Genomic DNA, 44537 nt, shown 5'->3' with positions numbered 1-44537 from the left:
AGAAATTTCATGAAAAAATGGTTTGTTGTTTTTACACTTTTATTTGTTTTTATTCTTTCGGCTTGTATTAACGATAACAATAGGTTGTCTGGTAAAACATTTGATTTAGTTTATGCACCCGTTCCATTAGAAGAAGATGTTAATAATCCAAGCAAATATCAACCCTTTATGAAGTTGAAATTTACAGGTAATAACAAAGTAAGTCACACTGTTTATAACGAAATAGAAGGTACATATGAATTAAATGAAGACACACTTATAATTACTTTTAAAAATGAAAATGAAAAATTGAAAATTAGTCTTTTAGATTTTAGACAAAGTGAAAGGGATTTCAGTACATACACTGCTTTAATCGGCGATACAGAATCAGATATAAAAGATCCTAATAAAATAGAGTATCTCCAATTAATTATTAATAAATTAAACAGAGATATACCAATTGAGTTTATTGAAATAGAAGAATAATGAAAGCAGAGGGTCTCTTTTTTAGATTGAAAATGACCGTTCCTCACCCCTTTTTCGGCGGCTTTTCACCTTTTTTTGGAGTGGGAATAAATTTTTGCTGATAAAATGAAGAAAAGGAAAGGCGGGAAGATTGTAAATATTGAATATGTATTGATTTTATATCGAAATAATATTGGAAAAGACATGAAAATTCTCGGGATCCAGATAAGGAAAACCCGAGATATTATTGGATTTAGTAATGAAAAAGCAAATGTTTATTATGACAAAATCGGTGTTGGTATTAGCGAGAGTTTATTTTAGTTAGACAAAATCCCTTTCCAACCGCACGACAGATTCGATATGATATATTTAGGCTATTCTACACATCGTTGTTTAATAAGAATAACGCTTGTATATACGCAACTTGTCATCATTTCTGTCAAGTCAGTATATCAGCTACTGATTAGGCTATTTTCTATTTATGGGAATAGAAATTATCCTACTTTATCTTCCGCTGGATCAACTGAATAACAATGCTCATTATTCCTTTTACACTCTAGTACTGGAATTCTTTTTGTGACCTCACGTTTGGATTTTCCATCACTATAATGCTTATCTATCCACTCAACTGGCTTATTATAATACTTCATCTTACCACCACATTGCGGACATTTCTCAATATGTATTTTTTCTAAAGTAAGCCTTCTTCCATAACCACTAATTGCATAATTAAATAATAATGGATGTCTAGTTTGATTCTTTGTAATCCTCCTAAGGCTTAATAATAAAATGAATAAAAACATTAGTATTGCCAATAACATCAAATAGATTGGAGTTTTAATATCTGATGTCACCTGCGCTGATCCGTTAAAGATATTTACTGCAACCTTTACGATATTACTAATAGGAAACACACCTAGTATTCCAATTACCAAACTAACCCAAGTTAATACAGCCAAAGTAAATGGACTTCTCCATAGTGGTTTAGGCTTGTATTGTGCCTCTTGATAAGCATTACCTGAGTTGTGGTTAATAATATCTCTACCAGCAACTTGTGTTGGACCATTAAAATTTGTTGGTCCATTAAAATTGTTTTGGCTACTATTTTCTTTATTATCTCCCATAATTTCCTCCTAAATAAGATTAATCTATCTGCTTTTTGAACTATACTTATTACTCTTTCTCCGGTTACCTTCTTCAGTTTTCACAACATTACTTCTCTTTTTCTTTTCCTCTTGCACCGCTTCAAATTGATTTTTTGAAATTATTGCTGGGTGATTATACTCAGAAACATAATGTTCTTCATGTTCACTGGAATTAAGCAACCTTACGACACCGATATACTTCTCATTGCTTAACATGACGTCAATTGTTCTTTTACTCCACTTCTCTTTTTCGGTTGGTGTTTTTATTCCTCGTTTTTCTAATTCCCGCTTTATACCTATAATACTATGACCTTGTAAATACAATTCAAAAATTAATTGAACATTTTTAGCTTCGTTTTTCTTAATGATTAGTTCTCCATCTGCATCATTTTCATAACCATAACATTTTCGTTTTTATATAATTTTGATGTTCCTTGTGCTGCATGGCGTCTATAACCCCATTTAATATTCTCACTGCGAGATTCATTTTCCGCTTGTGCAATCGATTCGATAATCGAAATCATCAGTTCACTATCTGTATCGTCTGTATCAAGTCCTTCTTGTTCAAATATTACACGAACTCCATGTTCTCTTAGCTTATTAAGTGACTCTAGCACTTCAACCGTATCACGGCCAAATCGACTAATATTTTTAGTTATAACAATTTCTATGTTGTTTGCCTGACAATCTTCTAACATACGTCTAAATTCTTTTCGTTTCGATTTAGTTTTCCCAGAAGCGATATCTAAATATGTATCGACAAGTAACCAGTTTGGGGTGGCGGCTGTTAATCGCGTAAGAACAGATACTTGGTTTGTTAAACTATTTAATTGTTCCATGCTGTTTGAGCTTACCCGGCAATATATTCCCACTCGTTTTTCACGTTGTACAGGTCTTAGTGGAATGAAATGGACGCTTCGATTCTCAGACATTTTCTTATCCTCCAGAAATCATATTGACTATATTACATTTAGACTAATCAGATATAACGCACTTTTGGGTAATATGAATTAGCCTAAATATAACACGTTTTTCTCCATTTATCTATCCTGTCAACTCAACCCCGATTTCCAGTCTTTCTAACACCAATAACAAAAAGGGTTTCACCTGTTTATTCACATAAAATAAACTTAGGCGAACCCTATAAACCTTATTCTATCAACACTTCAACTATCCTTATTCATCCACCCTAGACATCAATGCCACGCACTCAACATGGGACGAGTTGATAGAATTGATGTATTTACGATTTTTAGCAAAATGGTCGTATGCGGGAACATGTCAAAGAAATTATAGTTTGTTTTTCATTTTAAGTTCAATACTTCTATCTCATTGTGGAAGAAGCTTTTACTATCGCCGATACTTAATGGGTGTTAGATATTCCCAATCTTTATACAGCTGTTCTTCTTTAAGGATTTTCCAAGGATTAAAAATCGTTTGCCCATCCTTGTTGAAGTATAGACCATCACCTATATGGTAAGCCGCATGCTGAATAATGCCATTTTTGTCTTGCCAAACCACCACGTCATCATCTTGTATCCCTTCACCCGAAAACACGTCATAGTTATATCGATTCAATGTCTCAATAAATGTCTTTTGGTATATCCATTCATAAATAAGCCACTTTGGCTTTCCATTTGACACTGCAAATAAAACAGCTGCCAAACAGTTTGCACCCTGTCGGTTACTAAATGTATTTGCAAATGGTTTTAAAAAACTAGATAACTTATTCGGGGGGACTTCACAATCTCCATTATCCCACCACTCATAGACCATTCTATTAAGTAATTGCTCTTTAACAACATCATCAAGTAACTCCCACATTGCACGCTGTATAATAATATTTTGGTTTACTATATAATTGGAGGGTATTTTTTCTAACTCATCTACAAATGTAACAGGAATTACAAGCCCTCTCCCGCATTGTATTTGCGAATTGAAAATTAATTTTTGTTCTTCTGCAGAAATGCTTTCAATCCAATTCTTTTCAGCGATAATCACATAATGAACATTCTTGATGTTCCAGTACAAATAACTATTTACGTAATTTATTTGTTTAAATGTACTGTGTTTAAAGAATTCATCAGCAGGCATTAGTAACACGTCTGAAACATTAACTTCATTCAATTTATCTTTCGATAAAAAGAACAGATCTTTTTCAGGAACGTAAATTTCCATCCATTTCTGTAAGTTTTCTTTGGTAGGTCTAATTTTCATCGTCTTCCCCCAAGTTTCTTGCACTTATGTACTTTTCCCAAATATTTTAATTTAACTGCTAGTGTTTTATTTCATAATCTAGCCCGTTTGCTGAACATTTATTTTTTTTATACTTTACCACAATTATTTGGGCTACTCAAGTTTTCCCCCATTATAGGAGTCTGTCAAATATTTACGGGAGCTATTCTCACCTTTGAAAATGCGATTGTTTTTCCTTTCAAAATCAATAATTCTTTCAAATAGCTCTCTACATCCGTTCCGGAAATATACTTCGCTTTCCGCGGGCACGGCCTCAGCCTCCTAAGGAAGCCCGTCTACTTCTAAAAACAAAACATCTTTTTCCTTTTTAGGAACTGATGAATCCGATAAAACATCCTTTGGCTTAACCTTTAAAACTTCCTGGCGAATCGTTTCATGACTAGTCACTTGGTAGCCTAATAAATCACAAAATCGATTTCTAGAATCCCGGTAAGAAGGACCTTTAATTGCCCATTTAACAGCCATTTCTGTTAGAAAAGGACTTAAAGAATCACGACCATCAAACTCCAAATAATGATCCAATAAGGCGATGCGTTTATCGGCTATTTCATCTCTATATCGTCGACGATTAATCGTAATGGGACCAAACATCGTAGCAATGAGGATTCCACCTTTCTGGTTTTGTCGTTAAAACTATTATAGCAAAGGTGTGAATCCTTTTTTAATGTCTTTCTTTACTAAATATTATAAAAGTTGCCCCGTAAACATTTTACTCATACCACAATCAATCCTCTATCATCATAAACGGAATCACTTGTTCCGCTTTTTCTTATTGCTCGGTCAAATGCCATAATTGTTGCCACCGCACCATCGATTTTTTCTGTTGATTTTTCTTTATCGGGTTTAATGTTTCCAGCTGGATCCGTTCGAACATGAATGTTATCCATCATCCAACGTAAAACTAGATGTCCGCCATGAGCAAGTTTTTCTTCTAATGTTAATTTCATTAATTCTTTTGATAATTCCTAGTGATGGATTTGCCTTCTTCCAAACTTCAGGGTCTGTCCAATCATCATATCCCTCTGCATCATAGATAACGGGCCACTTTCTGAGCTTTAATAAAATCTATTTAATTGTTCCACAATCGCACCCGTTAATGGAATAATTAGAAGTAAATTAGCACAGTTTTCATTGTTTTCTTTTCATAACTATAAAAGAAAGCAAAGTTCCTAACATAAGAAAAAATTGCTGAGCCGATTAGCACCTTTATTGAGGAGATAAAATGTCTTGGTGAAATTGGTGTAATATCTTTGTTCTCTGAAGTGAATTTGTTAATAGTTTTTACAGTCCACCAATCATCAACAGTTGAATGATTAGCAGCAATATAAAGCCATAATAAAAAACCAAGAAAAGTAAATAACCACACACCTACTATCCGATTCACAAAATCACCCCAAATAAGTTAGATAATACTTATACAATCTGGCCCGTTTACGGAACATTCAACTTTGTTTATACCTTATCATAATTAGTCAAACTTTTCTAATTCTTTCACTTTAGATTTGCTTTCTAAAATGACGCCATCTTTTTCATATGAATTTTTAACAGCCTTACGTAAATATTCAACATCAAATCCTGCACTATTATAACCCTCTAAAATAGTTGAATAGTAATAACAACTCGGTTGTTCAAGTGGCCTGCCTTCATTCATAATATAAACCATCGCATTAACATTCTTTTTATCGGCTTTAATTTTCATCATTTCTTTTTGATTCGTTTTTACTAAAACGTCATCCAGCTGTTCGCAATAAGGCATTCTCTAAAATTCCTACTTGTTTTCACATTTATTTAAACTAATTACATTTGATGTATTTTCCGAATATATAATTAGTCTGAGTATAGCCATTTTATTTCTTTCATCTATCCTATCAACTCCCCTATCGAAAATCTATTCCGTCAACTCAACTTCAATTTTCATCACCTTTAACCCCAATTAAAATAAGGGTTCCACCGTTCGAGTCATAATAAAGTTTTGCTACAGACCCCTCAATTTTATCCAATTTTGGATTAAAATCGGTCGTTTTTCGGGCCTTTTTCGGCCGTTTTTTCATGGTTTTTTCGGAGTTGGAATAAAGTTTTGACATAGCAGAAGGAAAAGATAGGAGACAAAAGAGAAGAAGAAACAAGAGTAATTGTACTGATTGTGTACTGAATTATTATTGGAATCATATTGAGTTGAATACTGGATAATTCCAGTATTATCATTGATTTAGGAACATAACTGTATTGAAAAGTTATTGGAAAAGGCATGAAAAAACTCGGGATCCAGATAAGGAAAACCCGAGAATTTATTGGATTTTGTATTGAAAAAGCAGATGTTTATTATGACAGAATGGCTGGTGTAGCAAGAGTTTATTATGGTTGCTAAGAGTTTATTCGAGTTCTACAAATCTCTTTCCAATCGCGTGACAGTTTCGATATGTGTCGTCACTAGTATGTGGATACAATTTATTGTCCTCGTTGCCTGTATGTGACACAATTCATTAGATACATTTGTGTCATCTTTTTTCGCATTTCTTCGCGCAGGTTTAAATTTTTCACCATCAAGACTGTTACCTAATCCTGTCTTATATACAAAAGTAATCATAGCAGGATCTTTATTTCCATCCTCATCTACTCCACCTACAATGACTTTTTCAACTACGCTTTCAAATACATAGCGATCAAAAGTATCAATAACCTCATTTTGTTCTAACACTTTTTTGAATGCTAATAAGCGTTTTTTAATATCTTTTTCTTCTTCCAAATTCGATAACGACTTTTCTCTTTTTTGTACTTTCTCATTTATCTCCTGCATGAGAGCATTATGCTTTTCTTCATATGTTTCTCTATCAATAATATCCTCTAATCTCATGTCTACTAACTTATCCTTTTTGTTTTCTAAACCTTGAACTTCCCTTTCTATTTTGGAAAGTTCTTTCTGAATCGTATTAGAACTTAAAGCTCCTTCCATTCGTTGTAAAAACTCTTCTAAAACATCTTTGTTATTATTGCACATAATACGATAACTTTCTAGAAAAGCTTTTTCAATGGCTTCTTCTGGGATGCCTTTACTATCTGGACAAAACTTTTTGCCTTTCTTCGTACTCGTAACACATTGCCAAATCGTCTTATTATATTTAGTCCCACTATGCCATCTTCGTCTTATTAATGTACCACCACAGTAAGCACAATCAATCATACAACTAAAAGCATATTTGCGGCTAAACTTTTCTCGTTTTCCGCCATTCTTTGCTACTGTATTTCGTCCTCGGTTTCTTCTCATTCTGATTTCCTGAGCTTTATCAAATATTTCAGCACTGACAATGGGCTCATGACGATTTTTTGAACTTTCTTATTTCCAAAAACTATCATTATCTTTATAGTTGTTTTGATGACAACATTCCTAATTTGGTTTACTAGGTTTCCCCGTCTATAAAAAAAATGATTATACCTTGCAAATAAAGTATATATATCACTTTACCCACTTAGTATAAACATTCTCTTAACCTACTAGTATTTAATTAACGATGTGTATAGGTATATACTGCGGCGGCTCCATATTTACTGCCACCCTGCACACCGTGTGTTCCATAAATTACATAAACATTTGAAGGTACAGATGACCATGAACCTGAGAAATAAGTACTACCTCTAGTACTCTTAATATCAAGTGTATTAACAACTGTTTTTCCATTTCTATCCTGCATGGATCCTTTTATTGTCAGCTGTGCAGAGTCAGGGTTTTGAGTTACCCTTGTATTATAATTCGAACCCGATAATGTTCCAGTCAGTGTTCCATACCCAGACACCGGTTTAGAAGAAGTATTTGCAAAAGCTGGGACGGTCAATGACAAACAAATCAAAATAGCAGCAATACTACTTGTTAGCGCTTTCTTACTTAAAACCATAGTAATCCCTCCTATTTTCTTCGTTAACATTTACTTGACCCAACAACGTCTCAAAAACTACTAAAAAACAATAGATTTACTGGATATAACACACCACCCTTTCCATTCATTACCACTACCATACATGACTTGAATCAATAAGTCCAGACTATTTTGATATTATCTATTTTTCTACCAATTTTGTTTCATATTATTTATTTGATATACTAAATCAATATTAAAACCACGACTTGATCATTCGGTGAGAACAAGTCGTGGTTTTTTAAATAAGATATTTTATATCCCTTCGCTTTCCTTACCGCATCATGAGCACTCCGATTCGGTCGGAATCCATAGCTGTGTTCGGAAAATGTTGGATCATATATCATAGATAGGTCTTGGGCAATTGCCTGTTGAATTAAACGGTCTGTCACAGTTGGGATACCTAGTAACCGAATGTCGCCGTCGGGTTTCGGGATTTCGACTCTGCGGACTGGCATTGGTTCATAGGTTCCTGTAAGAATTGCCTCTTTAATGGATGACCAATTTTCGACAATGTGCTGACGTAGGTTTTGTACGGCATCCTATCTACTCCATGGCTTCCTTTATTCCTTTCCACTCGTTTGAGTGCAAGAATCAAATTCTGCCGTGATAGAATTTGATTCAAAAGCATTGTTACTCTTCCTTCCGTGAATAGCTTATCTTCTTATGCCAGTAGCCACTCCACCCTCCAAGAAGTCCCCAACGGGATTCACCGTCTCCTCCTTCAAGTGAGGTACTATGTTTTCTGTGTTCATCATGACCTACTGAATGCAAAGGGCTATTCTCTCTTAAATTGTTCCGTCCTTCCGAATCGGTCTAGAACGGTTCGTACTATGACTTCTGCTGACTCCTGATGGCTCAGCTGTTTATCACTAAACAGGTTATGAAGGGTACTTCACGTATCCATCAGGCCTCCCCGGGTAAGGATGTAATCTTTCCTTCCACCTATCCGCTTCATTTACTATGTATCACCTTTGGCAGAATGGACTTTGTTTTGTTTAGCAAACTCATCCAATGATACCTAGCCTTATATGAAGTTCGTGTTCCTCGGACCGGAAGTTTGCCGCCCGCTTCCTTCAGATTCCGCGTCACCACGGACACCCTTGCGTTAAGCTAACCACTACTTCTGCCTTCGTGGCTCGGGACTCTCACCCTGGAGATTACACCCATGCCGGGCGCACTAAAAAAAGACGCTCATTTTAATTGAACGTCTTAAAATATTTTTATTCTATTGTGTTCCCACACCCCAGATCAATTACCACTGAAACGGTAATGTGGTTTTTCAGTACCTTATTTTTAGTTTTTTCACCTTCTCCTATAAACACGAAATGCTTGTGAAAGTGTTTAAAACTAAGGATTTCTATATAGTTTTTCTTTGTAGCAACGATACACACTCCACATGTATAGTGTGTACTCGTCGCCTTATCATATTTTACATGCATTGTAGCGGACACACAACGTCCGTTTCTATCCACTACTTTCCCATACAACTTACACCACTACTCCAAAACTCGTTATTTAACTGTTAAAAGCGCATAACATCAAGCCTTTTCACTTTTAGGGACACTGAAATATAAGATTTATAAAAAAGAAACGTTTACTTTTTTAAACGTTCTTTATATGATGGTGTCAACAAATATTGAAAGGGGACGTTTATCATGACAGTTGAAATGAAAAGTGAATTTGATATGTTGATCGAGGGAAGCGGTTTAAAATTAAAAGCCATTGCGGAAGAGCTCGACGTTTCACCAGCGACGCTATGGAAGCTGCGAAAAGACCCAAAAAAACTAAATGCGGTACAAATGGAACGGTTATCCAAGCTATTTAACGTAAATATTAGCGAGGTATTTGAAGCAATTAAAAATAGCTAGGATATTAAACTGATTGGAGCGGGTATTGAATATATGCCCCGCTCCTTTTTCGTTTGTTAAACATGATTAAAAATGTTTTCGTTATGGAATTAGTAAAGAGCGTCGTCAGGTACATCCCAATTCAGTAACTCTTCCCACGTTTTATTCTGTTTAATGCAAGCGTCCATTAATTTTACTAAATCATCGTCATATTCTTCCAAACTAGGCATACCAATAAATAAGCCAGGTGGGTTACCTTTAAACTTATTCCAATATTCTAGTTTCTTACGACCTTCCTCGGTCTCTTTCCACATTTCGAGAATGTAATCGTCAACCTGACACATCTATCCTTCCCCCCCTTTCTCGTTCATTCATTTTTACATTCTGACTACACAACGCCCCCCACGTTCGATTCTTAAACGCTTTATATAGTTTTATACCAAAACAAGTTAAAACGCTTCTAAAGGAAAAATAGAGCATTTTTCGTATGTCCTGAATATTCAATTGCGAATTAGTGAAATACTTTTCACCGCTTCCACATACAACCGAATGATATGTCTGGTACTATATCCGATCTCGTCCGCTATATCCTCATGAGAAAGACCATCTATGAAATACAACTCTAACACTTCCACGTGGCGGTCGTCGTCCAACAAGTCCAATACGCTATATATTTCACGTCTTATCGTTCTTGCTTTTTCGGTTAAATAGTTTACCCGCTCCTGCGTATCTTCCTTTCGCGCTACCAAATCATCAAACGTTACGGGAACACCACCACGTGGCATGTCTGAAATTGTACTAGTGCGTGCATTGTAAAGTCTGTCGTCCAATTCCAGAAGTTTTTGTTCCAATCGTTCAATACGCTTTTTCATTCGTGAGTATCCAAGTAAAAAGTGTTTATTTCGTTTGAACAAGTTCTCGTCCAGTTGATCCATTTCTTTTCACACTCCCGAAATATTCGTTCCTAACAAAGTTGCTCGTTTTTTTCGCAACTCCTTATATATTATTTGTTTTATATTATTTACTTATATATCTATATATATTAATTATTATATTAACTTAAAAGAAATATATATAAGTATATGATATTAGTATCGTAAACCTTATCCGTTGAGCCTTTTTCATTCTCACAAAATCTATCACATTTAAAAATAAAGATTACTAGATTATGATGAATTGTGTTTTTATGAAATTTACCAACGTATCACAAAATACACATCGATGATTAATAATAGTGATTTTCGGTCAATTTTTCACACTACTTTGTTATGCACCATCTCATTATTTTTATATTTTCATTGTCTGTTTTAAATATCCAACGCTATAATGTCCACTGTATTACGTTGATAAATACGAATGGTATAGGAGGATATTTATGAGAGTAGGTATTTACGTTAGAGTATCTACACAAGAACAAGCAATGGAAGGTTATTCTGTGGGTGAACAGACGGAGCGGTTAAAGGCATACTGTACAGCGAGAAATTGGAACATCTACCAAGTGTACACCGACGCAGGTATGAGTGGTGCTAACATTAACCGCCCAGCTCTAAAACAAATGCAGCAAGACATTATGAATAAAAAATTAGACTTAGTACTCGTTTATAAACTGGATCGGCTTTCGAGAAGTCAAAAAGATACGTTGTATTTGATTGAGGACGTATTCCTAAAAAATAACGTGGACTTTGTTTCTATGAACGAGAACTTCGACACGTCCACTCCCTTTGGACGAGCGATGATTGGAATACTTTCGGTATTCGCCCAGCTCGAACGAGAACAAATCAAAGAACGAAGTGCTATGGGACGTGAAGCACGAGCCAAAGCAGGTTACTTTCACGGGGGCGGTTTCGCACCAATTGGATATGACTATGTGGACGGAGAATTGATTGTAAATGAGTACGAAGCTATGCAAGTTAAAAAAGTCCATGAGTTATATCACAAAGGACTACCCATTAACCGTATAGCGAATTATATGCATAAGCGATATACCACGAAGCACGGTGGTTGGGAATTTCACAGTACGGTAAGAAGTGCACTTACACAACGCTTATATACAGGTGTGATTGAGTGGAAAGGTGAAGTTTACAAAGGACGACATGAAGCTATCATCGACGATAAGACATTCGAGAAAACGATGAAGCTTTACGAACAAAACACATGGAAGAAAGGAAGCGGGGAACGAAAAGCTCGACCATTCCAAGCGAAGCATTTATTAACAGGTATCGTTCACTGTAACAACTGTGGTGCGAGATATTTTGCGAAGGGGAATTATTCAGGTAGAGGGGAAAACCGACGTTACCGCCCATACTATACATGCTATTCGAGAGCAAAAAGTTCAAAGCGTCATATCATCGATCCAAACTGTAAAAATCCAACGTATGCTGTCGTGAAATTAGACGCTATCATCAAGGACGAAATCAAAAAGCTATCGTTTAACCCTGAACATATTCACGATATACAGCGTGAGCAATTGGGAGACGAAGTAGCGGAACAAGCGAAACACAACGAAGTGATTCAAAAACGAATACAAGACATCGACCATCAAGTCGCTCGATTACTCGACTTGTACCAGCTGGATAATATCCCGTTCGATACGATTACTGAACGAATCGGAGCGTTGAACGATGAAAAGAACGCATTAACTGAAGAACTCGTAGACGAAAAAAAGCACGTCCCAGCGCTCACCACCAGCGAAGCGAAAGAGTTACTGAAACGTGCTACTGAAATATTGGATAAAGGGGATTTACAAGAACAAAGACAACTCGTTCATGCCCTCATCGACAACATTATTATAACCGATGAAGGTATCGAAATATACTGGGCTTTCGCATAAGCCTATTTTTTACCGACATAAGTAAGGCGACAGGTGCACTCCACATGCATCGTTTGTGGAAACATGTCAACTGGCTGGACTTCCTTCGTTTGAAAGCCGCCGTCTTCTAAGATGCGTATGTCTCGTGCTAAGGTTGATGGATTGCAGGAAACATAGACAATGCGTTTCGGTTTCATGGCAATCATAGCTTGGAGAAGGTTTTCATCACAGCCTTTTCGTGGTGGATCAACGACAATGACATCCGGTTGTAATCCTTGTGCTTGCCACCATGGCATCACTTTTTCCGCTTCCCCTATGAAAAACTCAGCATTCGTGATTCCATTTAATTTTGCGTTCTTCTTTGCATCATCGATTGCTTCTGGCACAATCTCTACACCGTACACTTTTTTCGCTTTTTGTGCTAAGAAAAGTGAAATTGTCCCAATCCCACAATAAGCATCAATGACGATATCATTCCTTGTTAATTGGGCGTATTCAAGGGCTTTTTTGTAAAGTTTCTCTGTTTGTACGGGATTAATTTGATAAAATGATTTGGCAGATATGCCAAAGCGGATATCACCGATTGTGTCATAAATATACGGTTCGCCCCAAATAACATATGTCTTGTTCCCCATAATGACGTTTGTACGTCGGTCGTTAACATTATGGATGATCGATTTTATATTGGGATTTGCTTCGGTTAAGGCTTTAGTAATTTTTTCTTTATGCGGTAAATACTTCGTTCGTGTAATAAAAATAATCATGACTTCGTTGGTGTTTTTTCCAGTTCGGACCATAATATGACGTAAGACACCGCGATCTGTTTCTTCATTATAAGCTGATATACCGAATCGGTTGGCGATATCGCGTGCAGCTTGTACCATTTCGTCGTTCTGCTTGTCTTGGACAATGCATGTTTCCATGTCACTAATGATATCGTGGCTACGCATACGGTAAAAACCTGTCATGAGTTCGCCGTCCTTCTCCCCAACTGGAAGTGCTGCTTTATTACGATAACGCCACGGTTCATCCATTCCAATTGTTGGATGTACAGGGACATCTGGTAGATGGGCAATTTTATTCAAGACATTTTTCACTTGGTTTTGTTTCATTTGTAGTTGCATCTCATAGTTCATATGTTGAATTTGGCAGCCGCCACATTGATAGAACACATCACAAGGAGGTTGAACACGATTAGGGCTCGGCTTTTTCACTTCGAGTAATTTTCCATAGCCGAATTTTTTATTCACTTTAACGACCTTCACAAGTGCTTCTTCTCCAGGTAATCCGTATGGGACAAATAGTGGATAACCATCAACTTTCGCAACCCCTTGGCCATCATGGGTAAGGTCTTCAAATGTTAGAATATGTTCTTCATTCTTTTTAACGGGTGCTTTTACTTTTGCCATTTATGTCATCTTCCTTTTCGTTCGGGTTCATGATTCTAATCTTATCATATTTGCCTTTTGAATGAGAGTTAGGTTATCTCCTTAAATTTCGCTTTAATATAAGTGTACGTTCAAAAACCGATTCTACTCTTGATTATTCGAATGTCCATCCATATTAGGCCATCTAACAAAAAGAAGACTACTGAGATAATCAGTAATCTTCATGGCTTTCGATAAATGATGCGGGTACGACAAATTCGATATGTTCTTGGAGATTAATAAATTCACCTGGTAGAAGCCCGCCATATTCTCCATCAATATTCAATTGCATGTCATCAACTGGGGTTACTTTAATATGTTTTGCCTGTGTGTAAATAATGCGCTCGTCCTCGAGGTGATTACCACGAAGCGCAAGGGTTGCTAGTCTAATAAATTCAGCGAGATTTGTTTTACGTAAAATAATTAAATCAAAATAGCCGTCATTAATTTTTGCGTCTGGAGCGAGTTTTTCAAAACCGCCTACAGAATTCGTATTCGAAATGAGAAAAAGCATAATGTCTTCATCGATCACATGACCGTCATATTCAATTTTCACCTTTAATGGTTTTAATGATGGTAACATTTCAATGCCTTTTATATAGTAGGCAAGTTGACCAAGCATCGTCTTTAATTTGATCGGTACATCATATGTTAGCTCTGTCAGTTTCCCACCACCAGCAATGTTAATAAAATATTGACGATTTACTTTTCCAATATCTAGGCGCATGCTATTATTTTCTGCTATGATTTCTGTTGCTTTTAACAGGTCTTTTGGAATATTTAATGCCCTCGCAAAATCATTCGTTGTCCCTGCTGGTAAAATACCAAGCTTCGGCCGATTTGGTTGTTCAGCCATCCCTTGGACAACTTCGTTAATCGTTCCATCCCCACCAGCGGCAACGATTAGATCAAATTGATGTTCGACAGCATAGCGTGCAGCTTCGATCGCATCACCTTCACCTGTTGTAGCATGTGCCGATGTTTCGTATCCAGCCTTTTCGAGTCGCTCTAATATATCTGGAAGCTTCTTTTTTACTGCTTCGCGACCTGCTGTTGGATTATAAATAATTCGAGCTCGTTTCACATCGACCCCTCCCATACATACACTACGATTAAATCTTGAAAAAGGTTTCCCGTTTCTAAACTAATTTCTATCATATACCTTTCATGTAAAAAAGTAAAAGACTACTGTGCTTATATCGCTGCACAGTAGTCTTTTCAATATCTTAGCGTTTATTAATTTCTTGAACTAAAATCTTGTTAACCATTGGTGGGTTCGCTTGGCCTCTAGTTGCTTTCATCACTTGTCCGACTAGATGTCCAAGGGCACGCTTATTCCCTTCTTTATAGTCGTTTACAGATTGTTCATTCTCATCGAGAACTTTCGTAATGATTTCTGTTAATTGACCTTCGTCAGATATTTGAGCCCAGCCTTTTTCTTCGACGATTTGTTCTGGGGCGCCACCTTTTTCAACAAGTTCAGCAAAAACACGTTTAGCAATTTTAGATGATATGGTTCCATCTTGAATGAGTTGAATCATTTTTCCTAGTGATTCTGGTGTAATCGCTAATTCAGACAGTTCTTTCTGGTGTTTATTCATATAACCAGAAATATCACCCATCAACCAGTTCGAAGCTTGTTTAGCATCAATACCGTCTTTAATCGTTGCTTCAAAGAAATCAGACATTTCTTTCGTACTTGTTAACACACCTGCATCGTATTCTGGTAAGCCAAGTTCTTCTACATAGCGTTTACGACGCTCATCTGGTAGTTCAGGAATAGATGCGCGAACGCGTTCTTTCCAAGCATCATCAATATATAGTGGAACAAGATCTGGTTCCGGGAAATAACGATAATCTTCCGCATCCTCTTTCACACGCATTAAAATCGTTTCACCAGTCTTTTCATCAAAACGGCGAGTTTCGTGTTGAACTGCTTCACCTGATAAAAGGACTTCTGCTTGACGTTTCTCTTCAAACTCTAATCCTTTTTGAACGTGAGCAAATGAGTTTAAGTTCTTTAATTCCGCCTTTGTTCCGAACTTCTCCTGTCCTCTAGGGCGGAGCGAGATATTCGCATCACAACGAAGTGATCCTTCTTCCATCTTCACATCAGAGACACCAGTGAATTGGATAATGTTTTTTAATTTTTCAAGATATGCATAGGCTTCTTCTGGTGAGCGCATATCGGCTTCAGATACGATTTCAATCAGCGGTGCCCCTTGACGGTTAAAGTCAACGAGTGAGTATCCGTCACCACCGTGCGTTAATTTACCAGCATCTTCTTCTAAATGGACACGATTAATTCCGATACGTTTTTTCCTACCGCCTACTTCAATTTCAATCCAACCATTTTCACCAATTGGTTGATCAAATTGAGAAATTTGATATGCTTTCGGGTTGTCCGGATAGAAGTAGTTTTTACGGTCAAATTTCGTATGTGTCGCAATCTCACAATTTAATGCCATGGCTGCTTTCATACCATAATTAACCGCTTCTTCATTAAGTACAGGTAATGTTCCTGGATATCCTAAGTCAATTGGATTCACATTTGAGTTTGGTTCTGCACCAAATTCATTTGCACTAGGGCTAAAAATTTTAGATTTCGTTTTCAATTCAACGTGAACTTCAATTCCGATGACTGTTTCAAAATTCATTACTGTGCACCTCCCAATTGAGGTAATGTTTTATGAAAATCGGTTGCTTGTTCAAATGCATGTGCAACGCGATAAACAGTTTGTTCTGCAAAATGCTTTCCAATGATTTGTAAACCAAAAGGAAGACCATCTTTAGAGAATCCACAAGGAACAGAAATAGCTGGTACACCCGCTAAGTTAATTGGTACAGTTGTTACATCACGAGCATAGACAACCATTGGATCAAAGTTTTTCTCACCGATTTTAAACGCTGGTGTTGGCGTTGTTGGTCCTACAATAACATCATAGTTTGCAAAAACGTGATCGAAGTCTTGTTTGATAAGTGTACGGACTTGTTGTGCTTTTTTGTAATATGCCTCATAATTTCCTGAACTTAACGCATAAGCACCGAGGAACATCCGTTTTTTCACTTCATCTCCAAAACCTTCACTACGGGAAAGTCTGAACATATCAAGCATGTTCTTCGCTTTTTCAGAACGGACACCATAACGAACACCGTCAAAACGAGCGAGGTTTGCTGAAGCTTCTCCTGAAGAAATAATATAGTAAACAGCGGCTGCATACTTAGAATGTGGTAAGGAGACCTCTTCCCATGTCGCACCTAACGATTCGTATAATTTTAATGCATTCATGACCGCTTCTTTTACTTCCGGATCAACGGCTTCACTTAAATATTCTTTTGGAACAGCGATTTTTAGTCCTTTGATATCACCTGTTAGCCCCTCTGAAAATGCTGGTACATCTTCATGAGCTGATGTCATATCCATTTTATCACGGCCGGAAATGACTTCTAAAATACGTGCATTATCTTCGACTGTTCGTGTAATTGGACCGACTTGGTCTAATGAAGACGCAAATGCCACGGCACCAAAGCGTGAGACGCGTCCGTATGTTGGTTTCATTCCGACAACACCGCAGAAAGCTGCTGGTTGACGAATTGAACCACCTGTGTCTGTACCTAAAGTAAATAACACTTCACCTGCTGCTACAGCTGCAGCCGAACCGCCACTTGAACCTCCTGGTACATGATCGAGATTCCACGGATTATGTGTTGTTTGGTAGCTAGAATTCTCTGTTGTTGACCCCATAGCAAATTCATCCATATTTAATTTACCGACTGTTACCGCTTCTGCTTCGTGAAGCTTGTCAACAACTGTTGCATCATATAGTGGATCAGTGAAATTGCTTAAAAATTGACTCCCGCAAGTTGTACGAAGTCCTTTTGTAACGATATTATCTTTAATCGCTCCAGGTATACCAAATAATTTAGCATCCTTATTCGTTTGTTGATCTAATTGTTCTGCTTTTTTCAGTGCGTTTTCTTCATCAACAGTTATAAAAGCTTTAACCTGATCATCAACTTCTTTAATCCGATTCAGTGATGATTCGACTAAGTCTTTTACTGTTATTTCATTGTTATGTAGCATCTTTTCAATTTCTTTAATACTATGCTTTTTGAATGTCACTTTTGTCTTCCCTCCTTAATCTAAAATGGCTGGTACTCTAAATTGACCATCTTCATGATCTGGCGCATTTTTCAACGCTTGTTCTTGAGTAATCCATTGTTTTGGTTCGTCATCACGCATCACGTTCTTTAATTCAATCGCGTGAGTCATCGGTTCTACACCGTCTGTATCTACTTCATCTAAACATTTAACATAATCAACCATTTTATTTAAATGCTCCGTATATCGAGTTGCTTCTTCTTCGGTTACAGCGATTCTTAACATATCGGCAAGCTGTTTTACCTTATCTTCCGAAACATGTGACATCATTTGCACCTCCAACCTTATTTAACAGTTGTAACACTATTGATGATAGCAGAAGTAGGAGGTTTTTAGCAACTCTGGAATAACCTATGGAGTTATGTAGAAGCTGATTTTACTGCCATTGATGGAATGAAAGGGATTGGGGAGTGGAGTGGTAGATTATATAGGCTTGATGCAGTCTATCGTATACAACTCATCACTGGCCTTCGCTACTATAGGTATAGATAAAACAAATAAAAAACACCCGCTTCAGAACAAGGAAGCGGGCGTTTATAATTAAAACATTTCTGATGTTGTTTTAGCTTGCATATGTTGGATAAGGTAGTCTGGGCCACCTGCTTTTGAGTCTGTACCTGACATGTTGAAACCACCGAATGGTTGGTAACCAACGATAGCAGCTGTACAGCCACGGTTGAAGTATAAGTTTCCAACATGGAAGTCTTCGCGAGCTTGTTCAATATGTTCGCGGTTATTAGAAATAACAGCACCAGTTAGACCGTATTCAGTGTTATTAGCGATTTCGATTGCTTCGTCAAAATCTTTCGCTTTAGTTAAGCCGAGCACAGGTCCAAAGATTTCTTCTTGCATGATGCGTGCTTTAGGAGCAACATCTCCAAATACAGTTGGTTTAATGAACCAACCTGTAGAGTCGTCTCCTTCACCACCTGCAAGTAGTTCGCCTTCTTCTTTACCAATTTCAATGTAGCTCATAATTTTATCATAAGCTGATTGATCGATAACTGGTCCCATGTAGTTACGTGATGGGTCTGCTGGGTCACCAACAGTCAATTCTTTCGTTAATTCAACAACACGGTCTTTCACTTGCTCATAAACATCTTCATGGATAACGGCACGTGAACATGCTGAACATTTTTGACCTGAGAAACCGAATGCTGATTGAACGATTGATTGAGCTGCTAATTCTAAGTCAGCATCGTTATCAACAACGATTGTATCTTTTCCACCCATTTCTAAAATCGTACGTTTTAGCCAAATTTGACCTTCTTGGATTTTAGCTGCACGTTCGAAAATACGTGTACCAACTTCACGTGAACCTGTGAAGCTAACGAAACGTGTACGTGGGTGATCAACTAAGTAGTCACCAACTTCTCCACCTGGACCAGGAATGTAGTTTACGACACCTTTTGGCATACCTGCTTCTTCAAGCACTTCCATAAATTTATGAGCAACGACTGGTGTTGCACTTGCTGGTTTAAGTAATACTGTGTTACCTGTAACCATTGCTGCTGCAGTCGTTCCTGCCATAATAGCGAATAGGAAGTTCCAAGGTGAAATAACAACACCTACACCTAATGGAATGTAGTGGAACTGGTTACGTTCGATTGGACGGCTATTAACCGGAACACCGCCTTTTAATTTAACCATTTGACGGCCGTAGTATTCCAAGAAGTCGATTGCTTCTGCTACATCAGCATCCGCTTCATTCCAAGGTTTTCCACCTTCTTTAATCAGATGTGCAGTAAATTCCGCTTTACGGCGACGTACAATTGCTGCCGCACGGAAAAGAATATCTGCACGGAATTTAGGATCTGATTTACGCCATGTATTAAAAGTTTCATCAGCTACTTTCATCGCTTTTTCAGCAAGTTCTTTATTCGCTTTAGAAACATATCCAATTACTTCTTCTTTTTTCGCAGGGTTTACAACTTTAATCTTATCTTCTGTTGTAATTCTCTCACCATTAATAATAAGTGGATACTCTTTACCGAGGTCTGCTTCTACTTGTTTAATAGCTTCTAATAGAGTCTGTTTATTTTCTTCTACAGAAAAGTCTGTAAAAGGTTCATGTTTGTATGGTACTACCATGTATAAAACCCTCCTTGAAATAATCTATGGATATCCTTGATTTCGCTCTCATATTCTATATCATTTTGCCCAAAAACACAAAAATCAGCTCGAAGAATACCCACTACTCATTCTAACGGAAAAAAACAAATGGTTCAATTAATGAGTGTTTTTATTGGAAAATATGCACATTCAAATCGTCTTTTCCGGCTTCTCGATAAATAATACTTTCCATTTGGGTACTTGATTTAATATTAATCTCTACGTCATAGTTATTAGACAGTAATTCTTTTGCAAGACCATAAACGTATTGGGTGAAGCCAAGCACTTCCCCTTTTCCATAGAATTCGATTGGAATATCGAGAACAAGTTTGTTTAATTCTTCATTAATATAAAAACCTCTGCCGATTACCCCAACATAATTTGGAAAATAATCTGCTACTTCATTACTAAATCGTTTAATCACTTCTGATTCTTCGACATGGTATTTCTCTGCTTCATTAGAAGGAAAAAGAACATTCTTCTCTTTAATTGTCTCCCACTTGCCAATTTCGTTTTGCCCTTTATCAACAAGCGTCTTTGCAACAAAGCTTCCTGGAACGGGTGATGATTCATCCTCTTCTTGATAGATAGCAAACATAATTGGGACATTCTCCAAACCTTCCATGGTACGTAGTCGACTGAGAATTTCCTGTGCATTTTTTTTGCCTTGTTCAATCATTTTATCCTTTGGTATGTCTGTTTCATGAAACGTCCGTTTCTTTTCCTTGTCTTCTGTATAAAATCGGTAGACAGACTTCATGGAAAGTCCTATAGAGACACCAGCTACTTTCGCTTGTTTGTCTTTAGTGACTAAGAAATTCTGTTCGACGATATGTGATAAGTATTTCGGTTTTTTCTTTTGTTCCTTCACATTGTTTTTATTATTGATTGCCGGGTTAATGCCTTGCTGGAGGTCGTTGCGAATTCTTTCTTTATCGACGGTCATTTGTGCTTTTCTTAATTTTTGTACTTCCTTTTCAACTGCTTTATTAAGCTGTTCTTTCGTTAGTTTTCTCCCTAACCATCCGTAAACCGTTTCAGAAGATAGAAACTGTCCTTCCCGAAAGATATATGTTTCAGGATCAAAATAGTCTTTTGAATGACGACGTAATCCTTCTTCAACTTCGTCAATATCAACGCGGTTAGCTAATTGATTAACAATGACACCACGTGCAGCACCAGATTCATATGGAAGGAGCATACGATAGTTTTCTTTCGATAGTTTATAGCTAGGCACAATGGAAAGTTCTTTCTTCTCCTTTTCGTCCTGAACAACCTCTTCCTCTTTCTTCTCTCCAGGTGTACAACTCGTAAAGAGTAAAAGGATACAAACGCCTATAATACCAATCCTTTTCACATGTTTCCCACCCTTCATCTTCAAATATTAATCTTTTTCTAATGCTAGTTTTAATTGTTCCTCATTCCAAATGGTGATACCAAGTTTTTCTGCTTGTGTATATTTTGAACCAGCAGCTTCTCCGGCAATAACTAAGTCTGTATTTTTACTAACACTGCCTGTTACTTTCCCACCTAGAGCTTCAATTCTCTCTTTTGCTTCTTTCCGGGTAAAATGTTCTAACTTCCCTGTTAAGACGACGGTTTTTCCAGAAAAGGCAGTGTCTTCAATTGACTCACTAGGTGTACTTCCTTTATATATCATATTAACACCAAGCTCAGATAATTGTTGAATCATCGTACGTACCTTCTCGTCGGAAAAATATTGAACAAGGGAATCAGCCATTTTAGTGCCGATTTCATCAACTTGAACAAAATCTTCATATGTCGCATGTTGTAATTGGTCCATCGTTTGGAATGCCCTTGCTAAAATCTGTGACGCTCTTACACCGATAAAGCGGATGCCTAATCCGAATAACAATTTTTCAAGGGAGTTTTCCTTTGATTGTTCAATAGCATTCAATAAATTCGTGACTGATTTCTCACCCATGCGTTCTAGCTTTAGGAGCTCATCTTTTTCCAGTCGGTACACATCTGGAATCGATTGAACCAATTTTTCGCGAAATAGTTGAGCAATGATTTTCTCTCCTAAACCGTCAATATTCATCGCATCACGTGATGAGAAGTGAATGAGGCCTTCCTGTATCTGTGCTGGACAACTTGGATTTATACAACGAAGGGCTACTTCTTCTTCAATATGAATCAATTCACTATTACAAGCTGGACAATGTGATGGCATTGAAAATTCCTTTTCTTCACCGGTTCGTTTTTCATGAATCACTCGAACAATTTCTGGAATAATATCGCCGGCTTTTCGAAGGATGACTGTGTCCCCAATGCGGATATCCTTTTCCCGAATAAGATCTTCATTGTGTAATGAAGCACGTTGTACAGTTGAACCTGCGACACGAACCGGATCTAAAATAGCAGTTGGTGTAATCACACCTGTCCGTCCAACACTTAATTCAATATCACGTAAGGTTGTCACAACTTCTTCAGCAGGGAACTTATAGGCAATCGCCCAGCGTGGATTTTTTGATGTGAATCCGAGCGCTTCTTGATCAGCTAATGAATCAACTTTAATGACAATCCCATCAATTTCATATGGCAAGTTCGGTCGTTCTGTTGTCCAATGCTCTACATATTCAATAACCTCTTCAATTGACTTACATACTTGCCATTCCTTATTCACTTTAAAGCCGAGCGACGCTAAATAGGTTAGATGTTCACTGTGCGAATTAATTTCCTTACCCTCCCATACACCAACACCATACCAAAAAACATCGAGATTACGAGAGGCTGCAATCTTTGGATCTAATTGACGTAATGAACCTGCAGCTGCATTACGTGGATTAGCAAATAGGTCCTGCCCTTGTTCTTCACGTTGTTTATTAAGCGCCAAAAAAGAACGATGTGGCATAAATGCTTCCCCACGCACTTCGATAGTGTTTTCTTCTTGAATCGATAGCGGGATACTGCGTATGGTACGTAGATTACTTGTAATATCTTCACCAATTGTTCCATCTCCACGGGTTGCCCCTTGAACGAGTTGACCACCCTCATAACGTAATGACACAGCTAAACCATCGAACTTAAGTTCACATATATAAGTGACCTCTTTACCAATAGCTTGTTTCACCCGACGGTCAAAGTCACGTAATTCATCGGCATTAAAGGCATTACCAAGACTAAGCATCGGAATAGCATGACGTACTTTTTGAAACGATTCCAGTGGTTGATCTCCGACGCGTTGTGTCGGGGAGTCAGCTGTGATCAATTCCGGAAATTTCTCTTCCAACTTGTCTAATTCACGAAGTTTTTTATCATATTCTGAGTCTGGTACACTTGGCTTATCTAATACGTAATACTCATAACTATATTGATTGAGTTCTCTTCTTAAGGCATTAATCTTTTGTTGTGCTTGTTGTTTATTCATTCGCATCACCCTCCTATTGTTTCGTAATTGGAGCGAACTTCGCTAATAATCGCTTAATACCAATAGGTGCTGGAAATGCAACATCAAGTTCGAGCGAATCGCCTTCACCGTCTACTTTTACAACAGTACCGACACCCCACTTTTTATGAAGTGCTTTATCTCCAGGACGCCAGCTTTCGGTTTCGGCCCCTGATGTTTGTTGTTGGATTCGTTTGGCTCTTCTTCTTGGCATTTGCCGTTTTTCTTGTGAGTTGAAACGCGTTGTGCCCGTAAATAATGAACCGAACATATCTTTCTTTGCTTCTTCCATACCGTCGATTAAACCATCTGGAATTTCATTGATAAAGCGACTAATTGGATTCATATTTGTTCGCCCATAAAGCGTCCTCATTTGGGCATGTGTGATGTAAAGCAACTGTTCCGCTCGCGTGATGCCAACATAGGCAAGTCGCCGCTCTTCTTCCATTTCCTCATCATCCATCATGGAACGACTATGCGGGAATACGTTTTCTTCCATACCAATCAAAAAGACAACCGGAAATTCAAGTCCTTTTGCTGCATGTAATGTCATTAATGTTACTTTTGTCGAGTGATCTGGGTCCTCTTCATCTACTTGGTCAATATCAGCGATTAAGGCTAAATCTGTTAAAAAGGCGATTAATGTTTTATCATCATTTTTCGCTTCAAAGTCACGCGTTACCGTTTTAAACTCTTCTAAGTTTTCTAAGCGACTTTGTGCTTCAATACTCCGTTCATTCAACAACATCTCTTCATAACCAGAACGTGTTAATACTTCTTCAACCATATCTGTCGCTGTTAAAAACTCTTGTTGCTGATGAAGTGTTTGAATCAAGTTAGCAAAGTCTGCTAACGCATTGGCAGCGCGCTTTGTTACACCGGTAAAGTCAACTTCTTTCGTCGCTTGGAATAACGATATATCATGTTCTGTCGCATACATTTGCAATCGTTCGACTGAGGTTTTTCCAATACCACGTTTCGGTTCATTGACAACTCGTTCAAAGCTTAAGTCGTCATCAGGGTTAGTAATTAATCGTAAATAAGCAATCATATCTTTAATTTCTTTTCGTTCATAGAATTTCTGCCCGCCAACCATTTGATAAGGCATACCTGATTTAACAAAGGCATCCTCTATCGCACGTGATTGAGCATTTGTTCGATATAAAATCGCAATATCATTCGGTTGGTAATTCTCTTCTTGGGTGAGTTGTTTAATTGTTTGCATCACGAATAATGCTTCTTCTTGTTCGGTTGAACCGCGAAAGTATTGAATATTCTTTCCAGATGGGTTTTCCGTCCATAGGTTTTTCGGCTTACGACCACTATTATTTTCAATGACTTTATTAGCTGCATCTAGTATCGACTTCGTTGAACGATAATTTTGTTCCAATAGAATGGTACGCGCAGCAGGATAATCTTTTTCAAAGGATAAAATATTACTAATATCTGCTCCACGCCAACGGTAGATCGATTGATCCGAGTCCCCTACAACACAAAGGTTTTGATAGCGACTTGCTAACTGTTTTACTAAATAGTATTGGGCATGGTTTGTATCTTGATACTCATCAACATGAATATATTGAAAACGACGCTGATAATACTGCAACACTTCTGGAACACGTTGGAATAAGTGAATCGTTTCCATGATTAAATCATCAAAATCCATGGAATGATTCTTTCGTAAAACCTTCTGATACCCCTCATACACATGAGCAACTTGGCGATCATAGAAGTTTCCAACTTGTTCATTAAATTTCTCTGGCGTAATTAACTCGTTCTTTAGAGAACTAATACGTCCAAGCATCGCACGTGGATCGAATTTTTTCGGATCGATATTTAAGTTTTTTAACACTTGTTTGACGACCGATAATTGATCACCACTGTCTAATATGGAGAAATTCTGATTATAACCAATTCGATCAATATCTCGGCGTAAAATACGTACACACATGGAGTGAAATGTCGATACCCACATGTATTCCGCCTCTTGACCGACAAGTTTGGATACACGATCTTTCATTTCTCTTGCTGCTTTATTTGTAAAGGTAATCGCTAAAATATTTCGAGGCGCAACACCTTTTTCGTGCAATAAGTAAGCCATTCGATGGGTTAACACTCTTGTCTTACCACTTCCAGCTCCAGCCATAATAAGCAGTGGCCCATCTGTATGTTTTACTGCTTCTTTCTGCTCTTTATTTAATCCATTTAACAGGTCGTCTGTTGTCAGACTCACCTTGAACACCACCTTATAAAATTACTATTACTGTTTGACAGCCCGTACTGTTTTTAAAGCTTCTGTCGGGTTTGTATATAAACTGTTACCAACAATGATGACATCAGCATGGGCAGACATCTCACGTGCTTGTGCCTTATTCTCAATGCCACCACCATAAAATAATAACGTATTTGTAAGCTCATTTTTAACCTTTTTGACGAGTTTAGGCTCACCATATGTGCCACTATATTCAACATAAAATATCGGTAAATGAAACATACGCTCTGCCATATAGGCATATGCTAAGACATCTTCTTCAGTTGGTAACTGACAATTTGCTTTTTGATATGCTTTCGCTTCTTCATTTAAGATACAATAACCTTCAACAAAAATCTCATCCCAATTCATCATCTCTTTAAACTGTTTAATTGCTTCATGTTGGATATCCATCATCCATTTTTTATCTCTAGAGTTTAACACCATAGGGATAAAATAATAATCAAACCCTGGTGTAATAGCTTCCATATTCGATACTTCTAAAATGCATGGTACTGTATAGCGGCGAATTCTGGACAATAAATCCAATACACCATCCAATGTGACATCATCTGTCCCACCAACAATGATGGCATCTGTACCTGACTCACAGACACGCTCTAATAACTCGTCCGACATGTCTTTAGCTGGATCGAGTTTAAATATGTGATTCCACTCTTTCATTGAATTGTGCAACATAATTGCCCTCCATTTTCATAATCCGTTAGTCTATTATAACAAATATTGATAGATGAATTGAACGATATCGTGGTAAAAGTTCAAGATAAAAAGGGGTAGTTTACGTAAAAATAAATAGGTGGGGAAAACTTACGCTCCCCACCACCCAATCTATTTCATTAGCACTGTCTTATTACTCTTCATTATTTAAGCGATCTAACACGAGCCCATAGCCACCACTTCCATAATCAATGCAACGTCGAACACGAGAAATCGTCGCTGTTGATGCTTTTGTTTCTTTTTCGATTTCATTATAAGTCTGTCCTTCAGATAACATTTTAGCAACTTGAAATCGCTGTGATAAGGATTGGACTTCACTCATTGTCGCAATGTCGTCAAAGAAGCGATAACATTCTTCGCGATTATCTAAGGACAAAATCGCATCAAATAATTGATCGAGTTGTTTGCCACGCAATTTATCAATCTGCAAGCTCATTCCTCCTTTATTTATTGTACTGTAACCGCCCCTTCTAACCCAGGGGATGTTGGAATGACATTAATCCATGTCTTACCAGGTATAAGTCCAACTGGTTGCCCATCTTTTACTGGTAAAATACGTCCTTCAACACTTTGCCATTCAAGTTTCTGGACAAGTCCTTTTTGTAGTAAGTATGCCTGACCACCACTGTCTAAATCCACTTTACGTCTGCCTTGATCATCAATGACCTCATGAGCAGTTTCTATAATCAATACATTACTTAGTTCAATTGGTTGATTAGATTCCAGTTCAACAGATTGTTCCCCATCACTGTATCGGTCATAAACGTCTTTTGTTGCATCATATTGATAAGTAACAGTTGTTAATGGGCTTTTGAAATAAGTTATTTCTACTCGATCGGCTTTTTCACCTTCGATTTGTTCAGTTTCTTCTTCTGTTAAAAATGGCAATGGCTCATAAGTTTCAGTTATATCAAAGCCTTTTTCTCCTGCAATTTCATTAACAGCTCCGAATTGTAAGTATGAATTATGGGGTGCTTGACGTCTATCATCACGCTTAAATAAATGACCATCATTATCGTAAGAAGAACCGTTAATACTATCGATACCCCGTTCTTTTATCATATCACTAATAAAGTCTGCAGCACCATGATGAATATAAATTGCTTGATACCGTTCAGCTAAATCAAAATAATACTCTCTAGCACTCCGAACTGGGCCGACAACTTCTGGCTCCTCACTATGGTATAGAGCTAGGAATCGCGTAATGTTCCCTTCCGCAAGAATCTCAAATACGAGATCGGCTTGTGATAAACCAGTTTGCGGGCGCGCTTTCGCATGATTATTCACCATCACACTCACAATACGCCGATCGATTCCCTTTCCTTCTAAGCCTGTCAATGGAAAGACACCTTTTTCTACAGCTTCTTCATTTGATTGGTCTTTTGCTGATTGATTTTCATCTTTGTCTTTTGAACAACCGACGACTAACATTAGGAGTAAAGCTGTCAATAATATTACGTACTTTTTCATATCTCCTAGCTCCCTTTTGCTTTTATGCATTTTTTGTTAAAAATTGGTGTTCCTTGTCCATTATAAATCATCTCATCGTCGCTGGAAAGAGAACTTCTCGGTTCATAACATCAACAATACCTTGTTGCGTGATTCTTATATACGGAAGGTGTGTTGATGATAAAAATAATATCGTATAAATGGGGTCATCAAATAAATAACCAAATTCTTTTAACCAAGCGGTTAGTTCTTTTTGCTTTTGAATAAGTGTCGTCATTTTATCGGATGTCATGATGCCTCCCAATGTAAGAGGGATTTCTAATAAGACTCTCCTATCATGAACAATAACAATGCCACCACCCATTTCTTTTAATCGTTTTCCAGCTAGAATCATATCTTGCTTGTTCTTTCCAATATAAACAAGGTCTCCAGTCATTGAATAAGAGCTAGCGAGTCCACCTAAACGCTTCGTAAAACCGTGTAAAGTCGTATTGACATGCCACTTTCCGTTCTTATCCATTAATGTTAAAAAAGCATCATGCGTATCAATAGGCAATTGTTCTGGTGTCACATCAATCTTAATAGCATAAGGTTTTGTAATGACATCATTCGTTAACTTTAAACCGATTGGAATAGAGTATTGTAAATCATTCTCTTGTAGGTTCCAACGTAAATCTAGCGGTTTAATACCGAATGCTGACCAATCTATTTGTAACGGATAGGTACATATTTTTCCGTGACGTACAATCCATTGACCTCTTGCTAAAACACTAGTCGGGTGTGGATTGTACTTTTTATCTAAGAAATTTATATGTGCGATGCGTCCGGGAGCAATACTACCAATCTGTTCTTCTAAATGGAGATGTTTGGCTGCATTATATGACCCCATCCGATACGCTTCTTCGATTGGTATGCCTTTTTGAATCGCTATTTCGATTAATCTGTTCATTAAACCTTTTTCATAAAACGATGGGGTCGCCCCATCTGTTGTCATTGTTAAATGATCAAAAGTGTTTAATCCGAGCTCCATCATTTCCTCTAAAAGTTTTGGCAAGTCAGGACGAATCGATGAATATCTTAGCCCGACTTGATAACCTAATTCGAGACGCTTTAATACATCTTTTCCGGTTATAGATTCATGGTCGGCATTTACACCTAGGAGTTTTAATTTAGTTAGTGTCTTTTCTGAAGCTCCTGGAAAATGCCCTTCAATTGGTTTACGATGCCGTTTTGTTTCTTGCATCCAGTAAAGTAAATGATCATCCCCAGCTAATAATGCAGGCCAAGCTGTTAGTTCTCCCCCCTGTACAACAGCAGGGTGTTTAATCCATTTTAAGACGGATTGCGTATCAAAGACTTTATCTTCTTCTTGTAAAATTGTTTGTGAATCATAACGTGCCCACCAATACATACTTATCGGCAGGTTTTGGCATGTTTCTATAAAGGAAAACGCTTTCTTTTCGTCCATTAAAAAATGCCACATTAAACTATCATTAACGAGAGTAGTTGTCCCGAAAATCGCTGCATGGTGTGCTAATTGTTCTGGATTATACAGTTGATAAGGATGGGCATGTGGTTCAATATAACCTGGAACGAGGTATTGTCCCTGACAATCTACATAAGTTGTTCCATCATCATTGTCCGGCATTTTTTCACCGACATAGACAATTCTTTCTTTATAAATCCAAATATTCGCTTGTAGCCATTTTTTTGTATACATATTTAAATAGGTGGCATTCGTTAATACAAGTGTGGGGGCAAGTTGTCCATCGAGAATGCTAACATGTTTCCTCATATCACGGTTACGCCAATATCCCTGTTCTATCATAGAAAAATTCACCATCAATTCATTTATTTGCTTTCATTTTAACATATAATACTTTATTGTGGTGAAGTTTTTATGTAGGTTTTAACAATAATCTATGAACGTTGTTACATATCAAAATTCTGTATCTACAAACGTGATTGAAGTTGTAAATTATTGTTTTCGACTAATCATTGCGATATAAATTAGAGAATTCTCTCTCATTTGCATAGGAATGAAACAGTCTTTATAATGCAGCTGGGTCCCGACTCTCACTTTTGAAAAAAATAATGCTAGCAAGTTTTGATAAAGCATACAGGGTGCTGGGAAAAAATGAACTTCACCCTGTCAAGTAGAATAAAAATTGACTTAAGTGGCTTTAGCTCCGCATTCAAGAGGGCTAAGGCCATTTTTTTCTTTATACTCTTCATCATGATAGGTAAATGTATTTATTAATTGCTTTTGGAAGGCTCAATCATATGTAAGTCGCCGTTGGGAGTTAAAATTAGCTCGCATTGAAGCGCTCAATCGTATGTATGTCCCCGATGGAAGTTGAAATTAACTCACATTGAAGCGCTCAATCGTATGTAAGTCGACGATGGGGGTTGAAATTAACTCGCATTGAAGCATTCAATGGTATATATTCAGTGCCTTCACACCGCTAAAGAAGCGGGCTGGGACATGATCCAGCTAAATAGAAAAAAGGAGTTCAGTTGATTATAAAACTGGACTCCTAATTTTTATAAAAAAACTCAATCCTATATTTAGAGCGGTGTTCCCAGTGACATTTCAGAAAAAAGGATTGGGTAAGCAAAATTTGTTAATCCAATCCTTTTATAAACAACGCATTTATTTCGCTATATCTTTTCGGTAAAAGAAACCAGAATTATTTGTTAGTGCTGTTTCCATAGACTGATAGACTTTTTGAGTAGCGGCTTCAATTGTTGGTTGCTTTGAGCCAACGAGTAAGACACGTCCACCATTGGAAACAAGGCCTCCCTTTCCACCTGTTACCCCTGCATATACGGTAAACACATCTGACCCCTCAAACGTCGGGAGAGGTAGATGTTTCTCGTATGAACCAGGATATCCATTCGCTGCTAAGACGACACCAACACAGGCTTGATCTTCCCAAGCAAGTTGTGGATCCTTTCCAGCTAAAACATCGAGCAGGACTTGTAATAGATCATTTTTTAATAACGGCAAAATAACTTGTGTTTCAGGATCACCGAAACGTGTATTAAATTCAATCACTTTTGGACCATCTGCAGTCATCATTAAGCCTGCATAAAGGATCCCAGTAAAGGGACGACCTTCTTCTACCATACCATCAGCTGTTTTTTGTAAAATAGCTTCAGTAGCATAGGCTAACGTTTCTTCAGAAATATCTGGAACTGGGGCAAACGAACCCATTCCTCCTGTGTTCGGTCCTTCATCATTGTCAAAGGCACGTTTATGATCACGTGCTGGAATCATTGGAAAAACATTATTTTCATGGACAAAAGCAATATAAGAAAACTCGCGACCTTCTAGGTACTCTTCGACGACAATTTTCGTTCCTGCTTCTGCAAATGTTTTATCAATCATCATCGCATCAATCGCTTGGAGTGCTTCATCTAATGTTTCAGCAACAACAACGCCTTTTCCCGCTGCGAGACCATCGGCCTTGATAACAATTGGTGCACCTTTTTCTTTAATATAAGCTTTGGCTGCTTCCGCATCAGTGAATGTTTCATAGTCAGCTGTTGGAATCTGATGTCTTTTCATAAAAGCTTTGGCAAAACTTTTACTCCCCTCAAGCATGGCTGCTTCTTTACGTGGGGCAAAAATCTTAAGACCATTTTCTTGAAAGCGATCAGCTATTCCTAGTAGTAATGGATTTTCTGGTCCGACAAAAGTTAATCCGATGTTTTTTTCTTTAGCAAATTGAACAAGACCTTCAATATCTGTTTCATCAATATCGACACATGTTGCCTGCTCTGACATACCATCATTTCCGGGTGCGATATACAGTGTATCAATTTTATTACTTTCATTTAATTTACTAACGATACTATGTTCTCGCCCACCACGGCCAACAACTAATACGTTCATTGTTTTGTCTCCTTTTATAGATTAATGTTTGAAATGTCTCATGCCAGTAAATACCATGGCAATCCCATGTTTATCACACATATCAATCGAATCTTGATCGCGTTTTGAACCTCCTGGTTGAATGATTGCTGTAATCCCTGCTTTTGCTGCTGCTTCAACTGTATCTGGCATTGGGAAAAATGCGTCGGATGCCATGACGGCACCTTTTGCTTTGTCTCCAGCTTGTTCAATCGCAATCTTAGCAGCACCAACACGGTTCATTTGCCCTGCTCCGACACCAATTGTTTGCTCATCTTTCGCAAGAACGATGGCATTTGATTTGACATGTTTAACGGCTTTCCAAGCAAATGTTAAAGATGCTAATTCTTCTTTTGTCGGTTTTCTTTTTGTTGGGACATTGATAGCCGTTTCATCAAGTGCACCTAGATCCGTATCTTGAACTAAGACACCACCATTAACACTGACCAGTTTATGTGTTTTAACTTTTTTATCATTCATTGGTAGTTCGAGTAAGCGAATATTTTTCTTCTTTGTCAAAATGGCTAACGCTTCTTCTGTAAAGCTCGGAGCGATGACAATTTCTAAGAAGATTTGGCTTAGTTTTTCTGCAACTGCTTCAGTCACTTCACGATTTAAGGCGATAATTCCGCCAAAGATTGAAATCGGATCTGCATCATATGCTTTTTGAAAAGCGGCTTCTAATGTGTCACTGACACCGATACCGCATGGGTTCATATGTTTAACAGCAACAGCTGCTGGTTTATCGTATTCAGCGACAATCTCAATACAGGCATTAGCGTCTTGGATATTGTTATACGACAAATCTTTACCATGTAATTGTTTGCTCTCAGCAAGACTCATTGTTGCTTTCAAAGGTTGCTTATAAAAAGCGGCTTCTTGATGTGGATTTTCCCCATAACGAAGCGTTTGTACTTTTTCATATGTAACCGTATAGGACTCTGGAAACGGATTAGCCGTTTCTTTCATAAAGTACTGAGCAATTAACGCATCATATTGAGCCGTATGACGGAAAACTTTCGCTGCTAACTCTTCACGGTCAGCAAGGTCTAATGCATTGACATTTAGTTTAGCTAATACCATTTCATAATCATTCGGATCAACAACCACTGTTACGTCACGATAGTTCTTAGCAGCAGCTCGAAGCATTGTTGGGCCACCGATATCAATGTTTTCAATCATATCTTCTTTGGTTGCATCAACGCGCTCTAACGTTTCTTTAAACGGATATAAATTCACAACGACCATATTGATTGGTTGAATCTCATGCTCTTTTAGTTGCTTTTGATGATTTGGATCGTCTAGCTTTGCTAAAAGTCCGCCATGAATAAATGGGTGAAGTGTTTTTACACGTCCATCTAAAATTTCTGGAAAGCCTGTCACTTGATCGACTGAAATAGCAGGTAACCCTGCTTCTTGTAAGACCCGTAATGTTCCACCAGTGGAAATCAATTCGTAATCTAATTCATGAAGTCCTCTAGCAAATTCAACGAGGCCTGCTTTATTAGAAACACTAAGTAATGCTCTTTTTTTCATGATTAAACTCCTTATTCATTATTTTTTACAAGTGATTGGATTACTATTGGATATAGTCGGTGTTCGACTTGTTGAATTTTCTTTTGCAATTGTTCAAGTGTATCTGTCTTTGATATTGGAACTTCTTCTTGAGCGATAATCGGACCTGTATCCATTCCCGCGTCTACATAGTGAATGGTGACACCTGTTTTGTCGACTTTAGCTCGAAAGGCTTGTCCAATCGCATCTAAACCAGGAAATTGTGGTAATAAAGACGGATGGATATTTACAATTCGTCCTTCAAATGCCCGTAACATTGTGGGACCAATCAGACGCATATATCCCGCTAAAAAAATCCACTGAACGTCTAATTCTTGTAACCTGTCTCGTATCATCGTTTCGAAAGCCGCTTTTGATTCATATTGTTTCGGTTGAAAAACAAGTGTTGGTACATGAAATGCTTTTGCTTTTTCAATCACTTTAGCTCCCGGTTGATCACAAACTAAAAGGGCGATATCACATGCGAGATCTTCTGTTTCCATGATCGCTTGAAAATTACTACCCGTTCCCGAGGCAAATACAGCTGCCTTCACCTTTTTCATTCTGCAAAATGCACTCCCTCTTTTTCTGTGACCGTTCCAATAACCGTAGCATCTGGCTCATATTTTTGTAATGCGGTTAATGCTTTTTCTTGATCTGCTTGTTTTACAACAACAGCCATCCCAATTCCCATATTAAAAACGCCATACATATCCTTTAATGGGACATTCCCTTTTTCTTGTAAAAAGGTGAAAATTTGTGGAACTTGCCAACTCTTCGGATCAAGTGTCACCCCTAATCCTTCTGGTAACATGCGTGGAAGATTTTCATAAAAACCGCCACCTGTAATATGCGAGATGCCTTTAATGTCACATGTTTTCATTGCAGTGGCAATTGGTTTAGCGTAAATCTTTGTCGGTGTTAATAAAACGTCACCAAGAGACTTATTAAATCCTTCATATGTCTCGTTTAAATCTAAATCTTTAATAATATGACGTACTAATGAATAACCGTTAGAATGAATCCCACTTGACGGAAGTCCAATCACAACATCACCAGGAACGATGTTTGCTCCAGTAATAATCTGTCCCTTATCAACAATCCCTACTGCAAAGCCAGCTAAATCATATTCATCATCAGCATACATCCCTGGCATTTCCGCTGTTTCACCGCCAATTAAAGCTGCACCAGATTGTGCACACCCATCAGCAACACCACTTACAATTTGTTCAATCATTTGTGGGTCGTTTTTTCCACAGGCAATATAGTCTAGAAAGAACAAAGGCTCGGCACCTTGACTAACGATATCATTCACACACATCGCCACTAAATCAATACCAACAGAATCATGCTTATCTGTTTGAAAGGCAAGCTTTAATTTTGTTCCGACACCATCTGTTCCTGATACGAGAACAGGTTCTTTATAATCAAATGACGAAAGATCAAACATGCCCGCGAAAGCACCGATTCCTCCTAGCACTTCTTTCCGCGTTGTTTTTTTAATATGCTTCTTCATTCGTTCTACAGCTTCATAGCCTTTCTCAACATCCACACCGGCTGCTTTATACATATTCGACATATCAATTAACCCACCTTTTTATCATCCTATTGTTCGCTCGTTATTTATCCTTCATCTTTACTGGATATTTACCCGTAAAACACGCTTGACAAACACCTTGATTAAGGGATGTTTGCTCAACAATTGCTTCTTCCATTCCTTCTGGTGATAAAAATGCGAGACTATCAGCACCTATTAGATCGGCTATCTCTTCAACAGAACGATTGGCAGCAATTAATTCTTCCTTTGTTGACATATCAATTCCATAAAAACATGGATTCTTCGCAGGTGGGGAAGCAATTCGTACATGAACTTCCTTTGCTCCTGCTTCTTTCAGCATACGAACAATACGCATTGAGGTCGTACCACGAATAATGGAGTCATCAATCATCACGACGCGTTTTCCTTCAACAATTCCCCGAACAGGAGAGAGTTTCATTTTCACCCCTTGTTCACGCAATTCTTGCGTCGGTTGAATAAATGTTCGGCCAACATAGCGGTTTTTAATTAAGCCCATTTCATAAGGTAAACCACATTGCTCAGCATACCCTATCGCTGCGGATATACTTGAATCAGGAACACCTGTAACGACATCCGCTTCGACGGGTGCTTCTTTCGCTAATTCAATTCCCATTCGCTTTCGTGCTGCATGGACATTCACTTCATTCAAGTCACTATCCGGACGTGAAAAATAAACATATTCCATCGCACAGAGCCGACGCTGTTCACGTAAAGCGAATCGGGTAGACTTGATACCCTCTCGAGAAATGATGAGTAATTCACCTGGTCTTACTTCGCGCTCATACGTTGCACCGATTATATCAAAAGCACATGTTTCAGATGAAACGACGAATGCATCATGAAGTTTACCAATTGATAACGGTCGAATGCCATGTGGGTCAAGTGCAACATACATCTTCTCTTCGGTTAAAATAACAAATGCATACGCACCAACAAGTTGCTGTAATGCGTTTGTGATCGATTGTTCATCAATTTGTTGGCCGTTTCGCTTCATTAAATGGGCTAACAATTCTGTATCTGTCTCAGATTGAAAAATACTACCTTCTGCTTCAAGTTGACCTCTAAGCTGTCCACGATTCATGATGTTACCGATATGTGCTAATGCCATGCTGCCGGTTTGGGAATGGAATAGATGGGGCTGGATGTTCTCTGTCCCACCATTCCCATTCGTTACATAATGAATGTTACCGACTGCTGCACGGCCTAATAACTTTTGAAAATGAGAACGATCAAACACATCATTTAATAGCCCTGCATCTTTATGAATTTGTAATGTCTTACCATTACTTATCACGATACCGGCTCCCTCTTGCCCACGATGTTGTAGGGCATGTAAACCGTAATATGTTATTTCAGCTGCCTTTTCATGTCCCCAGATTCCAAACATTATTGTATGCCTCACTTATGCTTCATTTTTTAATGCATTCGGGATTGCGTTTGTCCAAATGTCTTGAAGGGTTGCAACTGTCTCTTGAATGACGACTTTTCCTTCAGACTTAATCGTGTATTCCTGTGTATCTGTTACATAGCCAATGCGTTTTGCATCTTGAACCATTGTCTTAAACTGTTCTTCATGTTCCTTCTTAACGGAAACAATCATACGTGACTGCGTTTCGCTAAATAATTGTGTCGTTAAATCCCCTGTCAATTCAACCGTTAAGCCAAGGTTTTTATCATTAAAGACACTTTCAGCAAGCGCAACAGCTAGACCACCTTCTGAAAGGTCATGTGCTGATACGACAATACCTTTTTTGATCGCGTTTAATAGTTGCTCTTGACGTACCTTTTCTATTTGTAAATCAAGCTGTGGTGCTTTACCATGATAATTTCCATCAATGATATGCTGTAATTCACTGCCACCAAACTCTGGATTTGTCTCACCAATTAAATAAATAGCATCGCCTGCCTCTTGAAACTGATCTGGTGTCACATGATCCATTGATTCATACAATCCAACCATCCCAATAATTGGTGTAGGGAAAATCGCCTCTTTCTTCGACTGATTATACATCGATACGTTACCGCTAATCACCGGTGTGTGTAAAATTTTTGATGCTTCACTAATACCATCAATACTTTTTTCCATTTGCCAGAATACTTCTGGATTCGTCGGGTTTCCGTAGTTTAAGCCATCTGTTAAAGCAAGTGGTTTTGCTCCTGAACAAACGAGATTTCTTGCTGCTTCCGCAACGGCAATCTTCCCTCCTGTTTCAGGATCTAAATAAATATAGCGTGAATTACAATCTGTCGTGATGGCAATGGCTTTATCTGTATCTTCAATCCGTACAACAGCTGCATCAGAACCTGGTCCGACAAGTGTATTATCTTGCGCGGTTGTATCAAAACGTTTATATGCCCATTCTTTTGAAGCAATTGTTGGTTGTTGTAATAATGCTTTTAACATGTCTGCGTGATTGTCAACAACTGGAATGGATGCTTTTTCTTCTTGAAAAACTTTAAAGTATGCTGCTTCTTTGGATGGCAAATGATAGACTGGTGCATCTTTATCTAAAGCATCAACCGGAACATCTGCAACGACTTCTCCATTATGAATCAGACGAAATGCTTTTTCTTCAATGACTTTACCGATTGCGACAGCTGTCAAATCATGCTTAGTAAATATATCAATGATTTCTTGTTCGCGACCTTCTTTAACAACAAGTAACATTCTCTCTTGGGATTCAGAAAGCATCATTTCATAAGCTGTCATATTCTCTTCACGTTGGGGAACATGATCAAGATACATCTCCATCCCTGTTCCGGCACTGCTTGCCATTTCACTTGCTGATGAAGTAAGCCCTGCAGCTCCCATATCTTGCATACCAACAAGTGCATCAGATTGGATCGCTTCTAAACAGGCATCGATGAGTCGTTTTTCAATATGCGGATCCCCAATCGCAACAGCTGATGTATGATCATCTGAGCTTTCGACTTCATCGGAGGAAAAGGTAGCCCCATGAATCCCATCAAGACCTGTATCTCGTCCAGCATAAATGACTGTATTGCCAACACCTGATGCGATTCCTTTTTGAATGTCTTTATGATCAAGGAGCCCAACACACATCGCATTAACAAGTGGATTCTCCTCATAACATGTATCAAACTGAATCTCGCCACCAACTGTCGGTACTTCTAAATTATTTCCATAATGAGCAATTCCACGTATAACTTCCTTAAATAATTCCTGTGTACGCTCATGACTTAATGGCCCAAAACGTAAAGAATTCATAAGCGCAATCGGTTTAGCGCCCATAGAAAATACGTCACGTACAATCCCACCAACACCTGTTGCAGCACCTTCAAAAGGTTCAACATACGACGGGCTATTATGGCTTTCCATTTTAAATACAACTGCCTTGCCATCGCCAATATCAACTACACCCGCACCTTCACCAGGCCCTTGGAGGACTTGTTCACCTTTTGTTGGAAATTTCCTTAATAATGGTTTTGATGATTTATAACTGCAATGTTCAGACCACATAACTGAAAACAGGCCTGTTTCCGTGTAATTTGGTAGGCGACCGAGAATCGTTTTAACACGGTTATACTCTTCATCAGTCAAGCCCATTTCTTTATAATGACCTTCCTGTTCAATTTGTTCTGGGGTTGGATACACTTTGTTTTCCATGCTCATTTCCTCCAATGATAATGAATTTTTTCATTTATTAGGTGGGTATTTTATGCTAGGCCAATTCTTTCAAAAATCGCATCAACATTTTTCAAATGATACGTATAATCAAAACAATTATCGATTTCTTCCTGACTTAATAAAGTGGTTATGGCTTCTTCTTGTTCAATTAATTGTTTAAAATGCGTTTCCGTTTCCCATGCTTCCATCGCGTTCGGCTGTACGATGTCATAAGCTTGTTCACGTGACATCCCCTTATCAATTAATGCAAGTAGAACACGCTGAGAGAAAATAACGCCATGTGTCCGATTGATATTCCGCTTCATGTTCTCAGGAAAAACGGTTAAATTTTTCACAAGTTTGCTGAAACGATTGAGCATATAATTCATAGCAATGGTTGCATCTGGTAAAATGATCCGTTCTGCTGATGAATGAGAGATATCTCTTTCATGCCAAAGTGCCACATTTTCATAAGCGGTTACCATATAGCCACGCATGACACGAGCCATACCGGTCATATTTTCTGAGCCAATTGGATTACGTTTATGCGGCATCGCTGACGACCCTTTTTGTCCTTTAGCAAAAAACTCTTCCACTTCACGTGTTTCTGTTTTTTGTAAGCCACGAATTTCTGTAGCAAATTTTTCGATTGATGAGGCTATAAGTGACAATGTCGCGATATATGCCGCATGACGATCACGTTGTAATGTCTGAGTTGACACAGGTGCAGGACGTAAGCCTAATTTTTCACAGACGTATTTTTCAACAAATGGATCGATGTTTGCGTATGTTCCAACGGCACCTGATAGTTTTCCATATTCGATATCTTGGGCAGCTTGTTCAAATCGGTTAAGATTGCGCTTCATTTCTTCATACCATAGAGCTAGTTTTAAGCCGAATGTGGTTGGTTCAGCATGTACCCCGTGTGTTCTTCCCATCATAACGGTATGTTTATGTTCAATGGCCTTATCTTTTAAAATCGCAATGAATTGAGTAAGGTCTTTACGGATGATTTCATTCGCTTGTTTAATGCGATATGACTGTGCTGTATCAACAACATCTGTAGACGTTAAACCGTAGTGAACCCATTTTTTTTCCTCGCCTAACGTCTCGGATACTGCTCTTGTAAAAGCGACAACATCATGACGTGTTTCTTGTTCAATTTCTAAAATACGATTGATATCAAATGATGCATTTTTCCGAAGTTCTTGTACATCAGCTTTTGGAATCACACCAAGCTCGCTCCAAGCTTCACAAGCTAGAATCTCTACTTCTAACCACGCATCATATTTATTTTCTTCTGACCAGATACGGCCCATTTCCTCTCTTGTATAACGCTCAATCATGTGTTGTTGCCTCCTTGAATTGGTCAATCTGTTCGTTCAATGTTTCTAAATCTTCTGCTATGAATGTGACATGTCCCATCTTACGTTTTTCTTTCGCTTCTGCTTTCCCATAAAGATGAACAAAACCATGCTTCATCGTTGGCATCATGTTTAGAAGTGGTTTTAGATTTTCTCCAAGAATGTTAATCATAACAGCAGGTTGTAAAAGTTCAATATCTATTAATGGTAGTCCACATATCGCAAGGATATGTTGTTTAAATTGTGAAATGTTACAAGCTTCAATCGTATAATGTCCCGAGTTATGTGGACGTGGGGCCATTTCATTAATATAGATGGCATCACCTCTAACAAACATTTCGATAGCAAACGTACCGACGACTTGCATTTCTTCAGCTAATTTTTTTGTTGCTTTAGTTGCTTGTTTTTTCACTGCGTTGGAAATTTGCGCAGGGACAGTCGTTTGATACAATATATGATCTTTATGATCATTTTCCCCAATCGGAAAAATCGTAATCTCACCTGTCTGTGTTCGAGTAAAGACAACTGAGATTTCTTTATCAAATGAAATCCATTGTTCAATAATACAATGCTGATGTTGATCAGCGAAATTCATTGCATCTGGAAGGTCTTTCTCGGAAAGTAATTTTAATTGTCCTTTTCCGTCATAACCACCACGGCATGTTTTAATGACAGCTGGGTATGATAATTCCGCCATCGCTTGTTCACAGGCTTCACCATCATGAACAATTGCAAAATCAGGAACTGGTAATCCAGAGCGTTTCATTAATTGTTTTTCTTTTTCACGGTTTTGAGTAATCTCAAGTGCTAAAGCACCTTGAGGTAATTTACCTTGTTCTTCAATATATTTAGCTGCTTGTAAGTCAACATTCTCAAATTCGTATGTGACGACATCGCTAATTTCTGTGAGTTGTTGAATGGCATCCATATCATCGTATGCCGCTTGTATATGATGATCTGCAAGTTGTCCGGTCGGGCAGTTTGGTGTTGGATCTAGGACAGCAATTTGATAACCCATTTCTCTTGCGGCAATTGCCATCATACGTCCGAGTTGCCCTCCGCCGATAATTCCAATCGTTTGTGGTGGAAGTATGGCTCTATTTTTTAGCAATGTCTTCCCTCATTTCTGCTACATTTTCTTGCATATTTTTTCGATATGATTGTAATTGTTGATAAACATCTGAATCAAATGCACCGATGATTTGCGCCGCTAAAATACCAGCATTCTTAGCACCAGATTTACCAATCGCAACTGTTGCTGTCGGTACACCGCCTGGCATTTGCACAATTGATAGTAAAGAATCCATCCCATTAAGCGCTCGACTCTGAACTGGAACACCTATGACAGGGAGATTCGTTTGTGATGCAACCATACCGGGTAAATGGGCCGCACCACCCGCTCCTGCTATAATAACTTTTAACCCACGCTCATGAGCTGATTTGGCATATTCAAACATCAAATCAGGTGTGCGATGTGCTGATATGACATCCTTTTCATATGGAATGTTTAACTCATCTAAAACGTGACATGTATGTTGCATCGTTTCCCAATCGGAAATACTTCCCATAATTACACCTACTAATGTCACAAAATCCCTACTTTCTGTACATAAATAGTATATTAAAATGAAAAAATCTATCCGTCTCTCTCTTACTATGAGAGAAGATGAATAGACCTATTCAAATAGATAGCTTAATAAAAGACATCTATTCGTCCTTTTAAACCGCACAAACATGAATATTACATTCAAGGTAATGATTCAATCTTCCCTCATAGTCCAACATTTATGGTGCTGGGTAGAGACTTTCAAGCCATATTCTCGAAAATATATGAGGTTCATATTCAATTATTAATTCGATTTAAGCATAACAAAATGACGTGAATCATGTCAATCAATAAACGAACGTTTTTATACTTTTTTACATTATCGTTCGGAGCACTTTAAGCTAAGTCGATTTTACTTAACCCTGTTTTTCTTTCGACTTAAATAAACGCCCTTTTTTGACTTGCTTTACCCAAAATCCCCCGTGAATATGTTGAGGTTCATATGCAATGATAAATGCTTTCGGATCAATTTGTTTAATCGTTTCATATAACTTAAGTTCGTACTTTCTCGGCGTTAAAATTTGCATCGCTAACCGGTCCCCGTCCATTCCATAGGCTGACCAACTCGTTACACCATAGCCTTTATCGCGAAGTCTTCTTGTGAATTCGATATCTGGATTTGATGAGATAACATTAACCGTTATATAACCTAGTGCCAATTTCTCCTCAATTTTAGATCCAATGATGACACCAAGCCCGTATCCAACTGCATATGCAATGAGATTCTCGATACGATTTAAATTATCTAAAACTAACCCAAGACCTAGAATATAAATAATGACTTCTATCATGCTGATAAAAGCTGCGATATAACGTCGGCCCTTCATCGTTAGGATCATCCGTATCGTAAAGAAAGAGACATATACGATGTTGATAATCAGGATAATGAGAACCATGATGACTGCATGATCTAACAAACAGATCCCCTCCAATCTTATATATGTAGCATATCTTATTTTCCCTTTTTGCGTAAAGAAATATTTTTTTAATTTTGGGGTGGGGAATATATATGCGGTTTATTAGCGTACATTATATTGTGGGATTTATTCTTATCGCTATGGAAGATAGAATAAAATATGTTTTAATTTCAATTATCAAACAACATTTTTGAAATGATGGAAAAATGATGGGGATGATACATTAGTGGGCCTGAATGCTTTATTGCGGGTTATTGTTGCTGGATGTTGCTGTGAGAGAGTAAGTTATAGCTTCAATGTAGCCTTACAGGAGAATATTTCACCGCGAGACAACGCGCCGGGGTTTTAATGCAATCTCTCGGGACGAAAATATGCAACGAGACAACACGTTGACGCTTCAATGCAGCCTCTCGCGGTGAAAAATTACAATGAGACAACGCGTTGACGCTTCAATGCTGCCTCTCGCGGTGAAAAGTTACAACGAGACAACGCGGTGAAGGCTCAATGCGGCCTCTCACGAGCAAAAATCACAACGACACAACGCGTTGAACCTTCAATGCAGCCTCTCACGAGCAAAAATCACAACGACACAACGCGTTGACGCTTCAATGCGGCCTCTCACGAGCAAAAATCGCAACGACACAACGCATTGACGCTTCAATACAGCCTCTCACGAGCAAAAATTACAACGACACAACGCGTTGAGCCTTCAATCCAGCCCAAGACTACTTTGGTCACATCGCATGAAAGCGGCAATGGCCCGCCCGCAAATCAGATCACTGCTTATTCGGTCCAAATACACGCTTATCGATGATTGATTCGCGGCCAAGAAGGCGATTTTTCAATGTACGTTGCCAGTTTTCAGCTAGCAATGAGCATGAGGCTAATTCACTTGCCGCTCTTAAGTCATCTTTACGAAAATACAGCACTTCATTACAAGCCGCAATCGTCCACTCTGGATAAGGACGTTCAAGCAGCTCTAAATCGATTCCTGAAATAATGTGGCCTTCTTTTAATACGCGAAAATACCAGCCTGTTCGTCCACTTTCTTGTGTTCGTAACGCAAAATCTAAAACGCGTAAACGTCGAGCTGGTTTCCAACATGGACGTCGTGGTTGTGATACTTGAATAACCGCATCACCAAATTGATATGTATCACCAATACATACTGAGAATTCATCCATTTCTAGGACAGCCAAATTCTCCCCCATCGCTCCAATATCGATTGATTCGTTATTCAACTCTTCTTTCCAAGAAGCATAATGACCAACTGGATAAGCGAACAAGGCTTTTTCAGGTCCACCGTGATTTTTCTTGTCTGCTACTTCATCACCTTTTAAACCTGTTTTCGTTAACCAAATTTGTTCATCGACTTCTCCTTTGAACATCCCCGTTTCCCATTCGCGCTCAAAGACATCTTTTGCATTTGGGTCACCTAAGCGTTTCACTTTACCTGTAAATACTTTATGTACAAAAGGTTCGTTCATCATGTCACATCCATTATTATGTTGTTAATTCTATTAATGAATTCTACAATATTCTAATTATATATCATTTTTGTTGGAATGTCGTATCAATAAAATGAAATCATCATGTATTAATAGACACTCGATATTCTTCTCAACAATCATGACAAGCCTTTCAACTTTGGCCAATAGAAAACAAGCCCTCATCTCGGGCTTGCTCCTTGTTCAACTATATTTTGTTCTCTATTCGTCAATTGTCACCACTTAGCTTTTTGACTCTTGCTCCGTATGGTCTTCCCAACATTCAGCATGGGTCAATCCTGGAATATGACTCGCTTTAAAGACAGGGTCTTTACCCTCTTTTCGCTGTCGTGCGTAGTCTTTTAATACTTTGACAGCCACTTTAGCTAATAATGTGATTGCGATTAAGTTCAATACAGCCATTAATCCCATAAATAAATCAGCCATATCCCAGACAAGCTGGAATTTAGCAACAGAACCAAAGACTACCATTGCTACAACAGCTAGACGATAAATCAATAAC

39 protein-coding genes, 2 pseudogenes and 1 riboswitch (1 of these 42 only partly in view) are annotated in these 44537 nt (G+C 38.1%); of the genes and pseudogenes, 3 read left to right on the top strand and 38 right to left on the bottom strand.

From position 1 onward, the window contains the following. On the top strand, positions 1–465 hold a 465-nt coding region (locus tag VIG73_RS09835), incomplete at its 5' end, for a hypothetical protein (protein WP_331641443.1). A 473-nt stretch (positions 466–938) separates the two neighbouring features. Here the strand turns inward: VIG73_RS09835 and VIG73_RS09830 are convergent. From VIG73_RS09830 to VIG73_RS09785, 11 genes and pseudogenes are all read right to left on the bottom strand, one after another. Beyond that, positions 939–1568: a hypothetical protein gene (locus VIG73_RS09830; RefSeq protein WP_331641442.1), complete on the bottom strand. Its 630-nt coding sequence runs from the start codon at positions 1566–1568 to the stop codon at positions 939–941. A gap of 24 nt (positions 1569–1592) precedes the next feature. Beyond that, the gene (locus VIG73_RS15750) at positions 1593–1913 is read right to left on the bottom strand and encodes a recombinase family protein (RefSeq protein ID WP_414648397.1); all 321 of its coding nucleotides are present in this window, start codon (positions 1911–1913) and stop codon (positions 1593–1595) included. Between the two features lie 44 nt (positions 1914–1957). Further along, entirely contained in the window at positions 1958–2521 is a 564-nt protein-coding gene (locus VIG73_RS09825; RefSeq protein ID WP_331641439.1) for a recombinase family protein, read from the bottom strand. 418 nt (positions 2522–2939) lie between these two features. Beyond that, entirely contained in the window at positions 2940–3806 is an 867-nt protein-coding gene (locus tag VIG73_RS09820) for a hypothetical protein (RefSeq protein WP_331641437.1), read from the bottom strand. A 300-nt stretch (positions 3807–4106) separates the two neighbouring features. Further along, complete coding sequence (locus VIG73_RS09815; protein ID WP_331641435.1) at positions 4107–4436, bottom strand: UPF0236 family transposase-like protein; 330 nt, start codon at positions 4434–4436, stop codon at positions 4107–4109. A 122-nt stretch (positions 4437–4558) separates the two neighbouring features. Further along, positions 4559–4804, bottom strand: a pseudogene (locus VIG73_RS09810) (terminase TerL endonuclease subunit); the annotation flags it as partial. A 146-nt stretch (positions 4805–4950) separates the two neighbouring features. Further along, positions 4951–5229, bottom strand: a complete 279-nt coding sequence (locus VIG73_RS09805; protein WP_331641432.1) for a hypothetical protein — start codon at positions 5227–5229, stop codon at positions 4951–4953. 84 nt (positions 5230–5313) lie between these two features. Then, positions 5314–5601, bottom strand: a complete 288-nt coding sequence (locus tag VIG73_RS09800; protein ID WP_331641430.1) for a hypothetical protein — start codon at positions 5599–5601, stop codon at positions 5314–5316. Between the two features lie 627 nt (positions 5602–6228). After that, positions 6229–7110 (bottom strand): zinc ribbon domain-containing protein, encoded by an 882-nt coding sequence (locus VIG73_RS09795; RefSeq protein ID WP_331641428.1) that lies wholly within the window; start codon positions 7108–7110, stop codon positions 6229–6231. Between the two features lie 238 nt (positions 7111–7348). Next, on the bottom strand, positions 7349–7735 hold the full coding sequence (locus VIG73_RS09790; protein WP_331641426.1) for a hypothetical protein: 387 nt from the start codon (positions 7733–7735) through the stop codon (positions 7349–7351). A 278-nt stretch (positions 7736–8013) separates the two neighbouring features. Continuing rightward, positions 8014–8387: pseudogene (locus tag VIG73_RS09785) on the bottom strand (reverse transcriptase domain-containing protein); the annotation flags it as partial. A 1027-nt stretch (positions 8388–9414) separates the two neighbouring features. On the opposite strand from VIG73_RS09785, the gene VIG73_RS09780 reads away from it, so the two are divergent. Further along, a complete protein-coding gene (locus tag VIG73_RS09780; RefSeq protein WP_331641424.1) occupies positions 9415–9627 on the top strand; it encodes a helix-turn-helix transcriptional regulator in 213 nt (70 codons plus the stop codon). An 89-nt stretch (positions 9628–9716) separates the two neighbouring features. Here VIG73_RS09780 and VIG73_RS09775 read toward each other — a convergent pair whose 3' ends face one another. Together VIG73_RS09775 and VIG73_RS09770 are read right to left on the bottom strand one after the other, a co-directional pair. Then, a complete protein-coding gene (locus VIG73_RS09775) occupies positions 9717–9950 on the bottom strand; it encodes a hypothetical protein (protein ID WP_331641422.1) in 234 nt (77 codons plus the stop codon). Positions 9951–10106: 156 nt separating this feature from the next. Next, entirely contained in the window at positions 10107–10541 is a 435-nt protein-coding gene (locus VIG73_RS09770) for a sigma factor-like helix-turn-helix DNA-binding protein (RefSeq protein ID WP_331641420.1), read from the bottom strand. A 440-nt stretch (positions 10542–10981) separates the two neighbouring features. Between VIG73_RS09770 and VIG73_RS09765 the strand changes: the two genes are divergently transcribed. After that, positions 10982–12436: a recombinase family protein gene (locus tag VIG73_RS09765; protein ID WP_331641418.1), complete on the top strand. Its 1455-nt coding sequence runs from the start codon at positions 10982–10984 to the stop codon at positions 12434–12436. A gap of 2 nt (positions 12437–12438) precedes the next feature. On the opposite strand, the gene rlmD is transcribed toward VIG73_RS09765, so the two are convergent. The 25 genes from rlmD to VIG73_RS09640 all read right to left on the bottom strand — a co-directional run. After that, positions 12439–13824: a 23S rRNA (uracil(1939)-C(5))-methyltransferase RlmD gene (gene rlmD, locus VIG73_RS09760; protein ID WP_331641416.1), complete on the bottom strand. Its 1386-nt coding sequence runs from the start codon at positions 13822–13824 to the stop codon at positions 12439–12441. Between the two features lie 190 nt (positions 13825–14014). Beyond that, positions 14015–14926, bottom strand: a complete 912-nt coding sequence (locus tag VIG73_RS09755; RefSeq protein ID WP_331641414.1) for a diacylglycerol kinase — start codon at positions 14924–14926, stop codon at positions 14015–14017. A gap of 142 nt (positions 14927–15068) precedes the next feature. Continuing rightward, entirely contained in the window at positions 15069–16499 is a 1431-nt protein-coding gene (gene gatB / locus VIG73_RS09750) for an Asp-tRNA(Asn)/Glu-tRNA(Gln) amidotransferase subunit GatB (protein ID WP_331641412.1), read from the bottom strand. Then, positions 16499–17926 (bottom strand): Asp-tRNA(Asn)/Glu-tRNA(Gln) amidotransferase subunit GatA, encoded by a 1428-nt coding sequence (gatA, locus tag VIG73_RS09745; RefSeq protein ID WP_414648399.1) that lies wholly within the window; start codon positions 17924–17926, stop codon positions 16499–16501. The genes gatB and gatA overlap by 1 nt, the downstream gene beginning before the upstream one ends. Before the next feature lie 54 nt (positions 17927–17980). Further along, positions 17981–18271, bottom strand: coding sequence for an Asp-tRNA(Asn)/Glu-tRNA(Gln) amidotransferase subunit GatC (gene gatC, locus VIG73_RS09740; protein ID WP_331641408.1), 291 nt, complete (start codon positions 18269–18271; stop codon positions 17981–17983). Positions 18272–18544: 273 nt separating this feature from the next. After that, complete coding sequence (gene pruA / locus VIG73_RS09735; protein ID WP_331641406.1) at positions 18545–20095, bottom strand: L-glutamate gamma-semialdehyde dehydrogenase; 1551 nt, start codon at positions 20093–20095, stop codon at positions 18545–18547. Between the two features lie 151 nt (positions 20096–20246). After that, a complete protein-coding gene (locus tag VIG73_RS09730) occupies positions 20247–21473 on the bottom strand; it encodes a CamS family sex pheromone protein (protein WP_331641404.1) in 1227 nt (408 codons plus the stop codon). Between the two features lie 27 nt (positions 21474–21500). Then, a complete protein-coding gene (gene ligA, locus VIG73_RS09725) occupies positions 21501–23507 on the bottom strand; it encodes an NAD-dependent DNA ligase LigA (protein ID WP_331641402.1) in 2007 nt (668 codons plus the stop codon). 13 nt (positions 23508–23520) lie between these two features. Further along, positions 23521–25758 carry a DNA helicase PcrA gene (gene pcrA, locus VIG73_RS09720; RefSeq protein WP_331641400.1) on the bottom strand — a complete coding sequence of 746 codons (2238 nt, stop codon included), beginning with the start codon at positions 25756–25758 and terminating at the stop codon, positions 23521–23523. Positions 25759–25785: 27 nt separating this feature from the next. Beyond that, positions 25786–26475 (bottom strand): heptaprenylglyceryl phosphate synthase, encoded by a 690-nt coding sequence (locus VIG73_RS09715; RefSeq protein ID WP_331641398.1) that lies wholly within the window; start codon positions 26473–26475, stop codon positions 25786–25788. A gap of 172 nt (positions 26476–26647) precedes the next feature. After that, positions 26648–26944, bottom strand: a complete 297-nt coding sequence (locus tag VIG73_RS09710; RefSeq protein WP_331641396.1) for a YerC/YecD family TrpR-related protein — start codon at positions 26942–26944, stop codon at positions 26648–26650. Positions 26945–26961: 17 nt separating this feature from the next. Then, complete coding sequence (locus VIG73_RS09705; RefSeq protein ID WP_331641394.1) at positions 26962–27984, bottom strand: DUF3048 domain-containing protein; 1023 nt, start codon at positions 27982–27984, stop codon at positions 26962–26964. A 67-nt stretch (positions 27985–28051) separates the two neighbouring features. Next, the gene (locus VIG73_RS09700; protein ID WP_331641392.1) at positions 28052–29791 is read right to left on the bottom strand and encodes an adenine deaminase C-terminal domain-containing protein; all 1740 of its coding nucleotides are present in this window, start codon (positions 29789–29791) and stop codon (positions 28052–28054) included. Between the two features lie 825 nt (positions 29792–30616). Beyond that, positions 30617–31861 carry a phosphoribosylamine--glycine ligase gene (purD, locus tag VIG73_RS09695; protein ID WP_331641390.1) on the bottom strand — a complete coding sequence of 415 codons (1245 nt, stop codon included), beginning with the start codon at positions 31859–31861 and terminating at the stop codon, positions 30617–30619. Between the two features lie 21 nt (positions 31862–31882). Beyond that, positions 31883–33415 carry a bifunctional phosphoribosylaminoimidazolecarboxamide formyltransferase/IMP cyclohydrolase gene (purH, locus tag VIG73_RS09690; protein WP_331641387.1) on the bottom strand — a complete coding sequence of 511 codons (1533 nt, stop codon included), beginning with the start codon at positions 33413–33415 and terminating at the stop codon, positions 31883–31885. Positions 33416–33426: 11 nt separating this feature from the next. Beyond that, a complete protein-coding gene (gene purN, locus VIG73_RS09685; protein ID WP_331641385.1) occupies positions 33427–33996 on the bottom strand; it encodes a phosphoribosylglycinamide formyltransferase in 570 nt (189 codons plus the stop codon). Further along, positions 33993–35012 carry a phosphoribosylformylglycinamidine cyclo-ligase gene (gene purM, locus VIG73_RS09680; RefSeq protein ID WP_331641384.1) on the bottom strand — a complete coding sequence of 340 codons (1020 nt, stop codon included), beginning with the start codon at positions 35010–35012 and terminating at the stop codon, positions 33993–33995. Before purM ends, purN begins: the two co-directional genes overlap by 4 nt. Before the next feature lie 40 nt (positions 35013–35052). Beyond that, positions 35053–36399, bottom strand: coding sequence for an amidophosphoribosyltransferase (purF, locus tag VIG73_RS09675; RefSeq protein ID WP_331641382.1), 1347 nt, complete (start codon positions 36397–36399; stop codon positions 35053–35055). A 15-nt stretch (positions 36400–36414) separates the two neighbouring features. Further along, positions 36415–38640 (bottom strand): phosphoribosylformylglycinamidine synthase subunit PurL, encoded by a 2226-nt coding sequence (gene purL / locus VIG73_RS09670; protein WP_414648396.1) that lies wholly within the window; start codon positions 38638–38640, stop codon positions 36415–36417. 50 nt (positions 38641–38690) lie between these two features. Continuing rightward, positions 38691–39986: an adenylosuccinate lyase gene (gene purB, locus VIG73_RS09665; protein WP_331641378.1), complete on the bottom strand. Its 1296-nt coding sequence runs from the start codon at positions 39984–39986 to the stop codon at positions 38691–38693. Beyond that, the gene (purK, locus tag VIG73_RS09660; protein ID WP_331641377.1) at positions 39979–41115 is read right to left on the bottom strand and encodes a 5-(carboxyamino)imidazole ribonucleotide synthase; all 1137 of its coding nucleotides are present in this window, start codon (positions 41113–41115) and stop codon (positions 39979–39981) included. The genes purB and purK overlap by 8 nt, the downstream gene beginning before the upstream one ends. Next, on the bottom strand, positions 41102–41593 hold the full coding sequence (gene purE / locus VIG73_RS09655; RefSeq protein WP_331641375.1) for a 5-(carboxyamino)imidazole ribonucleotide mutase: 492 nt from the start codon (positions 41591–41593) through the stop codon (positions 41102–41104). The genes purK and purE overlap by 14 nt, the downstream gene beginning before the upstream one ends. A 165-nt stretch (positions 41594–41758) precedes the next feature. Further along, positions 41759–41858, bottom strand: a riboswitch (purine riboswitch). Positions 41859–41966: 108 nt separating this feature from the next. Next, positions 41967–42527: a DUF2179 domain-containing protein gene (locus tag VIG73_RS09650; RefSeq protein ID WP_331641374.1), complete on the bottom strand. Its 561-nt coding sequence runs from the start codon at positions 42525–42527 to the stop codon at positions 41967–41969. Positions 42528–43303: 776 nt separating this feature from the next. After that, complete coding sequence (locus VIG73_RS09645; protein WP_331641372.1) at positions 43304–44014, bottom strand: MOSC domain-containing protein; 711 nt, start codon at positions 44012–44014, stop codon at positions 43304–43306. A gap of 243 nt (positions 44015–44257) precedes the next feature. Then, a protein-coding gene (locus VIG73_RS09640) for an alanine/glycine:cation symporter family protein (RefSeq protein ID WP_414648395.1) crosses the window boundary here: on the bottom strand, positions 44258–44537 show its 3' portion. It continues 1145 nt past the right edge of the window; only the last 280 of its 1425 coding nucleotides appear in the window; its start codon lies beyond the right edge, outside the window — the gene reads right to left on this strand; the stop codon is at positions 44258–44260.

Origin of the sequence: Cerasibacillus sp., from assembly GCF_036516575.1 — a bacterium.
Lineage (GTDB): Bacteria > Bacillota > Bacilli > Bacillales > Amphibacillaceae > Cerasibacillus.
This window is presented reverse-complemented; position numbering and strand designations above follow the sequence as displayed.

Excerpts from the sequence above, each read along its gene's own strand:
- VIG73_RS09830 (WP_331641442.1), bottom strand. The coding sequence starts at position 1,568 with ATGGGAGATAATAAAGAAAATAGTAGCCAAAACAATTTTAATGGACCA.
- VIG73_RS09825 (WP_331641439.1), bottom strand. The coding sequence starts at position 2,521 with ATGTCTGAGAATCGAAGCGTCCATTTCATTCCACTAAGACCTGTACAA.
- VIG73_RS09820 (WP_331641437.1), bottom strand. The coding sequence starts at position 3,806 with ATGAAAATTAGACCTACCAAAGAAAACTTACAGAAATGGATGGAAATT.
- VIG73_RS09815 (WP_331641435.1), bottom strand. The coding sequence starts at position 4,436 with ATGTTTGGTCCCATTACGATTAATCGTCGACGATATAGAGATGAAATA.
- VIG73_RS09800 (WP_331641430.1), bottom strand. The coding sequence starts at position 5,601 with ATGCCTTATTGCGAACAGCTGGATGACGTTTTAGTAAAAACGAATCAA.
- VIG73_RS09795 (WP_331641428.1), bottom strand. The coding sequence starts at position 7,110 with ATGAGAAGAAACCGAGGACGAAATACAGTAGCAAAGAATGGCGGAAAA.
- VIG73_RS09790 (WP_331641426.1), bottom strand. The coding sequence starts at position 7,735 with ATGGTTTTAAGTAAGAAAGCGCTAACAAGTAGTATTGCTGCTATTTTG.
- VIG73_RS09780 (WP_331641424.1), top strand. The coding sequence starts at position 9,415 with ATGACAGTTGAAATGAAAAGTGAATTTGATATGTTGATCGAGGGAAGC.
- VIG73_RS09775 (WP_331641422.1), bottom strand. The coding sequence starts at position 9,950 with ATGTGTCAGGTTGACGATTACATTCTCGAAATGTGGAAAGAGACCGAG.
- VIG73_RS09770 (WP_331641420.1), bottom strand. The coding sequence starts at position 10,541 with ATGGATCAACTGGACGAGAACTTGTTCAAACGAAATAAACACTTTTTA.
- VIG73_RS09765 (WP_331641418.1), top strand. The coding sequence starts at position 10,982 with ATGAGAGTAGGTATTTACGTTAGAGTATCTACACAAGAACAAGCAATG.
- rlmD (WP_331641416.1), bottom strand. The coding sequence starts at position 13,824 with ATGGCAAAAGTAAAAGCACCCGTTAAAAAGAATGAAGAACATATTCTA.
- gatB (WP_331641412.1), bottom strand. The coding sequence starts at position 16,499 with ATGAATTTTGAAACAGTCATCGGAATTGAAGTTCACGTTGAATTGAAA.
- gatA (WP_414648399.1), bottom strand. The coding sequence starts at position 17,926 with ATGCTACATAACAATGAAATAACAGTAAAAGACTTAGTCGAATCATCA.
- gatC (WP_331641408.1), bottom strand. The coding sequence starts at position 18,271 with ATGTCACATGTTTCGGAAGATAAGGTAAAACAGCTTGCCGATATGTTA.
- pruA (WP_331641406.1), bottom strand. The coding sequence starts at position 20,095 with ATGGTAGTACCATACAAACATGAACCTTTTACAGACTTTTCTGTAGAA.
- ligA (WP_331641402.1), bottom strand. The coding sequence starts at position 23,507 with ATGAATAAACAACAAGCACAACAAAAGATTAATGCCTTAAGAAGAGAA.
- VIG73_RS09715 (WP_331641398.1), bottom strand. The coding sequence starts at position 26,475 with ATGTTGCACAATTCAATGAAAGAGTGGAATCACATATTTAAACTCGAT.
- VIG73_RS09705 (WP_331641394.1), bottom strand. The coding sequence starts at position 27,984 with ATGAAAAAGTACGTAATATTATTGACAGCTTTACTCCTAATGTTAGTC.
- VIG73_RS09700 (WP_331641392.1), bottom strand. The coding sequence starts at position 29,791 with ATGATAGAACAGGGATATTGGCGTAACCGTGATATGAGGAAACATGTT.
- purD (WP_331641390.1), bottom strand. The coding sequence starts at position 31,861 with ATGAACGTATTAGTTGTTGGCCGTGGTGGGCGAGAACATAGTATCGTT.
- purH (WP_331641387.1), bottom strand. The coding sequence starts at position 33,415 with ATGAAAAAAAGAGCATTACTTAGTGTTTCTAATAAAGCAGGCCTCGTT.
- purN (WP_331641385.1), bottom strand. The coding sequence starts at position 33,996 with ATGAAAAAGGTGAAGGCAGCTGTATTTGCCTCGGGAACGGGTAGTAAT.
- purM (WP_331641384.1), bottom strand. The coding sequence starts at position 35,012 with ATGTCGAATATGTATAAAGCAGCCGGTGTGGATGTTGAGAAAGGCTAT.
- purF (WP_331641382.1), bottom strand. The coding sequence starts at position 36,399 with ATGTTTGGAATCTGGGGACATGAAAAGGCAGCTGAAATAACATATTAC.
- purL (WP_414648396.1), bottom strand. The coding sequence starts at position 38,640 with ATGGAAAACAAAGTGTATCCAACCCCAGAACAAATTGAACAGGAAGGT.
- purB (WP_331641378.1), bottom strand. The coding sequence starts at position 39,986 with ATGATTGAGCGTTATACAAGAGAGGAAATGGGCCGTATCTGGTCAGAA.
- VIG73_RS09645 (WP_331641372.1), bottom strand. The coding sequence starts at position 44,014 with ATGAACGAACCTTTTGTACATAAAGTATTTACAGGTAAAGTGAAACGC.